Source organism: Tyzzerella sp. An114, from assembly GCF_002161055.1.
Classification (GTDB): Bacteria; Bacillota; Clostridia; order Lachnospirales; family Anaerotignaceae; genus Fimicola; species Fimicola cottocaccae.
In genome coordinates this window covers 1-41,191 of record NZ_NFLT01000014.1, presented here as the reverse complement: position 1 = coordinate 41,191, position 41,191 = coordinate 1, and the positions used below count along the sequence as shown (strand labels likewise).

Sequence of the window (41,191 nt, the reverse complement as noted above, 5' to 3'; positions counted from 1 at the left end):
ACCTAACCGCAAGGAGGGAGTCGCCGAAGGTGAAGCCAGTGACTGGGGTGAAGTCGTAACAAGGTAGCCGTATCGGAAGGTGCGGCTGGATCACCTCCTTTCTATGGAGATTTGGTTGATTTGATACACTATTTTTATTTCACAGTACATATGGATGGGTTCCCGAGTGGCCAAAGGGGGCAGACTGTAAATCTGTTGCGATAGCTTCGAAGGTTCGAATCCTTCCCCATCCACTTTTGACAGAGTAATTTTTACTCTGTTTTTTTATTTTCGATTTTTATATTATGCACATAGTTTTTTATGAAATTATGTGCTTTTTTATTGTTTACATACATAGATTATCAAGGTATAATATACATAGAGATACTAGGTATAAATTTTAAATTTGAATGGAGGTGAAATATTATGGCATTGGATAAAGGTCTTATTGGTGGAAGTACAGTTTTTATGATTTTATCTTTACTTAAAGAAAAAGATTATTACGGTTATGAAATTATAAAGGAGATAGAAAAGAGAAGTAACAGTGTTTTTCAGTTTAAGGAAGGTACTTTATATCCTGTATTACACAGAATGGAAAATCAGGATTTTGTTAAATCCTATCGCTGTGAGACTGAAAACGGAAAGGTGAGAAAATATTATAGAATAACATTTGAGGGAAAAAAACAGCTTGAGAAAGAGAAAAAACAGTGGTCGGAGTTTACTTCCTCTGTAAATTCGGTAGTAGGAGGTGGAGGTCATGCGTTCACCTGAGTGGGAAAAATACGTAAAAGATATATTGTCTCATGTTAAATTCAAATATGACCATAAATATATATATTCTGAAATTATGGAGCATATGGAGGATTTATATAACAACCTTGTAAATGAGGGTATTGATGAGAATGAAGCTATAAAACTTACTGTTGAATATATGGGAGACAGTGAGGAGATTGGAAAAGCCTTAAATAAAGAGCATAATCCTTTCGTTGGTTGGATATATAGAATTTTAAAATATTCTGCTATGTTACTTATATTTTTAAATATATCTACTGTTTTTATATTTATATTTTCATCAATAAATAATTTTGTTACTGTAAATGAAAATGTAGAGAAATATGGTCAAAAAATTGAATTTATACAAGAGATAGACGAAAAAAGAAAAATTGATAATACATATATATTTTTAGATAAAATTGTTAGATATGATAATGGAGATATAAAAATATTATATTCATTATTTAAAAATCCTTTTTCATATGGTACAAAATTTACTAATGGAGATATATTAAAAATATATGATGAAAATAATAATGAATATATTTTTAGAAGACGAAGCCCTAATAAAAAATATTATTCATACTATGAATATACTGTTGATAACTTTCCTAAAAATGAAGAGAAACTTATTATAAAATATGGTGACAGGAAAGAGGAGTATACTGTTGAAATATCTATGAAAAAGGGGGGAATTTATGAACAGAAATAGAAAAATAGTTGTATATAGTGTTATTATAATTGCTCTTGTTTTTTCATATTTAAGATTGATTGATAGATATATAACTCCTGAAAAAGCTTTTTATGCTGCTGAAAGAGGTAATAATTATGGACCTTCCTATGATATATCTGTAAAATATAGTTTAGATGATGATAGATATATTATGATTGGCAAACACGATTATGGTATATCTTTTAATGAAGTTAGACGTACAATGCTTTTTTTGTGGGAAACAGGAGATGAACCTTCCTATCCTGGAAATATTCCTTTTGATGATATGGAAGATAATTTATATGTTACAATGGTTGCCTATGGTAATTATGATAAAAGTTTTGCTTGGGGATATTCCAAAAATGAAGATGTAAAAACTATTAGGTGTAATATAGAGGGAAGTGACAATAAATATATTACAGGTGAAGTTTCTGAAAGTAGAATATTTTTCATTCCTATTGGAGGGGCTTTTGAATATTCTATTAAGAACTTTGAAGGTCTTGATGTAAATGGAAATGTTATTGAAGAATTTGAATTTTAGTTTTATTTTTTGGCCTGTTTTATACAGGCTAAAAATTTTTTTAGAAAATTTTTAGAAAAAGTGTTGACAAAATATTTTTACTTTGGTATTATATACAAGCAGTCGAAAAACGGCTGATAAAAAAGTGTTTGCCCGAGTGGCGGAACTGGCAGACGCACAGGACTTAAAATCCTGCGGGGTAAAACCCGTACCGGTTCGATTCCGGTCTCGGGCATGATTTTTTAAAATCTTGTTCTTAGCACAGTAAACACAATATGCCCAGATAGCTCAGTTGGTAGAGCAGAGGACTGAAAATCCTCGTGTCACTGGTTCGATTCCGGTTCTGGGCACCATTTATTAAAAATAAAAGTGTTGACAAAATTAAGTTTTGTCTGTATAATCCTAAAATATAATTTAAATATTATGCGGGTGTAGTTCAATGGTAGAACGTCAGCCTTCCAAGCTGAACACGTGAGTTCGATTCTCATCACCCGCTTTAAATATACTATGCGCGAATGGCTCAGTGGTAGAGCATCGCCTTGCCAAGGCGAGGGCCGCGGGTTCGAATCCCGTTTCGCGCTTTTATTTTTTTTCTAAAACCGGATTTTGTAATTCAAAATCCGGTTTTTGTATATCTATTATTTTTTGGGGGTTAATTATGTATAGTTTTGGACAGATGGCTTTTGTTTGCATCATGGTTTTTATTGCTGGTCTTATTGACTCTATTGCTGGAGGTGGCGGTATTATATCAATACCTGCTTATACTTTGACAGGTATGCCTATGCATTGTGTTATGGGGTGTAATAAATTTTCATCAACTTGTGGAACATCTTTTTCTGTGGCAAGGTTTATGGCAAATAAGGCTCTTGATATTAAAATAGCTCTTGTGTCTGCTGTTGGTGCTATAATAGGCTCTGGAATAGCTGCTCATATTGTTATAAATTTAAGTGACCAATTTTTGAGAACAATGATGGTTATTGTCCTTCCTGTAATATCTATTTTAATTATACTTAAAAAAGATATAGGACAGGTTGAAGGACAGCTTATGAGGGGAATTAAGGCTGTTTTTGTATCTTTATTGATAGGTCTTTCTGTGGGCTTTTATGACGGTTTTATAGGACCGGGAACAGGTACTATTGCCATATTCTTTTTCTCAGCTTTTATGAAGTATGATTTGAAAACTGCTTCAGGGAACACAAAAATATTAAATTTATCATCAAATATTTCTGCCCTTGTAAGTTTTATGATTTCTGGAATGGTTATATATCAAATTGCTATACCAGCAGCTATATGTAATATTGCGGGAAATTATATAGGTTCAGGATTGGCAGTAAAGAAAGGTTCAAAATTTATACGTCCTGTTATGATAACTGTTGTTGTTATGCTTCTTGGAAAAACATTTATAGACTTTTTATTATAAATTACATAAAAAATGCGTACAAATATTTTGTACGCATTTTTTAATTTGTAAGGTCACTGTATACATTTGCAAAAGGTTTAAAGTATTCTGCATAATTTTCGACGTCCTCAAATGAAAATTGCATTGCTGAATTATCATTCATAAATACTGTAAATTCTATGTCAGCTGTTGTTTCTGTTTTTTTGTCAGCTTCCTCTATTGTGTCGGCTATATCAAGAAGTTTTGATATTTCATCTTTACTCATAAATGTATATTCTCTGTCTATATTATCGTTTTTTATTTCTATGCTTATAGAATATATTTTTGAAAACTTGTTTTTTGCCGAAGCAATAGGGTTGCTTATTACAGAAAAAGCTACTATTATAAAAATTGCAAATGCAACTGAAAATATTATTTTTAGGTATTTTTTATTCATATAATGCCTCCTTTTTTGATATGTTTTATATGATTTAATTATAATGATGAAATATTAAAAAATGCTTAAATTAATAATTTTTTAAGAAACTTTTAAGGTGGTGTAAATATGTTTACGGGTATATGTAAAGTTACACTTAGGGCAGAGTGGGTTAATACTCTTAAAGAGAAAAGAATGGTTGTAAAAAGCCTTATTTCAAGAATGAAAAATAAGTTTAATATATCTGTTGCGGAGGTTGATTGTCAGGATATACATGAAACTATTGTTATAGGCTTTTCTTGTGTATCAGGAGAGTCTAATCATGCAGAGCAAATTGTGCAGAATGTTTTGGATTTTATAGAATGGAATACAGACGCTGTTGTGTGTAATACAGAATGGGAAATATACTAAAAAGTTGTAAAATCAACATATTTTTATGGATTTTATTATTTTACTATGATATAATATCATGTGATTGCGTAGAGGGAGATTTGTTCTCCTTATTTGTTCTACAATGCATAAAGAAATAAGTCCTTTTTAAGACTTTTATAAATTTTTAGGAGGAATTTTTAGAAATGAACGCAACTATTATAAGTAAAGAAAATAATTTAGTTAAATTTACTTTCCAGTCAAGTGCTGAGGCTCTTGAGGAAGGTATTCAGTATGCTTACAACAAAGCTAAAAAGAATATCTCTATCCCTGGATTTAGAAAAGGTAAAGCTCCAAGAAAAATTATTGAAGCTCAGTATGGTGCAGGAAAATTCTATGATGATGCTGTAAACTTTATTTTAAATAAAGAATATGAGTCAGTTATAAAAGAACTTGAACTTGATGTTGTTTCAAGACCAGATGTTGAAATCAAAGAAATTGGAAAAGAAACTGGTGTAACTTTTGAAATCGGTGTATATGTAAAACCTGAAGTAACTTTAGGTGAGTACAAAGGTCTTGAAGTTGAAAAACAGAATGTTGAAGTTACAGCTGATGAAGTTGAAGCTGAAATCAAAAAAGTTCAGGAACAGAACTCAAGAATGGTTACTATCACAGACAGAGCTGCACAGATGGGCGACGTTGTAACAATCAGCTACCTTGGAACAGTTGACGGTGTTGCTTTTGAAGGCGGACAGTCAGACGCTTATGACCTTACTTTAGGTTCACATACATTCATTGATACATTTGAAGACCAGATTGTTGGTCACAACACAGGAGATAAATTTGACGTAAACGTTAAATTCCCAGAAGATTACCACACAGAAGACCTTAAAGGTAAAGATGCTGTATTCGCTGTTGAAGTTAAAGAAATCAAATTCAAAGAACTTCCAGAAGCTAATGATGAACTTGCTCAGGACGTTTCAGATTTTGACACACTTGATGCATACAAAGCAAGCATAGTTGAAAAACTTACAAAAGACAAAGAAGCAAGAGCTAAACAGATTATGAGCGATAGCCTTCTTGACAAAGCTGTTGAAAACTCAACAATGGATGTTCCAGAATGCATGTATGATAACAAATTAGAACAGCTTCTTGGAGATTTTGAACAGAATATCGGAAGAAGCGGTCTTTCACTTGACTTATACTGCAGCTACATGGGAATAACAAAAGATGGTTTAAGAGACCAGTTCAAAGATACAGCTAAGAAGAGCGTTGATGCAAGACTTGTTCTTGAAGCTGTTGCTGCTAAAGAAAATCTTACACTTTCTAAAGAGGAAGTTGATGAGGAAGTTGGTAAACTTGGCGAGTCATGGGGACTTAAACCAGAAAAAATGCTTGAAATCTTCAGAGATGAAGACAGAGCTAACCTTGAAAAAGACCTCCTTGTTCGTAAAGCAATGACATTCATTGAAGAAAACGCTGTTGAGGTTGAACCAAAAGCTGAGTAATTTTTTGAATTTTAACGGGGCGGATTTACCGCCCTGTTTTTGGATTTAAAAGGTTTTTGACAAAACTCAGCAAAATATTTTACGTATATAAAATAAAATTATGGAAAGGAATGATTATATGAGTTTAGTACCTTACGTTATTGAACAGACTAAGGGCGGAGAACGCTCCTATGACATATATTCAAGACTTTTAAAAGACAGAATAATATTCCTTGGTGAGGAAGTAAATGACGTGACAGCAAGCCTTGTTGTTGCTCAGCTTTTATTCCTTGCAGCGGAAGACCCAGACAAAGATATAAGCCTTTATATAAACAGTCCGGGAGGTTCTGTAACAGCAGGTCTTGCCATATATGACACTATGCAGTATATAAAACCTGATGTGTCAACAATATGTCTTGGAATGGCTGCTAGCATGGGTGCATTCCTTCTTGCAGGTGGTGCAAAGGGAAAACGCTTTGCTTTACCTAATTCAACAATTATGATACATCAGCCTTCCGGTGGTGCTAGAGGTCAGGAAACTGAAATCAGAATAGCTGCTGAAAATATTCTTAAAACAAGAAGACAGTTAAATGAAATTCTTGCTGAGAATACTGGAAAGAGCTATGAGGAAGTTGACAGAGATACTGAGCGTGATAACTATATGACAGCTGAGGAGGCTGTTAATTACGGACTTATTGACGAAGTTATAAAAAGACCTCAGTATTGATATAAATTAATCTGAGAAAGGAGAAAAGCCGTGAAAAACGAAGAAAAGAAACAGCTTAGATGTTCTTTCTGCGGAAAAACACAGGAGCAGGTTAGAAGACTTATTGCTGGTCCTAATGTTTATATCTGTGATGAGTGTATAGAGCTTTGTGCTGATATAATAGATGAAGAGCCACAGCACTATTCAAGTGTTGATGAAGACTTTGAAATACCAAAACCAAAGGAAATAAAAGCTATACTTGACGAGTATGTAATAGGTCAGGACGAAGCTAAAAAAGTGCTCTCTGTTGCTGTATATAATCACTACAAGAGAATAAACTCAGGTCAGTTAAGTGATGATGTAGAGCTTGCAAAGAGTAATATACTTATTGTTGGTCCTACTGGAACAGGTAAAACACTTCTTGCCCAGACTCTTGCAAGACTTCTCAATGTGCCTTTTGCCATTGCAGATGCCACATCTTTAACAGAAGCTGGTTATGTTGGTGAAGACGTTGAAAATATACTCCTTAAACTCATACAGGCTGCTGATTATGATATGGAGAGAGCAGAGAGAGGTATAATATATATTGATGAGATAGATAAAATTACAAAGAAATCTGAAAACCCTTCAATAACTCGTGATGTAAGTGGTGAAGGTGTTCAGCAGGCACTTTTAAAAATACTTGAGGGTACAGTGGCTTCTGTTCCTCCTCAGGGTGGCAGAAAACACCCTCATCAGGAGTTTTTACAGATTGACACAACAAATATACTCTTTATTTGTGGTGGTGCTTTCGGAGGTATTGAAAAGATTATACAGCAGAGAGTTGGACAGAAAGCTATTGGTTTTGGTGCTAAGGTTCAGTCTAAAAATGACAGTACAGCCGATGAACTTTTAAAACAGCTTCAGCCTAAAGACCTTCTCAAATATGGTCTTATTCCAGAGTTTATAGGTCGTCTTCCTGTTGTTGTTACTCTCAATAATCTTAATGAAGATGCCCTTGTTGAAATACTCAAAGAGCCTAAAAACGCTCTTACAAAACAGTATGAGTATCTTTTTGAGCTTGATGATGTTTATCTTGAATTTAAAGATGAGGCTCTCCGTGCTATCGCTAAACAGGCTGTTGAGAGACAGACAGGAGCTCGTGGACTTAGAAGTATTGTTGAGGAGTTTATAAATCCTATTATGTATGAAATACCTTCAGAAACTAATGTTGAGAAGTGTATAATTACAGAGGATACTGTTAATACAAAAGTTCCTGAGTATGTTTATAATGAAAATAGAGAACCTATTAACAGAAAATCAAGAAAAAAACGTGGCGGAAATACAAAAAGTGCTTCTTGATAAATTATAAAAAGATACCCTTAAAAGGGTATCTTTTTTTATATTTTTATTTCTTTTAATTCAATATCATCTTCAAGTTTTTCAACCATTTCATGTATGCTTTGCATTCTCATATCTGTTTGAGCTATTATGTCAGCACATTCTTTAAGGTCATTTTTAATATTTATTGAGCATTTTGTAACGTTTGATTTATAGTGTAATTTATGCTCAAGACTTGCCCAAAAATCCATTGCTATTGTTCTAATTTGTACTTCAACCTTTACAAGCTCTGTATGGTCAGAGAAAAATACAGGAACTTCAACAATAAGATGAAGACTTCTGTATCCATTAGGTTTTGGATTTTTTATGTAATCTTTTTTCTCTATCAAAGTTATGTCATTTTGACTTGTAAGCATATCAGCTATTGCATATATATCATCAACATATGAACAAACAACTCTTATTCCTGCCATATCGTGAAGATTTGTTCTTATTGACTCTATTGAAAGGTCAAAACCTTTTCTGTGAACTTTTTCAACGGCACTTTGTATTGATTTTACCCTTGTTTTCATATATTCTATTGGGTTTCTTTGGCGTTTAACTTGAAATTCTTCACTTAATACTTCAAGCTTTGTATAAACCTCTTTTATTGCACATTTATATATAAGATTAAGTTCTTGAAAATCTCTTATAAGTTTCTCAAAAGGAAGTTCTGGAAAGAGACTGTAATTGTTTGTTATATAATTCTTTGTTATTTCGTCGATAGGATTAGTGTTCATGATTACCTCCATAATTACTAAATAAATGGTAATGTTATATATAATATTATACGATTTTTAGACAAAAATTGCTTTATTATTATAAAATATTTTTGAAATAAATTATATATTGATGTCGTAATGTAAATATATTGAAATTTATTAGTAAGAAGTGCTTAAAAATTTTTTAAGATTTCTAGTTTATTATTATATTGATGTATGATTTGATTGTGGGAGGGAGTAAAATTATGAAATTTACAAAGAAAAAATTAATAATTGGAATAGGACTTCTTGTAATAGTAGGTATTGTAGGTTTTAAATTTTCTAATAGAACACAAAAACCTACGGGAGTTCCTGTGACAACTTTTCCTGTTGGGAAAGGGGATATAGAAAATAATATTGAACTTACAGCTCCTCTTGAAGGCACTGAAAGTGTTGATGTTGTTTCTAAATTACATTATAAAGTCACTGAAATAAATGTAAAAGAAGGTGACAGAGTAACAAAAGACCAAATTATAGCTAGACTTGATACTGAAAGTATAGAAAAGGATATAAGAGAGCTTCAGGATAATATTGAACTTTTAAAAATACAGAGAAATGAGGCTGAAAATAGCACAGATAATTCCTATGAATTGGCAAAAGCACAGCTTGATGACAGTATAGCTAATAAACAGAAAGATTATGAAAAAGCTGTTGATAATATGAATGAAGCTAAAAGAAAATTAGATAATATTCAAACTTTATATAATAGTGGTATTGAAACTGGTGAAAATCTTAAACAAGCTCAACTTGAATATGATAATTCAAAAAGAGATGTTGACGCTTATGGTGCTGTAAATGGTCAGATTGTTCCAACTGAGGCGGAACTTCAAAATCTTGAAAATATTCAGAATGGAACAAGTACAGCTTCTATGAATAAAAATATTGAGATTGCCGAAAGAAATTTGGAGAGAAAAAAAGAGGAGCTTTTGGAATGTAATATAAAAAGTGGAATTGATGGAACTGTTACAAGAGTTAACTCTAAAGTGGGACGTTTTGCTGATGATACAGAAGCTGAAAAGCCTATGTTTGTAATAGAAAATATTGATAAACTCCAAATGAAAGTAAATGTAAGTGAGTATGATATAGATAAGATTAAAGAAGGTCAAAGTGTAACTATAAGTGCTGATATACTTGGTGATGAAACTGTTGAAGGTGTCGTTTCAAGAATATCTCCAACAGGTGAACAGAAAACAGGAAGTACAGAGAGAGTTATACCTATATTAATTGATGTTATAGGAAAAAATGATAAACTTATTGCAGGAATAAATGCTAAGGCTAAAATACATATAAATTTAAGTAAAGATACATTGTATGTGCCTATTGAATGTGTTTATGATAATGGTGATAAAACATATTCTATTTATAGAGTAAATAGTGAAAATAAAATTGAAATAATACCTGTTGAACTTGGTATTGAAAATGATGTAAATATTGAAATTAAAGGCGAGGGAATAAATGTTGGTGATGAAATTATAATGAGTCCTGACCCTTCAACAATGACAGAGGGAACTGTCGTTATGTCAGCCTAGTGACAGGTGGTGATTTTATGGACAACAAAAAAGATATAAAAGATATAATTGTTTTACAGGATATACATAAAACCTATGATACAGGGGCTTTGGAAGTGAAAGCCTTAAGAGGTATAAATCTTACAATAAAACAAGGTGAATATGTTGCTATTATGGGACAATCCGGCTCAGGTAAATCTACAATGATGAATATTTTAGGTTGTCTTGACACTGCCACATCAGGTAAATATTATCTTGATGGTATTGATATAACTAAGGAGAAAAAAGAAAAACTTTCATATATAAGAAATAAAAAAATAGGCTTTGTATTTCAGTCTTTTAATCTTATTCCAAGAACATCAGCTATCAAAAATGTTGAATTGCCTATGATATATGCAAAAGTTGGAAGGAATGAAAGAAGAAAAAGAGCTGAGGAACTTCTTAAAAAAGTTGGACTTGGAGCTAGAATGAACCATATGCCTAATGAGGTTTCGGGAGGTCAAAGACAGAGAATTGCCATAGCTCGTGCATTGGCTAACAACCCACCTATAATTCTTGCTGATGAACCTACGGGAAATCTTGATACAGCTTCATCAATAGAGATTATGGAGCTTTTTACAGAGCTTAATAATGAAGGTGCAACAGTTATTGTTGTTACCCATGAAGACGATATTGCGGAATTTACAAAACGTATAGTCAGATTTAAAGATGGTCAAATTATAAGTGATACAAAGGTGGTGAAAGACTGATGCTTATACTTGAAAATCTTAAACTTGCTCTTTCTGCTATAAGAATTAATAAAATGAGGTCTTTCCTTACAATGCTTGGAATGATTATAGGCATAAGCTCTGTTATATCAATAGTATCAATAGGTGATACTATGAGAAGTGTTATGGCTGACCAGTATAAAGCTGTGGGCTCTGGTCTTGCTTATGTATATATACGTTCTGAAAATGGCTATTATAGCAATAATGAGTCTTTTACTCTTGATGATATAGAAAAAATAGAAAATACATTTAAAGATAATCTTGATTATCATGTAACAACAAGAAGTAGTTCAAAAGTTACTGTTGCAAATGGAAGAAATTCTAGTTCTGTAAGTGCTGTTGGAATACAAGACGGATATGAAAAAGTTACCCCTACTGTCAAACTTATAAAGGGAAGAATGATTGACGAAAGTGACCAAAATGGGGAAAAAATGAATATAGTCCTTGAGGAAACAACAGCAAATGAAATTTTTGGTAACAATGAACCTATTGGAAAACAAATCAAAGTAACATTCGATAACTATAATGGTAAAGAGACAAAAGAAATGAATGTTGTTGGAGTTTATAGAAGTGAACAGTCAGCCATTATGAAACTTCTTATGGGTACAGCTACAAAGGAGGCTTTTGTGGCTGAAAGTCTTTTGACATCTCCTGATGGTTCATATTTCTCACCTTATTTTTATAAAAATAAAGATACTAATTCGGCTGTTTTTAAAGAGAGAATTGTAAATTATATTGCCAGAATAAAAAATGTAAAACCTGAAAATGTTATTTATTATTCGGCAGAGGAGGAAAGCGGAACTATTGATAGTATTATGAGTGGTCTTTCTGCTGCTGTTGGTGCTATTGCGGCAATATCTCTTGTTGTTGGTGGTATTGGTATTATGAATATAATGCTTGTTTCTGTTACAGAGAGAACAAGGGAAATAGGTATAAGAAAAGCTCTTGGAGCTAGAACTAAAGATATTCTTATGCAGTTTCTTATAGAGTCGGCTATTATATCAGCTGTTGGAGGTATAATAGGAACTGTTTTGGCTGCAAGTATTGTCATGATAGGTGGTAGAATTGCGGGAATATCTGTTGTTATAAAACCTCAAGTTGTTATAGGAGCTGTCATATTCTCTGCTTTTGTTGGTATATTCTTTGGAATGTATCCTGCTGGAAAGGCTGCCAAAAAAGACCCTATTGAGGCTTTAAGATATGAATAATTTTAAAAAATAAATTTTTAAAGGGTGTGAATACACCCTTTATTTTTTGCCTAAATTAATACTTGTATATAATATTGTTTAACTTTATAATTAAGTAGTGTAATTTGTAAATGCAAATAAGTATAGAGATTATAGACAGTTTGTGTTTTTTTTATGATTATGATATACTAATTTGTAAATTTATCAAAAAGGAGATTGATAGTAATGAAATTTTTCAAATCAACAATGGCAGTAGTGCTTTCAATGGGTATGGTATTTTCACTTGCTGCCTGTGGTTCTGACAACTCAGCTAGTACAAATTCAAACAATTCAAACACAGAAAGCCAGACAGAAGGCGAAAAACCAGGAGAGGGCAAAAAATATGTTATCGCAACAGATACAACATTTGCTCCTTTCGAATTCCAGAATGAAAGTGGAGAGTTTGTAGGTATTGACATTGACCTTATCAATGCTATTGCAGAAGACCAAGGTTTTGAGATTGAACTCCAGTCTCTTGGATTTAATGCTGCTTTACAGGCTGTAACATCAGGACAGGCTGATGGTATGATTGCTGGTATGTCTATAACAGATGAAAGAAAACAGACTTTTGATTTCTCAGACCCTTATTTTGACTCAGGTGTTATTATGGCTATTGGTAAAGATAATAATGACATCAAATCTTATGAAGATTTAAAAGGTAAAAAAGTAGCTGTTAAGATTGGTACAGAGGGTGAAAGATTTGCTAACTCTATTGCTAGTCAGTATGGTTTTACTATGGACGTTTATGATGATTCAAACTCAATGTATCAGGCAGTTCTTTCAGGAAGTGCAGTTGCTTGTTTTGAAGACTATCCAGTTGTAGGTTATGCTATTACACAGGGTATAGGCCTTAAATTTGTTACTGAAAAAGAACAGGGTTCATCTTATGGATTTGGTGTTAAAAAAGGCGAGAAAGCTGAACTTGTAGAGATGTTCAACGATGGTCTTGCAAATCTCAAAGAAAGTGGTAAGTATCAGGAAATCTTAGATACTTATATTCAGGAGTAATGCAATATGAGTCTTTATCAACTTTTTTTACAGAGTTTTCCAAGTCTTCTTAAAGGTCTTGGAGTTACAATAGAGCTTACTGTTGTATCTCTTATTATTGCTATTGTTCTTGGTATGGTTACTTGTCTTTTTAAGATTTCAAGATTTAAAATATTAAAAGCCATAGCAACAATATATGTTGATATAATAAGAGGAACACCTCTTATTATTCAGGCATATTTCCTTTTCTTTGGTATTACAGCAGTATTTAAATTCACTATGGGTAATTTTACAGCTGGTATTATAGTTCTTTCACTTAATGCTGGAGCTTATCTTTCTGAAATATTTAGAAGTGGTATAAATGCAGTAAACAAAGGACAGATGGAGGCTGCAAGAAGCCTTGGACTTCCTTATTCAAAGGCTATGACAAAAGTTATTATTCCACAGGCAATAAGAATTGTTATTCCTTCTGTTGCTAACCAGTTTATTATTACACTTAAAGATACATCTATAATTTCTGTTATAGGTGCACCAGAGCTTATGAAAGCATCAACTCTTATAGTTTCAAGAAACTTTAAGGCTTTCGAAATATATGGATTTACAGCTGTAATGTATTTTGTTGTTATATTCTCATTGACAAAAATTCTTGGTATTCTTGAAAGGAGGCTTTCTAATGGCAAAGGTAGTCGTTAAAAATCTTCATAAAAATTATGGAAAACTTGAAGTCCTTAAAGGTATTGACCTTGAGGTTCAGGACGGCGAAGTTGTTTGTCTTATTGGGCCTTCTGGTTCAGGTAAAAGTACATTTTTAAGATGTCTTAATAAACTTGAAGAAGCCACAGAAGGTACAATTATTGTTGATGGTTTTGACATTATGGATAAAAATGCTGATATAAATAAAATAAGAGAAAATATCGGTATGGTTTTCCAACAGTTTAATCTTTTCCCACATTTAACAGTTGGAAAAAATATTAAACTTGCACCTGTTGACAGAAAGAGACTTACAGAGGAGGAAGCTGAAAAAACAGCAAGAAAACTCCTTGAGACAGTAGGTCTTTCTGAAAAATATGATGAATATCCTGCTAATCTTTCAGGTGGTCAGCAGCAGAGGGTTGCTATTGCAAGAGCTCTTGCAATGAGACCAGATATAATGCTTTTTGATGAGCCTACAAGTGCTCTTGACCCTGAAATGGTTGGAGAGGTTTTAAATGTTATGAAAAAACTTGCTGAACAGGGTATGACTATGGTTGTTGTTACTCACGAAATGGGATTTGCCCGTGAAGTTGCTGACAGAGTTATATTCATGGACGGAGGTTATATTGTTGAACAGGGAACTCCTGAAGAAGTTTTCGGTAATCCACAAAATAAGAGAACTCAGGATTTCCTCAATATGGTTCTTTAAAAAATTGCGTGTTCCAAAAGGAACACGCTTTTTTATTTTTAATTAAAATGTATCAGTCAATAAATTTGAGTAATAATATAATAAAATAATATAATAGTTGTTTGTGCAATTTGTCTTTGTGTTTTTCTTTTTATGGTGTTATCATATAAAAAGAGGTTTAAATAAAAATGAAAAATGGAGGAATGAACTATGATAGATGTAAGTCTTGAAAGATTAGCTGAGCTTAAAAGTAAAGGTTTCCTTTTTATGAAGGATAAAGAGCATTTTGTAGTTAGAATTATTTTACCAGCTGGTATGGCTACTGCTGAAGAACTTAAAAAAATTGCTTATGTTGCAGAAAAATATGCAGAGGGAAAAGTTGTTGTTACAGTAAGACTTAATGCTGAAATTCCTGGAATTAAATATGAAAATGTTGAACCTATGATGAAAGAAATGGACGAGCTTGGTCTTGTTTATGGTGGTACAAGTGTTGGTGTAAGACCTCTTGTATGTTGTAAAGGTACTGTATGTAAATTTGGTCTTGTTGATACACAGAAACTTTGTAAAGAGCTCCACGATGAGTTTTTTGAAGCTCCTCTCCCACATAAATTTAAAATTAATATTACAGGATGTCCAAATAACTGTGCGAAAGTTCAGCTTAATGACCTTGCATTTATGGGTGCTCCTAAAAATAACCTTCGTGTTTTCATAGGTGGACGTTTTGGAAGACAGTCAATTATAGGTGAGGAAATTTGTAGAATTCCTTATGAAAGTGCAAAAGATGTTACTAATGTCTGTCTTGAGTTCTTTAAAGCTCATGGAAAAGTTAAACAGCGTTTTGGTGACCTTTTAACAGAGATGAAAGATACTAAAGAGTATGCTGATTTTATTGAAAAACTTAAAAGTTTTTCAGTTCAATAATTAAAATAAAAACCGCTGTATTTACAGCGGTTTTTTATTAATCAATCCAATCTGCTATATATGGTAAATCTTTTATCCAATCACAGAATTTATGCCATTCATCAAGTTTATGATTTTTTCTTGCATAGTATATATTTAAAATATTTTCATAGTTTAAAGTGCAAGTTCTCATCTGATTGTAGCTTGAAGGTAAAAACTGTATTATTGAATACCATATTGTTTTATCTTTTGTCTCTAAAAATTCAAGACGAAGTTTTTCTAAGTGAGCTATTACATTTTCCATTTGTTTAACTGTATCATCATTCATTCTGTCACAGCTAAAATCATCTATACTAAAAGGCTTTGATGTTATTTTATGCATTGTGCTTGTGGAGTTTGCAACTGTTCCTACTTTGTATGTATCGTATTCTTTCCACCAGTAAAGAGGAGCTGTTATATCAACGGAAACAAAAATCTGACGTATAAATTTTCTGTGGTCATTTCCTGCTTTTACAAGTCTTTTTGCTAAGTCTCTATCATTTTCGCCCATTATAAAATTACCATTTTCGTCATAAAAGCTGTCCATTCTGTTCCAGCTGTTCATAGGGTTTCTTGCTCCTCTTATGGCGTTTTCAAAATTCATAACGTCTGTACGTTCAAGTTTTATCATTCTCTTTCCTCCTAACGGTCACTATAATTTTTATATTTAATTATAATTGAATTTTTAAATTTATCAATATGAAATTTTATATTGATAAATGACAAAAATAAATATATAATTATAATGGGTTTTTTTAGAGTATATTTTTATATAAATATTATTTATATAATTACCATAATAATATAAAAATACTTGATAGCGATATAAAATAATGCTATTTCAAAGTAAATTTGTTACTGTGAAATAATGCTTTATATACATAGTTTTATGGTGTGGTTAAAATTTCATTGAACTGCTGTAAATATTTACAGCTTTAAAATAAGTTTGGTGAGTGTTAATATTAACTGTGTTTGTGAGGAAATATTAAAAACGGAGGATAAATATGGAAAAGAAAAAAATGAGTCTTGCGACTTATATATTTATAGGTCTTGCTCTTGGTATCCTTATAGGCTTTTTACTTAAAAAGATGCCTGAAGGAACATTTAGAGATACTGTTCTTGTAGGAGGAATAATTAAGTTTTTAGGTAATGGATTTATAAATCTTATTAAAATGATGGTTGTACCTCTTGTATTCTGTTCATTAAGTTATGCAGTTTGTGAGATGTCTGACGTTAAGAAATTGGGAAGAATTTCAGCAAAAACAATATCTTTCTATATTGTTACAACAGCTGTTGCCGTTATAATAGCTGTTATATTAGGTCTTACACTTCGTCCGGGAGCTGGACTTGATATGTCACAGCTTTTACAGGGTGAATATACTATACCTGAGTCAAAACCTGTTGTTGATACTTTCCTTGATATGTTACCTACAAACCCTATACAGGCTATGTCTGAAGGAAATCTTTTACAGATTATAGTTTTTGCTCTTTTCTTTGGTGTTGGTATAGGTCTTATAGGTGAGAGAGGAAAAATACTTGTTGATATTCTTGGAGCGTTAAATGATTGTGTATTAAAAGTTGTTACAATAGTTATGTATATTGCTCCTATTGGTGTATGTGCTCTTATTGCAAATACTGTTTATAGTGTTGGTGTAGAGTCTCTTGTAAGTGTTGCAAAAATGATTGGTGTTGTTGCAATAGGTATGCTTATACACAGTTTTATAATATACAGTGGACTTTTAAAAACTCTTACAGGTCTTCCTGTTAAAAATTTCTTAAAACAGTATGCTACTGTTGCAACTGTTACATTTACAACATCATCAAGTAATGCTGCTCTTCCTGTAAGTATGGAAACTATGGAGAAACTTGGTGTTGATAAATCAATATATTCTTTTACACTTCCTTTAGGTGCTACAATTAATATGGACGGTACTGCTATTATGCAGGGTGTTGCAGCTGTATTTATAGCTCAGGTTTATGGTATTGATATGTCAATACATATGATACTTTCAGTAATACTTACTGCTGTTTTAGCATCAATAGGTACTGCTGGAGCTCCTGGTGTAGGTATGATTACACTTGCTATGGTTCTTGAGTCTGCCGGTCTTCCTCTTGATGGTATTGCTCTTATAATCGGTTTCGACAGAATTCTTGATATGATGAGAACTACTGTAAACGTTATGGGTGACTGTGTATGTTCTGTTGTTGTTGCAAATAGTGAAAAAGAAATTGACAGAGAAAAATATATAGCTTGTAAATAAATAATAAATATTTTAAGGCGTCCTTTGGACGCCTTTTGTATTTGACAAAAGTATCTTTTAAAATATATATTTATATAAGATTATTATAGAAGAGGTGTGAATGATGAATAATCTTTTAACTGTTGAAAAACTTTCAAAGACTTTTACTGATAAAATTCTTTTTGATGAAATTTCATTCGGTATAAATGAAGGTGATAAAATAGGTGTTATAGGTGTCAATGGTACAGGAAAATCAACACTTTTAAAAATAATTGCAGGTGTTGAAAATGCTGACAGTGGTACAATAACAACTATGAATGGTCTAAGAATAGGTTATCTTCCTCAAATGCCTGAATTTGATGAGGGGATGACTGTTATAAATCAGGTTTTTAAAAATGATAATCCTAAAATGCAGACTGTAAAGGAATATGAGGAGGCTCTCTTTCAGGTTGAAAATAATTATTCAAAGGAAGCTGAGAAAAAACTTATAGAACTTACTGAAAAAATGGATAAAGAGGATGCTTGGGGACTTGAAAGTGAGGCTAAAACTATACTTACAAAATTAGGTATAACTGACTTTCATAAAGAAGTACAGCTTTTAAGTGGTGGACAGAGAAAACGTGTTGCTATGGCAGGGGCTTTGATTTCTCCTGTTGATATTCTTATTATGGACGAGCCTACAAACCATATTGATAATGAAACTGTTGACTGGCTTGAAAATTATTTGGGTAAATGTACAAAATCCCTTCTTATGGTAACTCATGACAGATATTTCCTTGATAGAGTTGTTAATAAAACAATAGAACTTGACAAAGGTAAATTATATACCTATCAGGGAAATTACAGTCAATTTTTAGAGCTTAAAGCTGAAAGAGAAGAACTTGAACTGGCAGGGGAGAGAAAAAGACAAAATCTTTTGCGTAGAGAGCTTGCTTGGATTAGACGAGGGGCACAGGCTAGAAGTACAAAACAGAAAGCTCGTATTGAGCGTTTTGAGGAGGTTTCTGCTATAAAAGCTCCTGAACTCCGTGGAAGTGTTGAGATAAGCGTTGGAGCTTCAAGACTTGGAAGAAAAACAATAGAGATAAACAATGTTTCTATGAGTTATGAGGGCAAAAAGTATATTGATGATTTTAGCTATATTATACTTAGAGATGACAGAGTTGGAATTATAGGTCATAATGGTTGTGGTAAATCTACTCTTATGAATATAATAACAGGTAGACTTGCACCTGATAGTGGAACAGTTGAGATTGGTGATACTGTAAAAATAGGTGTTTTCGCCCAAGATAATGGTGAAATGGACGAAAATATGCGTGTTATAGATTATATTAAAGAGGTTGCAGAGTATGTTCCAACTGCTGACGGAAGAATAACAGCTTCTCAAATGCTTGAAAAATTTCTCTTTAAGGGGGATATACAGTGGTCTCCTATATCAAAACTTTCCGGTGGAGAAAAGAGAAGACTTTATCTTTTGAGAGTTCTTATGGCTGCTCCTAATATGCTTTTCCTTGATGAGCCTACAAATGATTTGGATATTGAAACTTTGACAATACTTGAAGAATATTTGGAGGATTTTCCGGGAGCTGTTGTTACTGTTTCCCATGATAGATATTTCCTTGATAAAATGGTAAATAGAATATTCTCTTTTGAGGGAAATGGCAAAATAAAACAGTATGAAGGGGGATATACAGATTATAAAATTCAGCATGATAAAGAAGAAGTTATTGAAAATGTTGAAAAACCTGTGAAGGCTGAAAAAGTAGAGAGAAAACAGGAAGAAGAAAAGCCAAAAAAACTTATGAAAATGACATATAAAGACCAGCGTGAGTTTGACACTATAAATGACAGAATTGAAGGAATAGAACTTAAAATAGCTGAGATTGATGAAGAAATTTCAAAGTGTGGCAGTGACTATGTCAAACTTCAAGAGCTTACAGAGGAAAAAGAAAAGTTTGAAGCTGAACTTGATGAGGCTATGGATAGATGGGTTTATCTCAATGAGCTTAACGAGGAGATAGAGAGAAACAAAAAAGGTTTGTAAAAAAATATTACAGTTTTTATAAAAAAGGGTACATAATGTACCCTTTTATTTTTGTTACAGATGTATATACACTTATATATATAAGTGTATTGACAAAATCCTTTTAAAGTGGCATATTATATACAGTGTATTTTTATTTCAATCGAAGTTCCTTTTTTGGAATTTCGCTTTTTTATTATGTGAATATTTGTGTTTAATATTTTTGGGAGGATAAACTTTGGATAATATTATAAATGAAATTAAAAAACTTAAAAAAGAAAAAAATGCTGTTATTCTTGCCCACTATTATGTTTGTGATGAAGTTCAAGAGATAGCAGACTTTGTTGGTGACTCTTATTATTTAAGCAAAAAAGCCACAGAAGTTTCTGAAAGTATGATTGTTTTTGCTGGTGTAAAGTTTATGGGTGAAAGTGCAAAAATACTTAATCCTGAAAAAACTGTTGTTATGGTCGATGGTAAGGCTGATTGTCCTATGGCTCATATGGTGACACCTGAAAAAATAGAGGAAGTTCGCAGTAAATATGATGATTTAGCTGTATGCTGTTATATAAACTCAACAGCAGAGATAAAAGCTCATTCTGATGTTTGCGTTACAAGTTCTAATGCCTTAAAAATAGTTAAATCATTACCAAACAAGAATATTTTCTTTATTCCTGATGGCAATCTTGGAAGATATATTGCAGAAAAAGTTACTGATAAGAATTTTATATTTAATGATGGATATTGTCCTGTCCATGTGAAAATAACAAGACAGGATATTATAAACAAAAAGAAAGAATACCCTAATGCAAAAGTTTTGATACACCCTGAGTGCACTCCTGATGCTGTGGAGTTGGCTGATTATGCAGGTTCTACTGCTGGTATTATAGATTATGCTACAAAAAGTCATTGTGATGAATTTATAATAGCCACTGAAAAAGGTGTTCTTTATGAGCTTAGAAATAAAAATCCTGAAAAGAAATTTTATACTGTAAATGACAGTCAAATTTGTCCTGATATGAAATATGTGACTCTTGAAAAAATTAAAAATGTTATTGAAAATACTGAAAATGTTGTGGAGCTTTCAGAAAAAATGTCTGAGGGTGCTAAAAAAGCCCTTGATGAAATGCTCCGTCTTGCTGAGTAAAAAGGAAGTGTAATTTATTTATGGAAAAAGCTGATGTTATAATTGCAGGTACAGGGGTTGCAGGTCTTTTTTGTGCCCTTAATATACCTGAAAATAAAAATGTTTTTATGATAACAAAAGATGCTGTTGAAAATAATGACTCTTTTCTTGCACAGGGAGGAATTTCAACTCTTAAAAATAAAGATGACTATGACAGCTATTTTGAAGATACTATGAGAGCCGGTCACTATGAAAATGATAAAACTGCTGTTGATGTTATGATAAAATCGTCTCCCGATATTATAAAAGACCTTATACAGTATAATGTTGATTTTGATATGGAGGGAAAAAACTTTTCTTATACTCGTGAGGGTGCTCACTCTAATTTTAGAATACTTCATCACAAAGATATTACAGGTAAAGAAATTACAAGTAAACTTCTTGAGGCTGTAAAAAAGAGAAAAAATATACATATAAGCGAATACTCTAAAATGGTTGATATTATTGAAGAAAATGGAGTTTGTACAGGTATTGTTTATAAAAAAGACGGAATTGTTCATACTGTTAAATCTAAAGTCACTGTACTTGCCACAGGTGGTATTGGTGGCATTTTTGAAAGCTCCACAAATTTTCCTCATCTTACTGCTGACGGTGTTGCTATTGCCCTTAAACACAATATTGATATTAAAGATATAAATTATATTCAAATTCACCCTACAACTCTTTACAGTAAAGAAAAAGGAAGAAGATTTCTTATATCTGAGTCTGTGAGAGGTGAGGGAGCATATCTTTTAAATAAAAAAGGTGAAAGATTTGTAAATGAACTTCTTCCACGTGATGTTGTAAGTAGTGCAATACTTAATCAAATGGAAAAAGATAATAGTGACCATGTTTATATATCTGTAACTCATCTTGACCCTGATTTTGTTAAATCAAAATTCCCTAATATTTATGAGAGATGTCTTGAAGAAGGCTATGACATGACAAAAGAGCCTGTTCCTGTAACTCCTGCTCAGCATTATTTTATGGGCGGGATAAAGGTTAATACAGACAGTAAAACATCTATGGAAAATCTTTATGCAGCCGGTGAAGTTAGCTGTAACGGTGTTCATGGTGCTAATAGACTTGCTAGTAATTCACTTCTTGAAAGCCTTGTTTTTGCTAAAAGAGCTGTAAAAGATTTTGAAAAGTATATTGATGATATTGAAATTTCAGATTTTCAGCCTGATACACAGTGCTATAATGATGATAGTAAAACTGATGAGGAATACAGAAAATCTATACTTAATGAAATAAAAAGAAGGGACGTTGAGTTTTATGATAAATGGTGTAAACATGCAGGTTAATATAGATAAATATATTATAAATGCTCTTAGAGAAGATATAACAAGCGAGGACGTTACAACAAATGCTGTTATGCCTGAAAGTAAAAGAGGTGTGGCTGAGCTTATATGTAAACAAGATGGAGTTGTTTGTGGTCTTGATGTTTTTAAAAGAACTTTTGAGCTTATTGATGATACAGCAGAGTTTAGAACAGAGTTAAAAGACGGTGACGAAGTTAAAAAAGGTCAGCTCATGGGAATTATTGAGGGCGATATAAAAGCTATACTTTCAGGAGAAAGAACTGCTTTAAATTATCTTCAAAGAATGTGTGGTATAGCTACATTTACAAGGGAGCTTTCAAAGGAACTTGAAGGAAGTAAAACAAAACTTCTTGATACAAGAAAGACAACTCCTAATATGAGACCTTTTGAAAAATATGCTGTTAAAGTTGGTGGAGGATATAACCATAGATATAATTTGTCTGACGGTGTTTTGATAAAAGATAATCATATTGGAGCTGCGGGAAGTGTTAAAAAAGCTGTTGAAATGGCAAGAGAATATGCTCCTTTTGTTAGAAAAATAGAAGTTGAAGTTGAAAATATTGATATGCTTATGGAGGCTTTAGAGGTTAAAGCTGATATTGTTATGCTTGATAATATGGATAATGATACTATGAAAAAAGCTGTTGATATTGTGGCTGGTCGTGCTGAAACAGAATGTTCTGGAAATGTGACAAAAGAAAGACTTAAAGAGATTTCAAAAATTGGTGTTGATTATGTTTCTTGTGGTGCTTTAACTCATTCTGCACCTATAATGGATATATCCCTTAAAAATTTGAGAGTATTATAAAATAAAAAAGAACGGTTATAAAAACCGTTCTTTTTTATTTTAGATATTTTAATTATTGTGCTGGTGTTTCTGTTGGTGTTTCACTAGGAGTTTCTGTATTTGCTGTATCCTGTGATTTCATTGTCTCAAGCTGTGCATTTAAAAGAGTTAAATACTCATCAAGAGTTTTTACTCCCTGTATAGGTTCTCCAACAACAACAGCATCATTATTTACAAATACTGTTGTAGGTATTCCCTCAATGTTATTTACAATCCATGATGCAAGTCTCTTGTCTGGTATTACAGAAGTATATTCAGCACCGTTTTCAGCTTTTATTTTGAGAGCAAGCTCCTCAGCTTCATCAGAAGGTGTGTCTATTACAACCTGCATAAAGTTTACACCATCCATTGTTTTTATCTGTTTGTCAAGCTCAGCAAGTACAGCTGTTTCATTTATATCAGGGTATGTGTATGTTCCCCAGAAATTAACCATTGTAAGGTCATATTCATCAAATATTGTGCTTCCTATATCATCTCCTTCAAGAGTTTTTGAAACAAATGTTATCATATTTTGACGGTCAATAGCTGTCTGTGTAGTCTGTTCAGCGTTAAATTCACTGAATTTTATTGTTTCAATGAGTTTTGGTACTGCGGCAAGTCTGTTTTCATATTCTTTTACATTTTCTTCAGAGTCTGAACCTTTTCCAAGACCGCCTTTATAATCATACATTACATAGTATGTGTATCCACAATTTTCTCCCACAGCTGTTATAGTGTTGTAATCAGATTTAAGACTTTCAAAGTCTGAACCTTCTTCACCTGTTTTTACAAGTACAATTCTTGTTATTGGAACTGTAAAGTATTCTGTATTACCTGTAAATTCTGGGTCTGATATTATTTCAAGATTTTCATCTGTGCCATATACAAATTTTATTTCTCCGAATATATCACTGTCAGTCATAACAGAAGTATATTTCATTGTGTTTGTTGACCATTCTTCTGGTATTGTGTATGTTATACCCATTTCATCAACTGTTGTTGTTCTTTCTTCCTCTGAAAGTGTTACATTATTTGTATTTTTATTATCACTGGAACAGCCTGTGAAAACTGAAAATGATAATGTTAACGCAAGCAGAAAAGATACTATTTTTTTCATTTATATTCCTCCTGATTTTGGTTATTTAAAAAACATTATATAATATATATTCTTTGTTGTAAACTCGGTTATTATTTTAAATATTCATTAATATATTTGTATTAAAGAAAAGGGAGGTTATATATTTTATGGATAGGGATAAGATATTAAAAAGGTACAGTTCTGATGATTTTTCAAGACGAAGAAGGCTAAACAAAAAAAGTGAAGATGTTCCCGAAGGTAATATATTTGTATTTCAAGGATACATATCTGCTGTTATAGTTTTTGCTGTAATTATTATGACAATAGCAGGAGGAGAAGGCAGTAGAAAAATATTGGACAAAGTTTCGGAAGTTTTAAGAGAACAAATACCTTTTCAACAGGTTGTTGAAAAAGGGCAAGAGACTGTTGAGACAATTAAAGTTTTTGGTGGAAAAAATTATTTTAAAGATGATAAAAATGGTGAGGAGGGGTTTATACCAGATACCAGCACAGAGGGACAGAGGACTTATATGGAGAACAACAGGGAGGACTCTGGAAAAATGGTGAATTAAATTTTTGTTCCCCTGTTTCTTGTGGTGTTATAACTTCAGATTTTGGAGAGAGAAGTGACCCTTTTTCTAATGATACTGATTTTCATAATGGTATTGATATAGGTGTTGATGAAAATAGTGATGTTTTTGCTGTTGATGATGGATACGTTACTTTTGTAGGTGAAGATAAAGCTAATGGAGTTTTTATAAAATATGAGACTGTTTCGGGATATACAGTTATATATGCACATTTGAATAAATATATTGTTGAAGAAGGGGATTTTATAGCTAAAAATCAGAAAATAGCTCTTTCAGGAAATACAGGATATTCAACAGGGCCTCATGTTCATGTGGGAGTTAAAGATAAAAGCGATAATTATATAGACCCTGAAATATTGTTTGAAAATATAATTGAAAAAGGATTGCTTACAAAAAATTGACAAAAATAAAATGACAAAAGGAGTTTGGATTTTGATTTCTCTAGGTAAATTAAAATTACATCTAGGTGTTATTATACTTTTTATATTTGCTGTTTCAATGGGGTATTTTATTGAGATTATGGCTGTTTTTGCTGCTGTGACTCTCCATGAGACTGCCCATGTTGCAGCAGCTTATATTTGTGGTGGAGAGATTGAAGAATTTTATATAACACCCATAGGTGAAATTGCTAAAATAAAAAATTTTTGGAGTTTTTCTCAGTATGAAAGAATTTTTATACTTTTATGTGGACCTTTAACTAATATAATTATAGGAATTATTGTTCATATGTTTCAAGGTGATATGATGTTGTTCTTTTCTCACATAAACATTGTATTTGCAGTTTTTAATATTATACCGGTAATACCTCTTGACGGTGGAAATATTGTTTATAGTATTATGGGAAGAAATTTAGGTGTTGTGAGAACTGCAAAGTTTATGACAAATGTTGAAGGTATTTTTGGATTAATACTTATGATTGTAGGGGTTATTCAAGTTATATTGTATCCCTTTAATATAAGTCTTATGGTTATAGGAGGATATTTCTTTTTTTCAAGAAGGAGAGAGTATCTTGAAAGAATTTCAGATTTTTATATAACTGTTATTGATAAAGACAGAGATTATAATTTGAGACCTATGAATATTAAAAGAATATTTTATAGGGGTGATTATAGAAGTATAGTAAGATATTTTAATTATGACGATTATTTCTTTGTTGTATATAAAAATAAAAGAGGTCATATTGTAGAAAAAAGCATGGAAGATATTGTGAAAATACTTACTTAAAAAAGGTATTCCCTTATGGGAATACCTTTTTTTATTATGTGAATATTCTAAGTTCATCTATTCTGTTTTTATCGGATTTTTCAACTTTTATCTTAATTCCGTCAGTCTCTATTTCTTCACCTTCATCAGGGAAACGTCCCATAACTCCTATGACATATCCGCCTATTGTGTCAAAATCCTCTGACTCGAATTTTGTTCCTATCATTTCGTTTACGTCTTCAAGTCTTGTACTTCCGTCAACGATATATTCATCTTCTTTTATTACTGTTATTTCTTCATCTTCTTCATCATATTCATCAGCAATTTCGCCAACGATTTCTTCAACCATGTCTTCTATTGTTACAAGACCAGATGTTCCACCATATTCATCAAGTATTATGGCAACAGGAATTCTGTTTGTACGCATTTCTGAAAAAAGTTCTGATATGATTTTTGACTCGTATGTAAAATACGGTTCACGCATATAATTTTCAACTTTGAAATCTTTTTCATCAATAAATACAATGTCTTTAAGATGAAGTATACCTGTTATGTTGTCAATACTTTCATGATAAACAGGAAGTCTTGAAAAACGTTCCTCTTTAAAAAGAGTAACTATTTCCTCATATGTTGCTGTATCTTCAATGGCAATCATGTCTGTTCTAGGTGTCATAACATCTTTTGCTTTTGAGTTGTCAAAGTCGAATACATTGTTTATCATTCTTCTCTCGTCAATCTCAATTACACCTTCTTCATGGCTAACATTTACCATTGTTTTAAGTTCAGCCTCTGTTATTGTTGCGGAAATACCATTTTTATTTACACCAAGTATTTTCATTATAACACCTGTTATTATATTTAATATCCATATTACAGGAGTAAGTACAAATATAATAGCGTTTATAATTTTTGCCACAGCAAGGGAAACCTTCTCTGAGTTTTCAGCCGCAAATGTTTTTGGTGTTATCTCACCAAATATAAGTACAGCTATTGTTGTTATGGCTGTTGCTATGGCTACACCGTTTTTTGGTGCATAAGCAAGAGTCAATGAAGTCAAAAGAGATGTTGCTGCTATGTTTACAAGGTTGTTTCCTACAAGTATGGCACTTAGCAGTTTATTGGGGTTATTTACAAGTTTTTCGATTAATGCTGCATTTTTAATTTTATCTTCAACCATGTTTTTAAGTCTTATCTTACTAAGAGAAGTAAGAGCAGTTTCAGATGCCGAGAAAAATGCTGACATCATAAGTAAAATCACCAAAACAATAAACATCCACGAACTACCAGGTTCCACTAAAAATCACTCTCCTAAAAAATATAAAAATAATAAGATACAAAACAGTCTTTAAAAGACTGTATTAAAGACTATAATAACAGAATTTTAAAAAAAATCAACTATTATTGTGTTAAAGTCTTGCTAAACCCAATTCTTTTGCTTTTTCAGAAACTGCCTTTGCTATTGCAGGGCATACTCTCTTGTCGAAAGGAGAAGGTATAACATAGTCTTCTTTAAGTTCATCTTCTGATATAAGGTCTGCTATGGCGAAAGCAGCTGCTATGTTCATATCTTCTGTAATGTCCTTAGCACGCACATCAAGGGCACCTCTAAATATTCCAGGGAATGCAAGAACGTTGTTAATCTGGTTAGGGAAATCACTTCTTCCTGAACAAGCAACTCTTGCTCCTGCCTTTTTAGCTTCATCAGGATATATTTCAGGTACAGGGTTTGCCATTGCAAATACAATTGGGTCTTTTGCCATTTCTTGTATCATTTCCGCTTTTAAAAGTTTTGGTCCTGATACACCTATAAATACGTCTGCTCCCTTCAAAACGTCTGCAAGTTTACCACTTTTTCTTTCAGGATTTGTTATATGTGAAAGTTCTGTGAAAGCAGGATTTTCGTATGTGTTATCAGCTGTTATAGCTCCATCTTTATCGCAGAGTATAAGATTTTTTACTCCAGCTTTTAAGAGAAGTTTTCCAATAGCTGTTCCAGCACTTCCAGCACCATTTATTACAACTTTTGATGTCTCAAGACTTTTACCTACAAGTCTAAGGGCATTTTTAAGTCCTGCAAGAACAACAACAGCTGTACCATGCTGGTCATCATGGAATACAGGTATATCACATACTTCTTTGAGTTTTTTCTCAATCTCAAAACATCTTGGAGCTGAAATATCTTCAAGATTTATTCCACCAAAACTTCCAGCAAAAAGACTTATTGCCTTTACAATCTCATCTGTATCTTTTGAACGTACACAGAGAGGAATTGCGTCAACATCTCCAAATTCTTTGAATAAGGCACATTTTCCTTCCATAACAGGCATACCAGCTTCAGGTCCAATGTCACCTAAACCTAAAACAGCTGTACCGTCTGTTATTACTGCTACTGTGTTCCATCTTCTTGTAAGCTCAAAGGAGAGATTTGGTTCTTTCTGAATTGCTAAACAAGGCTGGGCAACTCCCGGTGTGTATGCCACTGAAAGTTCATCAGCGTTTGTAACTTTTGCTCTGCATTTGATTTCTATTTTGCCTTTCCATTCTCTGTGAGCTTGTAATGCTCTTTCTTTAATATCCATTTTTTACACCTTCTTTAGTAAAATTATGTTAATAATTTTATATTTTTAAATAACTTATGTCAATAATATTAGAAAATATGAGTATTTAACTCAAAATGATGAAATTGTATTGATTTTGAGTTATTATATAAACTAGGTAACTATGCAATAAATAAATTTTGGAGGAAAATATGAAAAAAAATATGATACCTGACAGTATACTTATGCAAGTGGAAAAACCTGCTAGATATACTGGAAATGAAATAAATATGGTCGTTAAAGACCCTAAAAAAGTTGATGTTCGTTTTGGTTTTTGTTTCCCTGACGTTTATGAAGTGGGAATGAGTCACCTTGGACTTCAAATTTTATACTTTTTCTTAAACAGACGTGAGGACACTTATTGTGAACGTGTTTTTGCTCCTTGGATTGACCTTGAAAAAATTATGAGAGAAAAAAATATACCTCTTTTCTCCCTTGAAACTCAGGAAAGTATCAAAAATTTTGATTTTTTAGGTTTCACATTACAGTATGAAATGAGTTATACAAATATATTTAATATGCTTGACCTTGGTGGTATACCTATATTCTCAAAGGATAGAAGTGAAGATGACCCTATAATTGTATGTGGTGGTTCTTGTGCTTACAATCCAGAGCCTTTGGCTGAAATGGTTGATTTCTTCTATATGGGTGAGGGTGAAGTTTTATATGACCAAATTATAGAAATGTATAAAGAAAATAAGAAAAACGGTGGAACAAAGGCTGATTTCCTTGAAAGTCTCCTTGACCTTGAAGGCATATATGTTCCTAAATACTATGATGTTGAGTATAAAGAAAATGGAGAGATAAAATCATTTACTCCAAATCACCCAAAAGCAAGAAAAATAATAAGAAAAGTTATAGTTACTGACATGGATAATGTTTTCTATCCTGAAAAACAGCTTGTGCCTCTTATTGAAGTTGTCCATGACAGGGTTACTCTTGAACTTTTCAGAGGTTGTATAAGAGGTTGCCGTTTCTGTCAGGCTGGCTTTGTTTATAGACCTGTTAGACAGAAAAAACCTGATGTTCTTATGGGACAGGCTAAAAATCTTGTGGCGGCTTCTGGTCATGAGGAGATTTCTCTTATATCTTTAAGTACAAGCGATTATACTTGTTTCCCAGAGCTTGCTAATGGTCTTTTAGATGAGTTTAAGGATAAAGCTGTAAATCTTTCATTACCTTCTTTGAGAATTGACGCTTTCTCCCTTGACCTTATGCAGAAAATACAAGAAGTTAGAAAAAGTTCTCTTACATTTGCTCCTGAAGCGGGAAGTCAGAGACTTAGAGATGTTATAAATAAAAATCTTACTGAGGAAGATATATTAAAAGGCTGTGAACTTGCTTTCTCTGGTGGTTGGAATAGAGTTAAACTCTACTTTATGATTGGTTTACCAACAGAAACAGAGGAGGACTTATTGGGTATTGCTAAACTTTCTGAAAAGATTGTTGATAAATACTATGAACAGCCTAAGGAAAAGAGAAATAGACCTGTAAATGTTGTTGCAAGTAGTTCTTGTTTCGTTCCAAAACCTTTCACTCCTTTCCAGTGGGACGCTCAGAACACATATCAAGAGTTTGGAGAAAAAGCAAAACTTGTAAAAAATGCAGTCACAAGAAAACAGCTTAAATATCAGTACCATGAGACAAAATTATCAAGTCTTGAAGGTGTTCTTGCAAGAGGTGATAGAAAAGTTGGTCGTGCTGTTTATAGAGCTTGGCAGCTTGGCTGTACTTTTGATGGTTGGTCAGATATGTTTGACTATGATAAATGGGTTCAGGCCTTTGATGAGACAGGTGTGGACATGGCTTTCTATGCTAACAGAAAGAGAAGCTTTGACGAAATACTTCCTTGGGACCATATTTCTGTTGGTGTTTCAAAACATTTCCTTATGAATGAAAGACTTAAGGCTGAAAGAGCAGAGACAACTCCTAACTGTCGTCAGGATTGTTCAAACTGTGGTGCTAAATGCTTTAAAACAGGTATATGTTTTGATGAGAGAGAAAATTATTAATTTGTTAATATATTAATATTGCTGAAAGGTAGATAAAATATGAAAAAAGACATTGTTTATGGCGGCGGAGCTTTTACTCCGCCAAAAGAACGTATTATATATAGAGTTAAATTTACTAAAGGTGAGGAAGTAAAATATATAGGTCATCTTGATGTTATGCGTATTTTTCAGAGAGCTATAAAAAGAGCTGAACTTCCTATTGCCTACTCACAGGGATTTAATCCTCATCAGCTTTTATCCTTTGCTAGTCCTTTAACTCTTGGAACAACAAGCTGTGGAGAGTATGGTGATTTTGAATTTAGAGAGAAAGTTGATACAGAGGATATTAAAAACAGATTTAATGAGGTTTTGCCTTTTGGTGTGAAAGTTGTTGATGTTGTTTTACTTAAAAATGGAACTGAAAAGGCTATGGCTAGTATTGCCGCTGCAACTTATGAAGCTGTACTTGATGATAGAGTGACTCCTAAAATGATAGAAGAAAATCTTTCAGGATATTTGGCTCAAAATGAAATTATGGTTATGAAAAAAACAAAAAATAATTTCAAAGAAACAAATATACGTGAGGATATTTTTGAGATTAAAAATATTTCTGATGAAAACACACCTAAACTTTTTATGTTTTTGGCAGCAGGAAGTAAAAGAAATCTTAAACCTGAAAATGTTGTTGATGGATTTTATAAATATATTGGATTTGAATTTAATAAGTTTGATATAAGATATAAAAGAGTTGAGATGTTTAGAGAAGAAAATGGGAAATATATGGGACTTTCTGAGGGTGTCGGTGTATTATGAAAAGAATACTTATAGACTCCTTTGGAGGTCAAAAGAGAATTGCCCTTACAGAAAATGGAGAACTTTTGGAGCTTATATTTGATAATGGAAAAGAGGACTCTATTGCGGGCAATATATATTGCGGAAAGATAGAGTCCGTTGTTCCCGGTATGCAGGCAGCCTTTGTTGATATAGGTAGAGATAAAAACGCTTATATGTATTATGGCAAAGAGAGAGCGGAGAATGACGAAAATAATACACGAAAAAACCGCCCTAAAGCTGGAACAGATGTTATTGTAAAAGTTGAAAAAGACGGAGTAGGCACAAAAGGTGCTGTTGTAACTGAAAAAATATCTTATACAGGAAAATTTGTTGTCATACTTCCCGATGAAAATAATATAGGTATATCAAAAAAGATAGTTTCTAAAGAAGAAAGACAGAGAATAAAATCAATTATAGAAAAAATATTACCTGAAAATTATGGTATTATTGTCAGAACAGAAGGTGAAGGAAAAAGCCTTGAGGAGTATGAAAAAGAAATAAATAGTCTTTTGGAAAAAAGCCGTTTTGTGGAGGAAAAGGGTAAATATATAAAAGCTCCTGCTCTTATATTGAAAGATGCTGGAACTGCTTTCGGTATAATAAGAGAACTTTTTTCTGATGACATAGATGAACTTGTTGTCAATGACAGAGAATATTATAATGAGCTTTTAGAATATGGGAAAGAATATGAAGGTATAAAAGAAAAATTGAAATTTTATGACAGTAATATTCCTCTTTTTGAGGAATATTTTATTGAGAGTAAAGTGGAAAAGGCTTTACAAAAAAAAGTTTGGCTTAAAAGTGGAGGATTTCTTATTATAGAGGAGACTGAAGCCTGTGTTGTCATAGATGTTAATACAGGAAAATTTACAGGCAGTAAAAATTTTCAAAAAACAATAATGAAAACTAATATTGAAGCCTGTTATGAAGTGGCAAAACAGATACGATTAAGAAATCTTTCAGGAATGATAATAGTTGATTTTATTGATATAAAAGATAATGAAGATAAAATTATTTTGAGAAAAACTCTTGAAAGTGCTTTGTCTAAAGATAGAATAAAAACTGTTGTTGTTGGAATGACTGAACTTTGTCTTATGCAGATTACAAGAAAAAAAGTAAGACCACCTTTGTCCCATTCTGTAATGTATAAGTGTAAAGAATGTAATGGAACTGGTATGGTTTATTCTGTGGAATGGACTATAAATGCTATGAGAAGGGAAGTTATTAAAATTTTTAATAGCACTGTTTTTGATAGTGTAACCATAAAATGTGATGAAAAACTTTTTTTAACCTTTAAAGGTAAAAATGATAATATTCTCAATTATATTGAAAAAACCACAGGAAAGAAAGTTTATTTTATTGAAGATAGAGATAAAAAATTCTGTGAGTATGAAATTTTAAATGGAAAGTGTTTAATGTGATAAATTAATACAAAAAATATAAAATTTTATATTTAATTGTGCAATATGCACATGAAACTGTAATTATAGATAGGCATTTTAAATGTATCTTGACATAATTATTAAAAAGATTTAAAATTAAAAGAGTGCTTTTTGCATTAAAATTTGCTCTAAATGAGTATTAAAAAATAAATTTCAGGGGGTGTTTTTATAGAACCGATAACTATAATTACAGGTATTATCGGAGTAATTCTTGGCGCTTTAGTGGGCTTTAACTATAGAAAACGCATTGCAGAGGCAAAAATCGGCGTGGCCGAAGAGAGAGCGGAAAGAATAGTTGAGGATGCAAAAAAAGATGCAGAAGCTAAAAAGAAGGAAATTCTTCTTGAGGCAAAAGAAGAAAGCATAAAAGTTAAGAATGAAATGGAAAAAGAAGTTCGTGACAGAAGAAATGAACAGCAAAGAACAGAAAGACGTCTTATTCAGAAAGAGGAAACTCTTGATAGAAAAGCTGATGCTTATGAGAAAAAAGAAGAACAGCTTAACAAACGTCTTGAAGAACTTGAAAAACAGAAAGAGGAGATTAATGCTCTTCACGAAGAACAGATAAAAGAACTTGAAAGAATAAGTGGTCTTACAAGAGAGGAAGCTAAAAACTATATTCTCGCCACTGTTGAAAATGATGTGAAACATGAGGCTACTCTCATGATTAAAGAAATTGAGTCAAAAGCTAAACTTGAGGCAGATAGACGCTCAAGAGAGATTGTTGCAAATGCAATACAGAAATGTGCTGTTGACCATGTTGCTGAGACAACAGTTTCTGTTGTACAGCTTCCAAATGACGAGATGAAAGGCCGTATTATCGGACGTGAGGGAAGAAATATACGTGCCCTTGAAACTCTTACAGGGATTGACCTTATTATAGATGATACTCCTGAAGCTGTTATACTTTCAGGATTTGACCCTATAAGAAGAGAGATTGCAAGAATTGCCCTTGAAAAACTTATTGTTGACGGGCGTGTTCATCCTTCAAGAATTGAAGAGATGGTTGAAAAAGCTAAAAAAGAAGTTGAAGTTATTATTAGAGACGAGGGAGAGGCTGCTACATTTGATACAGGTGTAAATGGACTTCACCCTGAACTTGTAAAACTTCTTGGTAAACTCAAATACAGAACAAGCTATGGTCAGAATGTACTTAAACATTCTATGGAGGTTGCTCACCTTACAGGTCTTATGGCTGCTGAACTTGGTGTTGATGTTAATATCGCTAAGAGAGCAGGTCTTTTACATGATATTGGTAAGAGTGTTGACCATGAAATGGAAGGTTCTCATGTCAGCATAGGTGTTGACCTTTGTCGTAAATACAAAGAGTCTCCTCTTGTTATAAATGCTGTTGAGGCTCACCATGGTGATGTTGACCCTGAAAGTATTATAGCTATACTTGTTCAGGCTGCTGATGCTATTTCAGCTGCAAGACCAGGAGCTAGACGTGAAACTCTTGAGTCATATATAAAGAGACTTCAGAAACTTGAAGAAATTGCCGATAATTTCAAAGGTGTTGAAAAATCTTTTGCAATACAGGCTGGTCGTGAACTTAGAATTATAATTGTACCGGAAGATGTTAATGATGAAGGTATGACACTTCTTGCAAGAGATATAGCTAAGAAAATTGAAGATGAGCTTGAGTATCCAGGACAGATTAAAGTTAATCTTATTAGAGAGACAAGAGCTGTTGAATACGCAAAGTAAATTTTTTTAATATTAAAGGGAGAAGACTTAAGTCTTCTCCCTTATTTTTATTTCAATATATCTTTTACTACATCATTAGGTATTACAAATTCAGGTGAACCTGTTGCTCCCGGTGCTATTTCATATTTGTCGAAACATATTACAATGTTTCCGTCATCATTTATAAAGAATTTTTGGTCTTTTGATATTTCTTTGAAAAGTAGCTGTGTTTCATCTTGGAAATCATTAAAATAAATATCATATTCATTTTCATCATTTTGTCTTTTCATTTCTTCTTTTATATAATTACTTATAGGTGTTACATAGTCAGCACCTTCTTTGAAAAGACTTTCAAGAGTTATAAGTTCACCAGTTTTTTTGTTTATTGTATAGAAATTGTGTATTGTTGATGATGAACCTACTGCATTAAATATATATGTGTCTAGAACAAGTATATCTTCATTGTCTGTTCTTATGGTGTAGTTGCTTTCAACACCCATATGAACATCTTCGTCTGGAAAATCTTCTCTAAGTTTTTTTGCATCAGCTTCAAAGGCTGCAATTATAGTGTTAGCATTTTCTTTAAATTCTTCATTTAATTTGTTTTCAAGGTCTTTGTTTAAAAGTCCTTCTATCTGTGGTGTTACAACATTTGCCTCTATACCATTGTCATTAAATGTATATCTGTTGAATGTAAGTACACGAACAACACCTGACATTCCTGGTATATTTGAAATAGACTCTGCAAAGGCTGGATTTACATTTAAAACTCCGCAGAATGTGACTGTAACAGCAAAACAAGCTGCAACTGCTGTTTTAATTGGTTTAAAATGTTTTATTTGCTTTTTTGACTGCTTTTTTCTATCTTCCTCAAATATTTTTTCAATGTTTTTTCTCAGTGTTTCGGGGGCTTTTATTTCTGAATATTCTTTTTTTAATTTATCTATATTATTCATTAATCTTCCTCCATTTCTGTTTTAAGTATCTTTAAACCTCGGTATAGCCTGCTTTTTACAGTGCTTAGGTTTTCTCCAGTTACTTTCGATATTTCTTCTAGTGTCATATCTTCAAAGTATCTCAGTATTATTACTATTTTGTATTTTTCATCAAGTTTTTCTATAAATTCATTTAATGTTATATGGGAATAGTCATCAAATGTTTTTTCGTATATATCAGTGTCCTTTGAGTCTATATATATTATTTTTTGTTCACTTCTTATACGACTTATAGCGGTATTTATTATTATTCTGTAAAACCAGGTTTTAAGAAATTCTTTGTTTTTAAGTGTATCTATGGCGGAAAGTGCTTTTATTACACTTTCACTTACAACATCTTCCGCCGCTTGGCTATTTTTTGTATAGCTGTAAGCGAAACGATAAGCATTATCAAGATTTTCAGTTATAAATTTTTCTAGCAGCTGCCTGTTGCTCATAATAATCCCCTTTCTCTTTTGTTTTTGAATTCAATTATTAGACTCTTTGAAACCGTTAAAAAGTTTAATTATTTTTAAAAAAATAAAAAACGGCACGAAAAATATTTAATCGTACCGTTTTTTACGAATTTTATGATTTTAATTTTTATGCCCTTGGGTGAGCTTTTAAATATATATCTTTAAGTTTGGTTTTATTTATTTTTGTGTAAATTTGAGTTGTTGATATATCAGAATGACCAAGCATTTCTTGTACAGACTGAAGTGGTGCACCATTTTCTATTAAGTGGGCTGCAAATGAATGTCTCAACATATGTGGAGTTATATCTTCTGTAATTCCAGCTTTCATTGCATAAAATTTTATTATTTTCCAAAATCCCTGACGTGTCATAGGTTTTCCGCTGCAATTTACAAAAAGATAATCTTCATCAGTATTTTTAATCATATTATCTCTTGAAAGATTTATATAATTTTCAATGGATTTTATTGCTGCCTTTCCAAGAGGTATTATTCTTTCTTTTTCGTTGTGTGAACATTTTATATATTCAAGAGAAAGATTTATATCTGTTTTCTTTAATGTTATAAGTTCTGAAACACGTATTCCTGTTGCATAAAGAAGTTCAAGCATTGCTTTATCTCTAAGGCTTTTATTATCATTTCCAGAAGGTTGTTCCAAAAGTAATTCTACTTTTTCTGTTGAAAGTATTTCCGGAATTTTCTTTTCAACCTTTGGAGCTTCAAGTTCCATAGCAGGATTTGAATTTAAAATTTCTTTTTTATTTAGATACTGAAAAAAACTTCTTAAAGATGCTATGTTACGTGATATTGTAGAGCTTGCCCTCTGCTCTTTCTGAAGCTCATATATATATGCTAGTATATTTGTTTTGGTTACATTTTTTATGTTGTTTATACCGCACATTTTCATATAACTGAAAAAATTTTTTAAATCACGTTTATATGACATAATAGTATTTTCAGATGAGTTTTTATAAAGTTTTAAATACTCTGAAAATTCAGAAAGATATTCTTCCATAGGGGTTTTTCTCCTTTATGTAGACTTTAGTAAACAAAAATATTATAGAATTTTTTTTAGTAAAAGTCGACATGTTTTGTTCAAAAAAATTAAATTCTGCTTTTTAGACAGTTTTCCCTAAAATAAAAATATTTTTTGTATAAATATACTATATAAACTAATGCTTAAAATAGTAACGGTATGATATAAAATTCAAATATTGATGATATGAAACACATGATTATACATACAGAAAGTATAATAAAATATTCAGTATATATTTTATGTTTTTCACGTCTAAGGTTCATTTTTCCAACAGGTTTTGAAAGTCCTTTCATAACCATTTGAAAAGAAAAAAATGACACAAGCATAATTGATGTAAATGTAAATATATTTGGAATTATTGAAAGGGCAGAGTATAATATACCTTTATTGCCTAAGAACTGTATTACTTTTGATGATATGTTCCCCTTTGAAAATGCCCAAAATATTGTTATTGCTCCGTTAAATCCCCAACCACATTCAAAAAAACCACATATCCACAGTGCTATTATGTATTTTATATTTTTAGTAAAAATTGATATAATATATAAATTTTCTGAATTATATAATGCAGGTGCATATTTTATAAGTATTTCATCTGTTGTATCTGTTTTTACACCATATATTGAACCTATAAAACTTCCTAGAAATATAATAAATGATATTACTGATATTAGTATTTTATCATTTTTTGAAATTATACTTGTGTTGTTTTGAGCCCTTTTATTATATCTTTGGGGTGGTTTAAACTGTTTTTTTATGGGTTTTATCTTTATGGGTAATAAATTTTTTAAAGCTGTATTTTTCATAAAAAAACCTCCTTTATACTAAAATATTAAAGGAGGTTTTTTTTATTCATTGTTTTATTATGAAAGTTTTACTTTGTGGAAACTCTTTTTACCTTTTTGTACAAGTATTTCACCATCTTTGAAGTCATCAGCTGTTATCTTTCTTTCTATTGTATCAACTTTTACTTCATTAACTTTTATACCGCCTTGCTGAACAAGTCTTCTTCCTTCTGCTCTTGATGGTGCAAGTTTTACTGTTGTAAGAAGTGTAAGTATATCCATTCCCTCTGCAAAGTCTGAAGCAGGAAGTTCTGTTGTAGGTATTGAACCACCATTAGCACCACCAGCAAAAAGCGCTCTTGCTGCTGTCTGTGCTTTTATAGCTTCTTCTTCGTTATGAACAATCTTTGTAAGTTCAAAAGCAAGTATTTCTTTTGCTTTGTTTATTTCACTTCCCTCAAGGGCGCTTAATCTTCTTACTTCGTCCATTGGAAGGAATGTTAAAAGAGCAAGACATTTTGGAACGTCTTTGTCACCAATATTTCTCCAGTACTGGTAGAATTCGTATGGTGATGTCTTTTCTGGGTCAAGCCATACAGCTCCTTTTTCTGTTTTACCCATTTTTTTACCTTCACTATTTGTGAGAAGTTTAAATGTCATACCGTAAGCTGGTTTGTTTTCACGTCTTCTTATAAGGTCAACACCAGCAATAATATTTGACCACTGGTCATTTCCTCCAAGCTGCATTACACAGTTGTATTTTTTGTTTAATTCAAGAAAGTCATTTGCCTGCATGAGCATATAATTAAATTCTAAGAATGAAAGACCTTTTTCCATTCTTGTTTTAAAACATTCTGCTGTGAGCATACGATTTACAGAGAAATGTACACCTATTTCACGAAGGAAATCAATGTAATTAAGGTTTCTTATCCAGTCTGCATTGTTTACAATGAGAGCTTTTCCGTCAGAGAAATCTATAAAGTGTGACATCTGTTTTTTGAAACATTCAACATTATGGTCTATTGTTTCAGTTGTCATCATTTTTCTCATGTCTGTTTTTCCAGTAGGGTCTCCAATCATACCTGTACCACCACCCATAAGAGCGATAGGTCTGTGTCCTGCTCTCTGCATATGAGCCATAGCCATTATTGTGAGGAAATGTCCTACATGAAGACTGTCAGCAGTAGGGTCGAAACCAATATAAAATGTTATTTTTTCTTTTTCAAAAAGCTCTTTTATTTCTTCTTCATGTGTAAGCTGTTCAATAAATCCTCTTTCTTTAAGTACATCAAATGCACTTGCCATAAATAATCTCTCCTTTTTGTAATTGATTTTGGCGGAATAAAAAAGGTCTTTCGTCCTAATAAAGGACGAAAGACCGTGGTACCACCTTAATTCGTATTTAATCTAATATAAATACATCTCTATACCGAAGTAACGCTCGGAAAACGTCGCACCTTTGTAAAATAAAAAATATTAAAATACTCTTGTGCGAAGCTCATGAGGCGTAATTTACAGATGTTGTGCTATATTTCTTTCACCAACCGAAATACTCTCTGATATTGTAACCAAACCTGCCCATAAACTCAATCACTGCTTGTTCCTTTATGGAATTTGAGACTATACTATCATAGCAAAATTTTAAAGTCAAGAAAATATTTTATATAATATTTTCCTCCGCTACAATTCTACATATCTCAACTATTACATCAACAGCTTTTTCCATTGATGACACAGGTATAAATTCAAAAGGTCCATGGAAGTTATGACCTCCAGCAAATATATTAGGACATGGAAGCCCCATAAATGAAAGTCTTGCTCCGTCTGTTCCTCCTCTTATAGGACGGATATTTGGTGTAATATCTTTGTTTTCCATAGCTTTTTTAGCTATATCAACAATATACATTTTATCATCAAACTGTGAAATCATGTTTTCATACTCGTCATATATCTCAAAAGCACATACATTTCCATATTTTTCATTGATTGATTTGATTACAGATGATGCAAAAAGTTTTCTTTCTTCAAGAGAGTTTTTGTCAAAGTCTCTTATTATATATGACAGATTGCATTTTGAAACTGAACCTTTTATAGAACAAAGGTGGAAAAATCCACTGTATCCCTCTGTTCTTGAAGGTGTTTCAGATGGTGGGAATGATGATATTATTTCAGCTCCTATAAGAGAAGCGTTTATCATTGTGTTTTTTGCATATCCTGGATGAACACTTTTTCCTGTTATCTCTATATTAAGTCTTGAAGCATTAAAATTTTCATATTCAAGCTCCCCAATTTCTCCACCGTCAAAAGTATATGCAAAATCTGCACCGAATTTTTTTACATCAAAATAGTCTACGCCTTTTCCTATTTCTTCATCAGGAGTGAAAGCTATTTTTATTTTTCCATGTGGTGTATCATTTTTTACAATATAATCAATAGCAGATAGTATTTCAGCAATACCAGCTTTATCATCTGCACCTAAAAGAGTTGTACCATCAGATGATATTATTGTTTTTCCTTTATATTTTAAAAGAGATGGAAATTCAGTAGGGGAGAGTATTATTCCATTTAAAACTATATCTTTACCATTATAGTTTTCTGTTATTATTGGATTTATATTTTTACCTGAACATTCTGGGCTTGTATCCATATGAGCAATAAATCCTACTGTTGGGCATTCTTTTTCTGTGTTTGATGGTATCTCTGCTGTAACATAACCATATTTGTCTATTTCTATATTTGATGCGCCAAAAGTTTTTAATTTATCTGCAAGAATTTTTCCAAACTGAAGCTGTGTTTCTGTACTTGGATATGATTTGGATAATTCATCTGAAGTTGTATCATACTTTATTATATCTAAGAATATATCTTTTACATTATACATATTATTTACCTCCTTAAATGGTTTCAATAATAAGTATATCATATTTGAAAAATACTAAAACAAAAATAAAATAAAAAAATTGAAAAAAAGTGTTGACATAGTAAAAATGCTGTGATATTATATACAAGCTGTCACGAACGACAGAGATAAACAAGTTAAAGTCAAGTAAATTAAAAATAAAAAATTAAAAAAGTACTTGACAAGTTAAAATGTTTATGATAAGATAAACAAGCTGTTACGAAAAACAGCAAAAAGGTTTTTGATAGTACAAAATTCGATTGAAAAAAATAATTAAAAAAATCGAAAAAAGTACTTGACAAACTAAAAAAGATAATATATAATAACAAATGTTCGCAGCAAAAAATGCGAAAACAAAAAAACTTAATATGGAGAGGTGTCCGAGTGGTTTAAGGAGCCGGTCTTGAAAACCGGTGACTCCGAAAGGGGCCGTGGGTTCGAATCCCACCCTCTCCGCCATTTAAAACAGAGACCATTGTGGAGAAATACCCAAGTGGTTGAAGGGGCTCCCCTGGAAAGGGAGTAGGTCGTTAATAGCGGCGCGTGGGTTCAAATCCCACTTTCTCCGCCATTCTACTTAGGGTAACAACAATGAATTTCTGTTAATTTTTTGAAATTGGTCTTTGAAAACTAAACAGTTGAATAACACATACAACCCAAGTCAATTAAAATTGATGATGAAATCATCAAGTAATTTTGGAAAAAAAGTCAGAATAATTCTGGCAGAATTAA

At 32.1% G+C, this 41,191-nt stretch carries 39 protein-coding genes, 7 tRNA genes and 1 rRNA gene; 35 read left to right on the top strand and 12 right to left on the bottom strand.

Annotation, left to right across the window (positions count from 1 at the left end; genetic code table 11):
• From B5E58_RS10770 to B5E58_RS10725, 10 genes are all read left to right on the top strand, one after another.
• Window positions 1–101, top strand: a 16S ribosomal RNA gene (locus B5E58_RS10770); the annotation flags it as partial.
• Window positions 102–152: 51 nt separating this feature from the next.
• A tRNA-Tyr gene (locus B5E58_RS10765) sits at window positions 153–233 on the top strand.
• 172 nt (window positions 234–405) lie between these two features.
• Entirely contained in the window at window positions 406–750 is a 345-nt protein-coding gene (locus B5E58_RS10760; protein WP_088109662.1) for a PadR family transcriptional regulator, read from the top strand.
• On the top strand, window positions 737–1,465 hold the full coding sequence (locus B5E58_RS10755) for a permease prefix domain 1-containing protein (RefSeq protein ID WP_088109661.1): 729 nt from the start codon (window positions 737–739) through the stop codon (window positions 1,463–1,465). The genes B5E58_RS10760 and B5E58_RS10755 overlap by 14 nt, the downstream gene beginning before the upstream one ends.
• Window positions 1,452–2,006, top strand: a complete 555-nt coding sequence (locus B5E58_RS10750; RefSeq protein WP_088109660.1) for a hypothetical protein — start codon at window positions 1,452–1,454, stop codon at window positions 2,004–2,006. Before B5E58_RS10755 ends, B5E58_RS10750 begins: the two co-directional genes overlap by 14 nt.
• Window positions 2,007–2,136: 130 nt before the next feature.
• Window positions 2,137–2,220: transfer RNA gene (locus tag B5E58_RS10745), tRNA-Leu, on the top strand.
• A gap of 42 nt (window positions 2,221–2,262) precedes the next feature.
• A tRNA-Phe gene (locus B5E58_RS10740) sits at window positions 2,263–2,338 on the top strand.
• A 72-nt stretch (window positions 2,339–2,410) separates the two neighbouring features.
• A tRNA-Gly gene (locus B5E58_RS10735) sits at window positions 2,411–2,481 on the top strand.
• Window positions 2,482–2,494: 13 nt separating this feature from the next.
• Window positions 2,495–2,566: transfer RNA gene (locus B5E58_RS10730), tRNA-Gly, on the top strand.
• Between the two features lie 77 nt (window positions 2,567–2,643).
• Window positions 2,644–3,405, top strand: a complete 762-nt coding sequence (locus B5E58_RS10725; protein WP_088109659.1) for a sulfite exporter TauE/SafE family protein — start codon at window positions 2,644–2,646, stop codon at window positions 3,403–3,405.
• 40 nt (window positions 3,406–3,445) lie between these two features.
• Here B5E58_RS10725 and B5E58_RS10720 read toward each other — a convergent pair whose 3' ends face one another.
• Window positions 3,446–3,820, bottom strand: coding sequence for a hypothetical protein (locus B5E58_RS10720; protein ID WP_088109658.1), 375 nt, complete (start codon window positions 3,818–3,820; stop codon window positions 3,446–3,448).
• A 108-nt stretch (window positions 3,821–3,928) separates the two neighbouring features.
• On the opposite strand from B5E58_RS10720, the gene B5E58_RS10715 reads away from it, so the two are divergent.
• The 4 genes from B5E58_RS10715 (at window position 3,929) to clpX (ending at window position 7,702) form a co-directional block, all read left to right on the top strand.
• The gene (locus tag B5E58_RS10715; RefSeq protein WP_088109657.1) at window positions 3,929–4,210 is read left to right on the top strand and encodes a DUF503 domain-containing protein; all 282 of its coding nucleotides are present in this window, start codon (window positions 3,929–3,931) and stop codon (window positions 4,208–4,210) included.
• A gap of 164 nt (window positions 4,211–4,374) precedes the next feature.
• A complete protein-coding gene (gene tig, locus B5E58_RS10710; RefSeq protein WP_088109656.1) occupies window positions 4,375–5,676 on the top strand; it encodes a trigger factor in 1,302 nt (433 codons plus the stop codon).
• Between the two features lie 100 nt (window positions 5,677–5,776).
• On the top strand, window positions 5,777–6,382 hold the full coding sequence (clpP, locus tag B5E58_RS10705) for an ATP-dependent Clp endopeptidase proteolytic subunit ClpP (RefSeq protein ID WP_330395646.1): 606 nt from the start codon (window positions 5,777–5,779) through the stop codon (window positions 6,380–6,382).
• A 30-nt stretch (window positions 6,383–6,412) separates the two neighbouring features.
• A complete protein-coding gene (gene clpX, locus B5E58_RS10700; RefSeq protein ID WP_088109654.1) occupies window positions 6,413–7,702 on the top strand; it encodes an ATP-dependent Clp protease ATP-binding subunit ClpX in 1,290 nt (429 codons plus the stop codon).
• 38 nt (window positions 7,703–7,740) lie between these two features.
• On the opposite strand, the gene B5E58_RS10695 is transcribed toward clpX, so the two are convergent.
• Complete coding sequence (locus B5E58_RS10695; protein WP_088109653.1) at window positions 7,741–8,460, bottom strand: GTP pyrophosphokinase; 720 nt, start codon at window positions 8,458–8,460, stop codon at window positions 7,741–7,743.
• 227 nt (window positions 8,461–8,687) lie between these two features.
• Between B5E58_RS10695 and B5E58_RS10690 the strand changes: the two genes are divergently transcribed.
• From B5E58_RS10690 to B5E58_RS10665, 7 genes are all read left to right on the top strand, one after another.
• Complete coding sequence (locus tag B5E58_RS10690) at window positions 8,688–10,010, top strand: efflux RND transporter periplasmic adaptor subunit (protein ID WP_158097733.1); 1,323 nt, start codon at window positions 8,688–8,690, stop codon at window positions 10,008–10,010.
• 17 nt (window positions 10,011–10,027) lie between these two features.
• Window positions 10,028–10,738 (top strand): ABC transporter ATP-binding protein, encoded by a 711-nt coding sequence (locus B5E58_RS10685; RefSeq protein WP_088109651.1) that lies wholly within the window; start codon window positions 10,028–10,030, stop codon window positions 10,736–10,738.
• Complete coding sequence (locus B5E58_RS10680; RefSeq protein ID WP_088109650.1) at window positions 10,738–11,964, top strand: ABC transporter permease; 1,227 nt, start codon at window positions 10,738–10,740, stop codon at window positions 11,962–11,964. Before B5E58_RS10685 ends, B5E58_RS10680 begins: the two co-directional genes overlap by 1 nt.
• 204 nt (window positions 11,965–12,168) lie before the next feature.
• On the top strand, window positions 12,169–12,990 hold the full coding sequence (locus tag B5E58_RS13715) for a transporter substrate-binding domain-containing protein (RefSeq protein WP_206608580.1): 822 nt from the start codon (window positions 12,169–12,171) through the stop codon (window positions 12,988–12,990).
• Between the two features lie 6 nt (window positions 12,991–12,996).
• The gene (locus B5E58_RS13710) at window positions 12,997–13,662 is read left to right on the top strand and encodes an amino acid ABC transporter permease (RefSeq protein WP_206608579.1); all 666 of its coding nucleotides are present in this window, start codon (window positions 12,997–12,999) and stop codon (window positions 13,660–13,662) included.
• Complete coding sequence (locus B5E58_RS10670) at window positions 13,643–14,371, top strand: amino acid ABC transporter ATP-binding protein (RefSeq protein ID WP_088109649.1); 729 nt, start codon at window positions 13,643–13,645, stop codon at window positions 14,369–14,371. The genes B5E58_RS13710 and B5E58_RS10670 overlap by 20 nt, the downstream gene beginning before the upstream one ends.
• Window positions 14,372–14,560: 189 nt before the next feature.
• Window positions 14,561–15,271 (top strand): hypothetical protein, encoded by a 711-nt coding sequence (locus B5E58_RS10665; protein ID WP_088109648.1) that lies wholly within the window; start codon window positions 14,561–14,563, stop codon window positions 15,269–15,271.
• A 37-nt stretch (window positions 15,272–15,308) separates the two neighbouring features.
• On the opposite strand, the gene B5E58_RS10660 is transcribed toward B5E58_RS10665, so the two are convergent.
• Window positions 15,309–15,920 carry a hypothetical protein gene (locus B5E58_RS10660; RefSeq protein ID WP_088109647.1) on the bottom strand — a complete coding sequence of 204 codons (612 nt, stop codon included), beginning with the start codon at window positions 15,918–15,920 and terminating at the stop codon, window positions 15,309–15,311.
• Window positions 15,921–16,293: 373 nt separating this feature from the next.
• Here B5E58_RS10660 and B5E58_RS10655 point away from each other — a divergent pair, with 373 nt between their 5' ends.
• From B5E58_RS10655 to nadC, 5 genes are all read left to right on the top strand, one after another.
• The gene (locus B5E58_RS10655) at window positions 16,294–17,550 is read left to right on the top strand and encodes a dicarboxylate/amino acid:cation symporter (RefSeq protein ID WP_088109646.1); all 1,257 of its coding nucleotides are present in this window, start codon (window positions 16,294–16,296) and stop codon (window positions 17,548–17,550) included.
• A 103-nt stretch (window positions 17,551–17,653) separates the two neighbouring features.
• Window positions 17,654–19,573 (top strand): ABC-F family ATP-binding cassette domain-containing protein, encoded by a 1,920-nt coding sequence (locus tag B5E58_RS10650; RefSeq protein WP_088109645.1) that lies wholly within the window; start codon window positions 17,654–17,656, stop codon window positions 19,571–19,573.
• Window positions 19,574–19,790: 217 nt separating this feature from the next.
• Window positions 19,791–20,699 (top strand): quinolinate synthase NadA, encoded by a 909-nt coding sequence (gene nadA / locus B5E58_RS10645; RefSeq protein ID WP_088109644.1) that lies wholly within the window; start codon window positions 19,791–19,793, stop codon window positions 20,697–20,699.
• 20 nt (window positions 20,700–20,719) lie between these two features.
• Window positions 20,720–22,024, top strand: coding sequence for an L-aspartate oxidase (locus tag B5E58_RS10640; protein WP_088109643.1), 1,305 nt, complete (start codon window positions 20,720–20,722; stop codon window positions 22,022–22,024).
• Window positions 21,999–22,850 carry a carboxylating nicotinate-nucleotide diphosphorylase gene (nadC, locus tag B5E58_RS10635; protein ID WP_334293192.1) on the top strand — a complete coding sequence of 284 codons (852 nt, stop codon included), beginning with the start codon at window positions 21,999–22,001 and terminating at the stop codon, window positions 22,848–22,850. The genes B5E58_RS10640 and nadC overlap by 26 nt, the downstream gene beginning before the upstream one ends.
• 52 nt (window positions 22,851–22,902) lie before the next feature.
• On the opposite strand, the gene B5E58_RS10630 is transcribed toward nadC, so the two are convergent.
• Complete coding sequence (locus B5E58_RS10630; protein ID WP_088109642.1) at window positions 22,903–23,985, bottom strand: TlpA family protein disulfide reductase; 1,083 nt, start codon at window positions 23,983–23,985, stop codon at window positions 22,903–22,905.
• A 128-nt stretch (window positions 23,986–24,113) separates the two neighbouring features.
• On the opposite strand from B5E58_RS10630, the gene B5E58_RS10625 reads away from it, so the two are divergent.
• Genes B5E58_RS10625 through B5E58_RS10615 form a run of 3 tightly spaced genes read left to right on the top strand, consistent with a single transcriptional unit; the run spans window position 24,114 to window position 25,760 of the window.
• Window positions 24,114–24,518 carry a hypothetical protein gene (locus B5E58_RS10625; protein ID WP_088109641.1) on the top strand — a complete coding sequence of 135 codons (405 nt, stop codon included), beginning with the start codon at window positions 24,114–24,116 and terminating at the stop codon, window positions 24,516–24,518.
• Between the two features lie 29 nt (window positions 24,519–24,547).
• Entirely contained in the window at window positions 24,548–24,937 is a 390-nt protein-coding gene (locus B5E58_RS10620) for a M23 family metallopeptidase (RefSeq protein ID WP_088109640.1), read from the top strand.
• Between the two features lie 31 nt (window positions 24,938–24,968).
• A complete protein-coding gene (locus B5E58_RS10615) occupies window positions 24,969–25,760 on the top strand; it encodes a site-2 protease family protein (protein WP_088109639.1) in 792 nt (263 codons plus the stop codon).
• Between the two features lie 34 nt (window positions 25,761–25,794).
• Here B5E58_RS10615 and B5E58_RS10610 read toward each other — a convergent pair whose 3' ends face one another.
• Window positions 25,795–27,012, bottom strand: coding sequence for an HlyC/CorC family transporter (locus B5E58_RS10610; protein WP_088109663.1), 1,218 nt, complete (start codon window positions 27,010–27,012; stop codon window positions 25,795–25,797).
• A 133-nt stretch (window positions 27,013–27,145) separates the two neighbouring features.
• A complete protein-coding gene (locus tag B5E58_RS10605) occupies window positions 27,146–28,318 on the bottom strand; it encodes an NAD(P)-dependent malic enzyme (protein WP_088109638.1) in 1,173 nt (390 codons plus the stop codon).
• Window positions 28,319–28,488: 170 nt separating this feature from the next.
• On the opposite strand from B5E58_RS10605, the gene B5E58_RS10600 reads away from it, so the two are divergent.
• The 4 genes from B5E58_RS10600 to rny all read left to right on the top strand — a co-directional run bounded on the left by B5E58_RS10600 (window position 28,489) and on the right by rny (window position 34,310).
• Window positions 28,489–30,348, top strand: a complete 1,860-nt coding sequence (locus tag B5E58_RS10600; RefSeq protein ID WP_088109637.1) for a TIGR03960 family B12-binding radical SAM protein — start codon at window positions 28,489–28,491, stop codon at window positions 30,346–30,348.
• A gap of 39 nt (window positions 30,349–30,387) precedes the next feature.
• Window positions 30,388–31,140, top strand: a complete 753-nt coding sequence (locus tag B5E58_RS10595) for a TIGR03936 family radical SAM-associated protein (protein WP_088109636.1) — start codon at window positions 30,388–30,390, stop codon at window positions 31,138–31,140.
• Complete coding sequence (locus B5E58_RS10590) at window positions 31,137–32,582, top strand: Rne/Rng family ribonuclease (RefSeq protein WP_088109635.1); 1,446 nt, start codon at window positions 31,137–31,139, stop codon at window positions 32,580–32,582. Before B5E58_RS10595 ends, B5E58_RS10590 begins: the two co-directional genes overlap by 4 nt.
• Before the next feature lie 207 nt (window positions 32,583–32,789).
• Complete coding sequence (gene rny / locus B5E58_RS10585; protein WP_443080074.1) at window positions 32,790–34,310, top strand: ribonuclease Y; 1,521 nt, start codon at window positions 32,790–32,792, stop codon at window positions 34,308–34,310.
• 47 nt (window positions 34,311–34,357) lie between these two features.
• On the opposite strand, the gene B5E58_RS10580 is transcribed toward rny, so the two are convergent.
• The 6 genes from B5E58_RS10580 to pepT form a co-directional block, all read right to left on the bottom strand.
• Window positions 34,358–35,245, bottom strand: coding sequence for an anti-sigma-V factor rsiV (locus tag B5E58_RS10580; RefSeq protein WP_088109633.1), 888 nt, complete (start codon window positions 35,243–35,245; stop codon window positions 34,358–34,360).
• Window positions 35,245–35,721, bottom strand: coding sequence for an RNA polymerase sigma factor (locus B5E58_RS10575; protein ID WP_242956657.1), 477 nt, complete (start codon window positions 35,719–35,721; stop codon window positions 35,245–35,247). Before B5E58_RS10575 ends, B5E58_RS10580 begins: the two co-directional genes overlap by 1 nt.
• A gap of 145 nt (window positions 35,722–35,866) precedes the next feature.
• Window positions 35,867–36,751 carry a site-specific tyrosine recombinase XerD gene (xerD, locus tag B5E58_RS10570; protein ID WP_088109631.1) on the bottom strand — a complete coding sequence of 295 codons (885 nt, stop codon included), beginning with the start codon at window positions 36,749–36,751 and terminating at the stop codon, window positions 35,867–35,869.
• Between the two features lie 164 nt (window positions 36,752–36,915).
• Window positions 36,916–37,581: a stage II sporulation protein M gene (locus B5E58_RS10565; RefSeq protein WP_088109630.1), complete on the bottom strand. Its 666-nt coding sequence runs from the start codon at window positions 37,579–37,581 to the stop codon at window positions 36,916–36,918.
• A 57-nt stretch (window positions 37,582–37,638) separates the two neighbouring features.
• Window positions 37,639–38,865, bottom strand: coding sequence for a tyrosine--tRNA ligase (tyrS, locus tag B5E58_RS10560; RefSeq protein WP_088109629.1), 1,227 nt, complete (start codon window positions 38,863–38,865; stop codon window positions 37,639–37,641).
• Between the two features lie 355 nt (window positions 38,866–39,220).
• Complete coding sequence (pepT, locus tag B5E58_RS10555) at window positions 39,221–40,441, bottom strand: peptidase T (RefSeq protein ID WP_088109628.1); 1,221 nt, start codon at window positions 40,439–40,441, stop codon at window positions 39,221–39,223.
• A 388-nt stretch (window positions 40,442–40,829) separates the two neighbouring features.
• On the opposite strand from pepT, the gene B5E58_RS10550 reads away from it, so the two are divergent.
• Both B5E58_RS10550 and B5E58_RS10545 read left to right on the top strand, forming a co-directional pair.
• Window positions 40,830–40,918 (top strand) — tRNA-Ser (locus tag B5E58_RS10550).
• Between the two features lie 20 nt (window positions 40,919–40,938).
• Window positions 40,939–41,030 (top strand) — tRNA-Ser (locus B5E58_RS10545).
• Window positions 41,031–41,191 lie beyond the last annotated feature (161 nt).

What these genes read in the sequence shown, in the direction of transcription:
- B5E58_RS10760 (WP_088109662.1), top strand. Translation starts at nt 406, where the DNA reads ATGGCATTGGATAAAGGTCTTATTGGTGGAAGTACAGTTTTTATGATT.
- B5E58_RS10755 (WP_088109661.1), top strand. Translation starts at nt 737, where the DNA reads ATGCGTTCACCTGAGTGGGAAAAATACGTAAAAGATATATTGTCTCAT.
- B5E58_RS10750 (WP_088109660.1), top strand. Translation starts at nt 1,452, where the DNA reads ATGAACAGAAATAGAAAAATAGTTGTATATAGTGTTATTATAATTGCT.
- B5E58_RS10725 (WP_088109659.1), top strand. Translation starts at nt 2,644, where the DNA reads ATGTATAGTTTTGGACAGATGGCTTTTGTTTGCATCATGGTTTTTATT.
- B5E58_RS10720 (WP_088109658.1), bottom strand. Translation starts at nt 3,820, where the DNA reads ATGAATAAAAAATACCTAAAAATAATATTTTCAGTTGCATTTGCAATT.
- B5E58_RS10715 (WP_088109657.1), top strand. Translation starts at nt 3,929, where the DNA reads ATGTTTACGGGTATATGTAAAGTTACACTTAGGGCAGAGTGGGTTAAT.
- tig (WP_088109656.1), top strand. Translation starts at nt 4,375, where the DNA reads ATGAACGCAACTATTATAAGTAAAGAAAATAATTTAGTTAAATTTACT.
- clpP (WP_330395646.1), top strand. Translation starts at nt 5,777, where the DNA reads ATGGAAAGGAATGATTATATGAGTTTAGTACCTTACGTTATTGAACAG.
- B5E58_RS10695 (WP_088109653.1), bottom strand. Translation starts at nt 8,460, where the DNA reads ATGAACACTAATCCTATCGACGAAATAACAAAGAATTATATAACAAAC.
- B5E58_RS10690 (WP_158097733.1), top strand. Translation starts at nt 8,688, where the DNA reads ATGAAATTTACAAAGAAAAAATTAATAATTGGAATAGGACTTCTTGTA.
- B5E58_RS10685 (WP_088109651.1), top strand. Translation starts at nt 10,028, where the DNA reads ATGGACAACAAAAAAGATATAAAAGATATAATTGTTTTACAGGATATA.
- B5E58_RS10680 (WP_088109650.1), top strand. Translation starts at nt 10,738, where the DNA reads ATGCTTATACTTGAAAATCTTAAACTTGCTCTTTCTGCTATAAGAATT.
- B5E58_RS13715 (WP_206608580.1), top strand. Translation starts at nt 12,169, where the DNA reads ATGAAATTTTTCAAATCAACAATGGCAGTAGTGCTTTCAATGGGTATG.
- B5E58_RS13710 (WP_206608579.1), top strand. Translation starts at nt 12,997, where the DNA reads ATGAGTCTTTATCAACTTTTTTTACAGAGTTTTCCAAGTCTTCTTAAA.
- B5E58_RS10670 (WP_088109649.1), top strand. Translation starts at nt 13,643, where the DNA reads ATGGCAAAGGTAGTCGTTAAAAATCTTCATAAAAATTATGGAAAACTT.
- B5E58_RS10665 (WP_088109648.1), top strand. Translation starts at nt 14,561, where the DNA reads ATGATAGATGTAAGTCTTGAAAGATTAGCTGAGCTTAAAAGTAAAGGT.
- B5E58_RS10660 (WP_088109647.1), bottom strand. Translation starts at nt 15,920, where the DNA reads ATGATAAAACTTGAACGTACAGACGTTATGAATTTTGAAAACGCCATA.
- B5E58_RS10655 (WP_088109646.1), top strand. Translation starts at nt 16,294, where the DNA reads ATGGAAAAGAAAAAAATGAGTCTTGCGACTTATATATTTATAGGTCTT.
- B5E58_RS10650 (WP_088109645.1), top strand. Translation starts at nt 17,654, where the DNA reads ATGAATAATCTTTTAACTGTTGAAAAACTTTCAAAGACTTTTACTGAT.
- B5E58_RS10640 (WP_088109643.1), top strand. Translation starts at nt 20,720, where the DNA reads ATGGAAAAAGCTGATGTTATAATTGCAGGTACAGGGGTTGCAGGTCTT.
- B5E58_RS10630 (WP_088109642.1), bottom strand. Translation starts at nt 23,985, where the DNA reads ATGAAAAAAATAGTATCTTTTCTGCTTGCGTTAACATTATCATTTTCA.
- B5E58_RS10625 (WP_088109641.1), top strand. Translation starts at nt 24,114, where the DNA reads ATGGATAGGGATAAGATATTAAAAAGGTACAGTTCTGATGATTTTTCA.
- B5E58_RS10610 (WP_088109663.1), bottom strand. Translation starts at nt 27,012, where the DNA reads ATGTTTATTGTTTTGGTGATTTTACTTATGATGTCAGCATTTTTCTCG.
- B5E58_RS10605 (WP_088109638.1), bottom strand. Translation starts at nt 28,318, where the DNA reads ATGGATATTAAAGAAAGAGCATTACAAGCTCACAGAGAATGGAAAGGC.
- B5E58_RS10600 (WP_088109637.1), top strand. Translation starts at nt 28,489, where the DNA reads ATGAAAAAAAATATGATACCTGACAGTATACTTATGCAAGTGGAAAAA.
- B5E58_RS10595 (WP_088109636.1), top strand. Translation starts at nt 30,388, where the DNA reads ATGAAAAAAGACATTGTTTATGGCGGCGGAGCTTTTACTCCGCCAAAA.
- B5E58_RS10590 (WP_088109635.1), top strand. Translation starts at nt 31,137, where the DNA reads ATGAAAAGAATACTTATAGACTCCTTTGGAGGTCAAAAGAGAATTGCC.
- B5E58_RS10580 (WP_088109633.1), bottom strand. Translation starts at nt 35,245, where the DNA reads ATGAATAATATAGATAAATTAAAAAAAGAATATTCAGAAATAAAAGCC.
- B5E58_RS10575 (WP_242956657.1), bottom strand. Translation starts at nt 35,721, where the DNA reads ATGAGCAACAGGCAGCTGCTAGAAAAATTTATAACTGAAAATCTTGAT.
- xerD (WP_088109631.1), bottom strand. Translation starts at nt 36,751, where the DNA reads ATGGAAGAATATCTTTCTGAATTTTCAGAGTATTTAAAACTTTATAAA.
- B5E58_RS10565 (WP_088109630.1), bottom strand. Translation starts at nt 37,581, where the DNA reads ATGAAAAATACAGCTTTAAAAAATTTATTACCCATAAAGATAAAACCC.
- tyrS (WP_088109629.1), bottom strand. Translation starts at nt 38,865, where the DNA reads ATGGCAAGTGCATTTGATGTACTTAAAGAAAGAGGATTTATTGAACAG.
- pepT (WP_088109628.1), bottom strand. Translation starts at nt 40,441, where the DNA reads ATGTATAATGTAAAAGATATATTCTTAGATATAATAAAGTATGATACA.